The 56,650-nt window shown below is 64.9% G+C and carries 47 protein-coding genes (2 of these 47 only partly in view); 12 read left to right on the top strand and 35 right to left on the bottom strand.

Translation table 11 applies throughout. The annotated features are described in order from the left end of the window. On the bottom strand, window positions 1-274 hold the 5' portion of the coding sequence (locus ACFFJ7_RS03400) for a Na+/H+ antiporter subunit E (RefSeq protein ID WP_377590766.1). 257 nt of this gene lie to the left of the window's left edge; the window shows 274 of its 531 coding nt (coding positions 1-274); it begins with the start codon at window positions 272-274; its stop codon lies beyond the left edge, outside the window. Window positions 275-470: 196 nt separating this feature from the next. On the opposite strand from ACFFJ7_RS03400, the gene ACFFJ7_RS03395 reads away from it, so the two are divergent. The 3 genes from ACFFJ7_RS03395 to ACFFJ7_RS03385 are packed head-to-tail and all read left to right on the top strand — an operon-like array spanning window position 471 to window position 5,447. Further along, window positions 471-1,244: a TetR/AcrR family transcriptional regulator gene (locus ACFFJ7_RS03395; protein ID WP_377590765.1), complete on the top strand. Its 774-nt coding sequence runs from the start codon at window positions 471-473 to the stop codon at window positions 1,242-1,244. Further along, window positions 1,241-2,323, top strand: a complete 1,083-nt coding sequence (locus ACFFJ7_RS03390; protein ID WP_377590764.1) for an efflux RND transporter periplasmic adaptor subunit — start codon at window positions 1,241-1,243, stop codon at window positions 2,321-2,323. Before ACFFJ7_RS03395 ends, ACFFJ7_RS03390 begins: the two co-directional genes overlap by 4 nt. Before the next feature lie 4 nt (window positions 2,324-2,327). Next, on the top strand, window positions 2,328-5,447 hold the full coding sequence (locus tag ACFFJ7_RS03385) for an efflux RND transporter permease subunit (protein WP_377590763.1): 3,120 nt from the start codon (window positions 2,328-2,330) through the stop codon (window positions 5,445-5,447). A 178-nt stretch (window positions 5,448-5,625) separates the two neighbouring features. On the opposite strand, the gene ACFFJ7_RS03380 is transcribed toward ACFFJ7_RS03385, so the two are convergent. From ACFFJ7_RS03380 to ACFFJ7_RS03370, 3 genes are all read right to left on the bottom strand, one after another. After that, window positions 5,626-7,602 carry a SufS family cysteine desulfurase gene (locus tag ACFFJ7_RS03380; protein ID WP_377590762.1) on the bottom strand — a complete coding sequence of 659 codons (1,977 nt, stop codon included), beginning with the start codon at window positions 7,600-7,602 and terminating at the stop codon, window positions 5,626-5,628. Further along, a complete protein-coding gene (locus tag ACFFJ7_RS03375; protein ID WP_166954673.1) occupies window positions 7,586-9,001 on the bottom strand; it encodes a family 2B encapsulin nanocompartment shell protein in 1,416 nt (471 codons plus the stop codon). Before ACFFJ7_RS03375 ends, ACFFJ7_RS03380 begins: the two co-directional genes overlap by 17 nt. Window positions 9,002-9,081: 80 nt before the next feature. Further along, entirely contained in the window at window positions 9,082-9,336 is a 255-nt protein-coding gene (locus tag ACFFJ7_RS03370) for a hypothetical protein (RefSeq protein WP_377590761.1), read from the bottom strand. Window positions 9,337-9,711: 375 nt separating this feature from the next. On the opposite strand from ACFFJ7_RS03370, the gene ACFFJ7_RS03365 reads away from it, so the two are divergent. From ACFFJ7_RS03365 to ACFFJ7_RS03355, 3 genes are all read left to right on the top strand, one after another. Next, entirely contained in the window at window positions 9,712-11,034 is a 1,323-nt protein-coding gene (locus tag ACFFJ7_RS03365; RefSeq protein ID WP_377590760.1) for an LLM class flavin-dependent oxidoreductase, read from the top strand. 126 nt (window positions 11,035-11,160) lie between these two features. Beyond that, window positions 11,161-11,805, top strand: coding sequence for a peroxiredoxin (locus ACFFJ7_RS03360; protein ID WP_166954677.1), 645 nt, complete (start codon window positions 11,161-11,163; stop codon window positions 11,803-11,805). A gap of 399 nt (window positions 11,806-12,204) precedes the next feature. Further along, window positions 12,205-12,780, top strand: coding sequence for a flavin reductase family protein (locus tag ACFFJ7_RS03355; RefSeq protein ID WP_377590759.1), 576 nt, complete (start codon window positions 12,205-12,207; stop codon window positions 12,778-12,780). A gap of 49 nt (window positions 12,781-12,829) precedes the next feature. On the opposite strand, the gene sctV is transcribed toward ACFFJ7_RS03355, so the two are convergent. Both sctV and ACFFJ7_RS03345 read right to left on the bottom strand, forming a co-directional pair. Continuing rightward, window positions 12,830-14,962, bottom strand: a complete 2,133-nt coding sequence (gene sctV / locus ACFFJ7_RS03350) for a type III secretion system export apparatus subunit SctV (protein ID WP_208394286.1) — start codon at window positions 14,960-14,962, stop codon at window positions 12,830-12,832. A gap of 130 nt (window positions 14,963-15,092) precedes the next feature. Beyond that, the gene (locus ACFFJ7_RS03345) at window positions 15,093-17,390 is read right to left on the bottom strand and encodes a secretin GspD/PilQ domain-containing protein (protein ID WP_377590758.1); all 2,298 of its coding nucleotides are present in this window, start codon (window positions 17,388-17,390) and stop codon (window positions 15,093-15,095) included. 580 nt (window positions 17,391-17,970) lie between these two features. Between ACFFJ7_RS03345 and ACFFJ7_RS03340 the strand changes: the two genes are divergently transcribed. After that, window positions 17,971-18,687: a hypothetical protein gene (locus ACFFJ7_RS03340; protein ID WP_377590757.1), complete on the top strand. Its 717-nt coding sequence runs from the start codon at window positions 17,971-17,973 to the stop codon at window positions 18,685-18,687. A gap of 222 nt (window positions 18,688-18,909) precedes the next feature. Next, window positions 18,910-19,296, top strand: coding sequence for a tetratricopeptide repeat protein (locus ACFFJ7_RS03335; RefSeq protein ID WP_377590756.1), 387 nt, complete (start codon window positions 18,910-18,912; stop codon window positions 19,294-19,296). A gap of 49 nt (window positions 19,297-19,345) precedes the next feature. On the opposite strand, the gene ACFFJ7_RS03330 is transcribed toward ACFFJ7_RS03335, so the two are convergent. The 5 genes from ACFFJ7_RS03330 to ACFFJ7_RS03310 all read right to left on the bottom strand — a co-directional run bounded on the left by ACFFJ7_RS03330 (window position 19,346) and on the right by ACFFJ7_RS03310 (window position 22,926). Then, window positions 19,346-19,729: a type III secretion system chaperone family protein gene (locus ACFFJ7_RS03330; protein WP_377590755.1), complete on the bottom strand. Its 384-nt coding sequence runs from the start codon at window positions 19,727-19,729 to the stop codon at window positions 19,346-19,348. A gap of 18 nt (window positions 19,730-19,747) precedes the next feature. Then, a complete protein-coding gene (locus ACFFJ7_RS03325; RefSeq protein WP_377590754.1) occupies window positions 19,748-21,190 on the bottom strand; it encodes a hypothetical protein in 1,443 nt (480 codons plus the stop codon). Between the two features lie 292 nt (window positions 21,191-21,482). Further along, window positions 21,483-21,803: an EscF/YscF/HrpA family type III secretion system needle major subunit gene (locus ACFFJ7_RS03320; RefSeq protein WP_166954704.1), complete on the bottom strand. Its 321-nt coding sequence runs from the start codon at window positions 21,801-21,803 to the stop codon at window positions 21,483-21,485. A gap of 1 nt (window position 21,804) precedes the next feature. After that, window positions 21,805-22,083 carry an EscE/YscE/SsaE family type III secretion system needle protein co-chaperone gene (locus ACFFJ7_RS03315; protein ID WP_377590753.1) on the bottom strand — a complete coding sequence of 93 codons (279 nt, stop codon included), beginning with the start codon at window positions 22,081-22,083 and terminating at the stop codon, window positions 21,805-21,807. Window positions 22,084-22,086: 3 nt separating this feature from the next. Further along, window positions 22,087-22,926: a Crp/Fnr family transcriptional regulator gene (locus tag ACFFJ7_RS03310; protein WP_377590752.1), complete on the bottom strand. Its 840-nt coding sequence runs from the start codon at window positions 22,924-22,926 to the stop codon at window positions 22,087-22,089. A 251-nt stretch (window positions 22,927-23,177) separates the two neighbouring features. Here ACFFJ7_RS03310 and ACFFJ7_RS03305 point away from each other — a divergent pair, with 251 nt between their 5' ends. Beyond that, on the top strand, window positions 23,178-25,682 hold the full coding sequence (locus ACFFJ7_RS03305) for an FHA domain-containing protein (protein WP_377590751.1): 2,505 nt from the start codon (window positions 23,178-23,180) through the stop codon (window positions 25,680-25,682). Window positions 25,683-25,794: 112 nt separating this feature from the next. Here ACFFJ7_RS03305 and sctU read toward each other — a convergent pair whose 3' ends face one another. The 15 genes from sctU to ACFFJ7_RS03230 form a co-directional block, all read right to left on the bottom strand. After that, window positions 25,795-26,964, bottom strand: coding sequence for a type III secretion system export apparatus subunit SctU (gene sctU / locus ACFFJ7_RS03300; RefSeq protein WP_377590750.1), 1,170 nt, complete (start codon window positions 26,962-26,964; stop codon window positions 25,795-25,797). Between the two features lie 18 nt (window positions 26,965-26,982). Beyond that, window positions 26,983-27,816: a type III secretion system export apparatus subunit SctT gene (gene sctT / locus ACFFJ7_RS03295; protein WP_377590749.1), complete on the bottom strand. Its 834-nt coding sequence runs from the start codon at window positions 27,814-27,816 to the stop codon at window positions 26,983-26,985. Beyond that, window positions 27,813-28,079, bottom strand: coding sequence for a type III secretion system export apparatus subunit SctS (gene sctS / locus ACFFJ7_RS03290; protein ID WP_166954716.1), 267 nt, complete (start codon window positions 28,077-28,079; stop codon window positions 27,813-27,815). The genes sctT and sctS overlap by 4 nt, the downstream gene beginning before the upstream one ends. 49 nt (window positions 28,080-28,128) lie before the next feature. Then, on the bottom strand, window positions 28,129-28,773 hold the full coding sequence (gene sctR / locus ACFFJ7_RS03285) for a type III secretion system export apparatus subunit SctR (RefSeq protein WP_377590748.1): 645 nt from the start codon (window positions 28,771-28,773) through the stop codon (window positions 28,129-28,131). Between the two features lie 26 nt (window positions 28,774-28,799). After that, window positions 28,800-29,885 (bottom strand): FliM/FliN family flagellar motor switch protein, encoded by a 1,086-nt coding sequence (locus ACFFJ7_RS03280; protein WP_377590747.1) that lies wholly within the window; start codon window positions 29,883-29,885, stop codon window positions 28,800-28,802. Then, window positions 29,882-30,697, bottom strand: a complete 816-nt coding sequence (locus tag ACFFJ7_RS03275) for a hypothetical protein (RefSeq protein WP_377590746.1) — start codon at window positions 30,695-30,697, stop codon at window positions 29,882-29,884. The genes ACFFJ7_RS03280 and ACFFJ7_RS03275 overlap by 4 nt, the downstream gene beginning before the upstream one ends. Further along, window positions 30,694-31,173 (bottom strand): type III secretion system stalk subunit SctO, encoded by a 480-nt coding sequence (sctO, locus tag ACFFJ7_RS03270; RefSeq protein ID WP_377590745.1) that lies wholly within the window; start codon window positions 31,171-31,173, stop codon window positions 30,694-30,696. The genes ACFFJ7_RS03275 and sctO overlap by 4 nt, the downstream gene beginning before the upstream one ends. Continuing rightward, window positions 31,170-32,549, bottom strand: a complete 1,380-nt coding sequence (gene sctN / locus ACFFJ7_RS03265; protein WP_377590744.1) for a type III secretion system ATPase SctN — start codon at window positions 32,547-32,549, stop codon at window positions 31,170-31,172. Before sctN ends, sctO begins: the two co-directional genes overlap by 4 nt. Next, window positions 32,539-33,234 (bottom strand): hypothetical protein, encoded by a 696-nt coding sequence (locus tag ACFFJ7_RS03260; RefSeq protein ID WP_377590743.1) that lies wholly within the window; start codon window positions 33,232-33,234, stop codon window positions 32,539-32,541. Before ACFFJ7_RS03260 ends, sctN begins: the two co-directional genes overlap by 11 nt. Beyond that, a complete protein-coding gene (locus ACFFJ7_RS03255; protein ID WP_377590742.1) occupies window positions 33,213-34,088 on the bottom strand; it encodes a hypothetical protein in 876 nt (291 codons plus the stop codon). The genes ACFFJ7_RS03260 and ACFFJ7_RS03255 overlap by 22 nt, the downstream gene beginning before the upstream one ends. 127 nt (window positions 34,089-34,215) lie before the next feature. Then, complete coding sequence (gene sctJ, locus ACFFJ7_RS03250) at window positions 34,216-35,049, bottom strand: type III secretion system inner membrane ring lipoprotein SctJ (protein ID WP_166954730.1); 834 nt, start codon at window positions 35,047-35,049, stop codon at window positions 34,216-34,218. Between the two features lie 18 nt (window positions 35,050-35,067). Next, window positions 35,068-35,538, bottom strand: coding sequence for an EscF/YscF/HrpA family type III secretion system needle major subunit (locus ACFFJ7_RS03245; protein WP_377590741.1), 471 nt, complete (start codon window positions 35,536-35,538; stop codon window positions 35,068-35,070). A 367-nt stretch (window positions 35,539-35,905) separates the two neighbouring features. Next, a complete protein-coding gene (locus ACFFJ7_RS03240) occupies window positions 35,906-37,333 on the bottom strand; it encodes a glutamate synthase subunit beta (protein ID WP_166954737.1) in 1,428 nt (475 codons plus the stop codon). Window positions 37,334-37,344: 11 nt separating this feature from the next. After that, entirely contained in the window at window positions 37,345-42,108 is a 4,764-nt protein-coding gene (gene gltB / locus ACFFJ7_RS03235) for a glutamate synthase large subunit (protein WP_166954739.1), read from the bottom strand. A 685-nt stretch (window positions 42,109-42,793) separates the two neighbouring features. Then, window positions 42,794-43,321 carry an Hsp20 family protein gene (locus tag ACFFJ7_RS03230; protein ID WP_166954741.1) on the bottom strand — a complete coding sequence of 176 codons (528 nt, stop codon included), beginning with the start codon at window positions 43,319-43,321 and terminating at the stop codon, window positions 42,794-42,796. 165 nt (window positions 43,322-43,486) lie between these two features. Here ACFFJ7_RS03230 and ACFFJ7_RS03225 point away from each other — a divergent pair, with 165 nt between their 5' ends. Continuing rightward, on the top strand, window positions 43,487-44,536 hold the full coding sequence (locus ACFFJ7_RS03225; protein ID WP_377590740.1) for an alpha/beta fold hydrolase: 1,050 nt from the start codon (window positions 43,487-43,489) through the stop codon (window positions 44,534-44,536). 45 nt (window positions 44,537-44,581) lie between these two features. On the opposite strand, the gene hisN is transcribed toward ACFFJ7_RS03225, so the two are convergent. The 7 genes from hisN to ACFFJ7_RS03190 form a co-directional block, all read right to left on the bottom strand. After that, window positions 44,582-45,361, bottom strand: coding sequence for a histidinol-phosphatase (hisN, locus tag ACFFJ7_RS03220; protein WP_377592058.1), 780 nt, complete (start codon window positions 45,359-45,361; stop codon window positions 44,582-44,584). A gap of 455 nt (window positions 45,362-45,816) precedes the next feature. Continuing rightward, window positions 45,817-47,220, bottom strand: coding sequence for an NAD(P)(+) transhydrogenase (Re/Si-specific) subunit beta (locus ACFFJ7_RS03215; RefSeq protein ID WP_166954745.1), 1,404 nt, complete (start codon window positions 47,218-47,220; stop codon window positions 45,817-45,819). Window positions 47,221-47,225: 5 nt separating this feature from the next. After that, window positions 47,226-47,687, bottom strand: coding sequence for a proton-translocating transhydrogenase family protein (locus tag ACFFJ7_RS03210; RefSeq protein ID WP_166954747.1), 462 nt, complete (start codon window positions 47,685-47,687; stop codon window positions 47,226-47,228). A 28-nt stretch (window positions 47,688-47,715) separates the two neighbouring features. Next, window positions 47,716-48,852 (bottom strand): Re/Si-specific NAD(P)(+) transhydrogenase subunit alpha, encoded by a 1,137-nt coding sequence (locus ACFFJ7_RS03205; RefSeq protein ID WP_377590739.1) that lies wholly within the window; start codon window positions 48,850-48,852, stop codon window positions 47,716-47,718. Between the two features lie 372 nt (window positions 48,853-49,224). Continuing rightward, window positions 49,225-49,356: an aa3-type cytochrome c oxidase subunit IV gene (locus tag ACFFJ7_RS03200; protein ID WP_343042599.1), complete on the bottom strand. Its 132-nt coding sequence runs from the start codon at window positions 49,354-49,356 to the stop codon at window positions 49,225-49,227. 457 nt (window positions 49,357-49,813) lie between these two features. Then, window positions 49,814-51,103: an SGNH/GDSL hydrolase family protein gene (locus ACFFJ7_RS03195; RefSeq protein ID WP_377590738.1), complete on the bottom strand. Its 1,290-nt coding sequence runs from the start codon at window positions 51,101-51,103 to the stop codon at window positions 49,814-49,816. A gap of 194 nt (window positions 51,104-51,297) precedes the next feature. After that, entirely contained in the window at window positions 51,298-52,659 is a 1,362-nt protein-coding gene (locus ACFFJ7_RS03190; protein WP_377590737.1) for a lytic murein transglycosylase, read from the bottom strand. A 304-nt stretch (window positions 52,660-52,963) separates the two neighbouring features. Here ACFFJ7_RS03190 and galU point away from each other — a divergent pair, with 304 nt between their 5' ends. After that, the gene (galU, locus tag ACFFJ7_RS03185; protein WP_166954757.1) at window positions 52,964-53,839 is read left to right on the top strand and encodes a UTP--glucose-1-phosphate uridylyltransferase GalU; all 876 of its coding nucleotides are present in this window, start codon (window positions 52,964-52,966) and stop codon (window positions 53,837-53,839) included. An 87-nt stretch (window positions 53,840-53,926) separates the two neighbouring features. Then, window positions 53,927-54,928 (top strand): NAD(P)H-quinone oxidoreductase, encoded by a 1,002-nt coding sequence (locus ACFFJ7_RS03180; protein ID WP_377590736.1) that lies wholly within the window; start codon window positions 53,927-53,929, stop codon window positions 54,926-54,928. A gap of 7 nt (window positions 54,929-54,935) precedes the next feature. On the opposite strand, the gene ACFFJ7_RS03175 is transcribed toward ACFFJ7_RS03180, so the two are convergent. Continuing rightward, complete coding sequence (locus tag ACFFJ7_RS03175; RefSeq protein WP_377590735.1) at window positions 54,936-55,889, bottom strand: acetyl-CoA carboxylase carboxyltransferase subunit alpha; 954 nt, start codon at window positions 55,887-55,889, stop codon at window positions 54,936-54,938. Between the two features lie 172 nt (window positions 55,890-56,061). Then, window positions 56,062-56,650 carry the 3' portion of a class I SAM-dependent methyltransferase gene (locus ACFFJ7_RS03170; RefSeq protein ID WP_377590734.1) on the bottom strand. Its footprint extends 200 nt past the window's final position, so 589 of the gene's 789 nt are visible here — the last part of the coding sequence; its start codon lies beyond the right edge, outside the window; the stop codon is at window positions 56,062-56,064.

Raw genomic sequence — 56,650 nt, 5'->3', positions numbered from 1 at the left:
CGACGTTGGCGCGCACCAGCTCGATCAGGAAGATGCCGAGATAGGCGAGGAAGTGCCACAGCGCGCGGGGCGTGACGGCCAGGGAACGCCAGATGCGGCCGGACCAGGACTTCTCCCGCCCGGAGAAGAGCCGGGTAATGGCCAAAGCCACCGCGACGCCCGCCACGATCAGTGCCGGTTCCAGTGAAGCATTGACGATTGCCCACAAAACAAAAAGCAATATAAACAGAGTCGGCGAGCCAATCGATATGACATCTTTTGATGTCAATTTCATATTGTTATTCATCCGCCGAGCCCCATGAAAACACGGGCGAAGCTACCCGTAATCCCCCCGGAAATCAATCCCCAAGCTGCCGCGCGCCGTCGCGCGGGCGCGCCTGTGTTCTTGGTGCATCGGGGCGTTGACGCGGAGCTGAAATGGGAGCATAGACGAGAACGAACGTTCATTCTCACTCTTTGATCGCGGACCCATGACTGATCGCAGACCCGGGCCGGCATCGACCTCCGTCTTGCCGGCACACGCCGACGCCCCGCCGCCCGGACAGCGGCCGGAGGCGCGGGCACACGAGCCCGAGCGCCTTGAAGTCCAGCGAACGGAGCGGCGCGACCTGATCCTGCGCGCGGCCGAGCGGTGCTTCACCAGCTTCGGCTTCCATCGCACCACCATGCAGCTGGTGGCGAAGGAGGCGGGCATGAGCCAGGGCAACCTCTACCGCTATTTCCCGTCGAAGAACGCCATCGTCGAGGGGCTGGTCGAGCGCGACCGCGACGAGGCCCGCCGGCGCTTCGACAGCGTCGATCCCGGCGCGCCGTTCTGGGACCAGTTCCGCAAGCTCGGCGAGGACTACTTCATTGGCGATGCGCAGTGCAAGGCGGCGCTCTGCATCGAAATCTGGGCGGAGGCGACGCGCAATCCCGAGATCGACGCCATCAACCGGCCCATCGAGCAGGAGATCGTCGCGCGGCTCGTTGCGTTGCTGGAGCGCGCACAGGTGCGGGGCGAGATCGCCGCCGACATCGACTGCGCGGCTGCCGCGCAGATGATCATCGTCATCACCAGCGGTCTTTACGTCCGCTCCGCCCTCCGGCGCGACGGCGACGGCACGGAGCAGCTCGAACGGGCGCTGGAGGCCGTCTACGGCCTGCTCTCGGGCGCGCCGGCGCTTCGCCTGTCGCGGTCGGACGCCTCCGGCGGCCATTGCGGGCCTGAGCGCCCCGCTTCCACACAGGAGCCATCATCATGAAGGCAAGCCAGCTTTTTGCCGGCCTCATCGTCGTCGCAGCCGCGGCATGGATCGGCTCGGGCATGATCGGCGGCGGCGAGCCGGCCAGCAGCGCGCCCGAGACGCAGCCGCAGTCCGCGCGGCCGCCGTTCCGCGTCGCCGTCCAGACGGTCGAGAACGCGGATCACGCCCGGCGGATCGTGCTCTCCGGCCGCACCGAGGCCGACCGGCGGGTGGATGTGGTGGCGCGCACCAACGGCATCGTCGAGAAGCTCCCCATCCGCCGCGGTTCCGTGGTGAAGCAGGGCGAGGAGATCGCCGTCCTGTCCGACGAGGCGCGGGAGGCGCTGGTCGGGCAGGCGAAGGCGCGGCTGGAGCAACGGCGCGCCGAACTCAAGGCGCGGCTGCGGCTGATCGAGACCGGCAACCTGGCGGCGCTGCAGAAGCCGGTTCTGGAAGCTGAGCTGAGCGCGGCGGAGGCGGCTTTCGCGCAGGCCGAGGCGGAGCGCGACCGCAACGTCGTCCGCGCGCCCTTCGACGGTGTCGTCAACGTGCTGCATGTACGCGAGGGGCAGGCGCTGCAGGTGGGCTCGAACATCGCCGAGGTGGTCGCTCTCGAACCCATGCTGGCCGTGGTCGAGATCGCGGAGCGGGAGCTTGGCGGCGTACGGGTGGGCGATGCGGCAGAGGTCGCGTTCGCCAACGGCGGCACGGCGCGGGGGCGGGTGCGCTTCGTCTCCGCCGTTGCAAGCCCGCAGACGCGCACCTACCGCGTCGATGTGGAACTCGAAAACGGCGCGGCGCCGGTTCCGGACGGCATCACCTGCGAGGTCGCGCTGACGCTGGCGCGCGTGCAGGCGGCGGCGGTGCCGCGCTCCGCACTGGTGTTCTCGGCGCAGGGCCAGCTCGGCCTGCGCACCGTCGATGACGCCGGCGTCGTCGGCTTCGTGCCGGTCAAGCTCGCCGAGGACGGGCTGGAAAGCGTGTGGGTGACGGGTCTGCCGCCGTCCGCGCGGGTGATCGTGCAGGGGCAGGATTTCGTCGCCGAGGGCCAGAAGGTCGAGCCGGTGACGACCACGACCGTTTCGCAGCGGAGCTGAGCCGATGGCGAACCCCGTCGACTACGCCATCTCCCACGCGCGCCTGACGCTGGCGATCCTCATCTTTCTGCTGATCGCCGGCATGATGTCCTACATGGCCATCCCCAAGGAGGCGGAGCCGGACGTCAAGGTGCCGATCGTCTACGTGAACGTCACCCAGCGCGGCATCAGCCCGGAGGATTCGGAGCGCCTCATCCTGCGCCCGCTGGAGACGCAGCTCAAGACGGTCAACAATGTCAAGGAAATGCGTTCCGCTGCTTATGAAGGCGGCGGTTACGTGCTCGTCGAGTTCGAGGCGGGCTTCGATTCCGACGTGGCCATGGCCGACGTGCGCGCCAAGGTAGACACCGCCAAGAGCGATCTGCCGCGCGACGCGGACGAGCCGCAGGTGCACGAGGTCAACCTGTCGCTGTTCCCCGTCATCGTCGTGGCGCTGGGCGGCGACGTGCCTGAACGCACACTGCTGAGGCTCGCCCGCGACACGCAGACGATGATCGAGCAGATTCCGGGCGTGCTCTCGGCGGACCTGCGCGGCGCGCGCGACGAGGCGGTGGAGATCATCGCGGAGCCCATGCTGATGCGCAGCTACGGCATCTCCCTCAACGACCTCACGCAGTCGTTCGCCGCCGGTAACAGCCTTGTCGCGGCGGGTGCGCTGGAAGGTGCCGCGGGCCGTTTCGCCGTCAAGGTGCCGTCGCTGATCGAGAAGCCGGAAGACATCCTGGCCTTTCCCGTCGCGGCCTCGCGCTCCGCGTCGGTGACGTTGGGCGACATCGCGGAGGTGCGGCCCACGTTCAAGGACCCCACCTCGATCACCCGCATCAACGGCAGCTCCGCCATCACGCTTGAGGTGGTCAAGCGCACAGGCGCCAACCTGATCGAGACCGTGGACGCGGTGAAGAAGGTCGTCGCCGAGCTGCAGAAGACGTGGCCGGCTACGGTTCAGGTCGCCTTCACGCAGGACAAGTCCACCGAGATCAGGTCGATGCTGCACGAGCTGCAGAACAGCGTGATCACGGCCGTGCTGCTCGTCGTCATCATCATGCTGCTGGCTCTCGGCGGGCGGGCTTCCGTCTTCATCGGCATCGCCATTCCCGCCTCCTTCCTCGCCGGCATTCTCGGGCTGCATCTGGCGGGGCTCACCGTCAACATCGTCGTCCTGTTCTCGCTCATCCTCGCGGTCGGCATGCTGGTCGACGACGCGATCATCGTTTCCGAATTCGCGGAGCGGCGCATGGTCGAGGGCATGCCGCCCAAGGCTGCCTATTCGCTGGCCGCCAGGCGCATGGCGGGGCCCGTCGTCGCCGCGACGCTCACACGCATCGCCGCTTTCTCCCCGCTGATGTTCTGGCCGGGCATCGTCGGCGAGTTCATGAAATACCTGCCGCTGACGCTGATCGCGACGCTCTCCGCCTCGCTCGTCGTGGCGCTGTTCTTCACGCCCACACTGGGCGCGATGCTCGGCGCGCCGACCCATGTGCAGGACGAGCGCATGGAGGATCGCGGCCTTTACATGCGCATTGTCAGGCTGGCGCTGCATCATCCCGGCACCACGCTCACACTTGCGGTGGCGCTGCTCGTGGGTGTCGTCGGCGCCTACGGGCGGTTCGGCAACGGCGTCGAGTTCTTTCCCTCTGTCGAGCCGGAATATGGGCTGGTGCAGGTGCGGGCGCGCGGCAACATCTCCATCACGGAGAAGGACAGGCTCGTGCGCGAGGTCGAGAGGCGCCTCGCCGGCATGCCCGAGCTGGACACCGTCTATGCGCGTGCGGGCGAAGGGCAGCGGGGCTCGAACGAGGTGACCGAGGATACGATCGGCACCGTGCAGTTCGAGTTCGTGGACTGGCGCAAGCGCCGCAAGGCGCATGTCATTCTGGCCGAGATCCGGGAGCGGACGCAGGACATTCCCGGCGTGATCATCGAAGTGACGGAGCCGCGCGCCGGTCCGCCCACGGGCAAGCCCATCACGCTCGAAATCGCTGGCACGGACCCCGTGCCGATCTTCGAGACCGCGCGGCAGGCGGCGGCGGCGCTGCGGGCGCGCCCCGACACGCGCGACGTCGACGACGGCCTGCCGCTGCCCGGCATCGACTGGAGGCTGACCGTCGACAAGGCGGAGGCCGCGAAATACGCGGTCAACCCGCTGATCGTCGGCACGGCCGTCCAGCTGGTGACGAACGGTGTCAAGATCGCCGAATACCGGCCGTCGGACACGGACAAGTCGGTCGACATCCTTGTGCGCTTTCCGGAGAGCCGCCGGAACCTCAACGAACTCGACAACCTGCGCATCAATTCGGAACTGGGCGCGGTGCCCGCCGGCAATTTCGTCGTGCGCTCGGCCGAGCGCAGCGTCGGGCTGATCAACCGGGTGGACGGCCGGCAGGTGGTGAACGTCACCGCCAACGTGGCCGAGGGCGTGCAGACGGCGGTGGTGCAGAAGGCGGTCATGGACGGCATGGCGGCCATGAGCCTTCCGCCCGGCATCACCTATCGCCTGAAGGGCGAGGACGAGGAGCGCGAGAAGGCGGGCGCGTTCCTGGTGAGCGCGTTCGGCGCGGCGATGTTCCTGATCTTCGCCGTGCTGCTCGCGCAGTTCAACAAGTTCACCAGCGTGTTCCTCGTGCTTTCGGCCGTGGTGCTCTCGACGATCGGTGTCCTCATCGGCCTCATGGTCATGGGGCAGGCTTTCGGCGTCGTGATGACCGGCATCGGCATCATCGCCAACGCCGGGGTGATCGTGAACAACAACATCGTGCTCATCGACACCTACGACCGGCTGCGGCGCGAGGGGGTGGAGGCGTATGACGCCATTCTGGAAACCTGCCGGGAGCGCGCCCGCCCGGTGGTGCTGACGGCGGTGACCGCGCTGCTCGGCGTGCTCGCCATCGCGTTCGGCATCAACCTTGACTTCGTCGCCCGCTCCGTCGACATCGGCGCGCCCTCGACGCAGTGGTGGACGCATCTTGCTACCGCCATCGTGTTCGGGCTCGGCTTCGCCACTATCCTGACACTGGTGGTGACGCCGGCCGCGCTGATGGGGCTCGCCAATATCGCCGCCTGGCGGGAAGGGCGGCGAAAGAAGCGGCGCGCCGGCAGGCAGGCCAGCGCCGCGCTGGAAACCTGAACGGAAGGCGCCTGCCGCTGCCATCGGCCGGCAGACGCCTTTCCCGGATCGCGTTGTACCAAGCCGCCCGGTCGTTCCTCGGTACGTAAAAACCCCCGGCGAGGGATCGCCGGGGGTCTCAATCGTCGCGGCTGCCGCCTTGCCTTCCCTGGAGCCGTGTCCGCCCCGGTTCGGCGCTCTATCGTTTCGGCAACAGGTGCAGCGCGTTGACGAGGGCGTCCACGTCCTCGCGGGTGTTGTAGAAGGCGAGCGAGGCGCGCACCGTCGTTTCCACGCCGAAACGGCGCAGGGCCGGCTGGGCGCAGTGGTGACCGGAGCGCGTGGCGATGCCGTGCCTGTCGAGATGGCGCGCCACCTGTTCGGACTCGAATCCCTTGACGACGAACGACAGGACGCTCGCCTTCAACGGCGACGTGCCGATGATGCGCAGGCCCGGAACGGTGGCTAGGCCCTCGTTCGCATAGTCGAGCAGGGCATGCTCGTAGGCCGCGATATCGGCGATCCCGACATTGTTGATGTAGTCGACGGCGGCGCCGAGCCCCACCGCGCCGGCGATGTCGGGAGTTCCCGCCTCGAATTTCTCGGGCGGACCCTGAAAGATCGTGCGCTCGAACGTCACGTCCCGGATCATGTGCCCGCCGCCCTGCCACGGCGGCAGCGCCTCCAGCCATCGCTCCTTGCCGTAGAGGATGCCGATGCCGGTCGGGCCGAAGATCTTGTGGCCGGACAGCACGAGAAAATCGGCATCGAGGGCGCGGACGTCGAGCGGCAGGTGCGGCGAGGACTGGGCCGCGTCGACCAGTACCGGCACGCCCCGAGCGTGGGAGAGCGCGATGATCTCCGCCACCGGGTTGATGGTGCCGAGGGCATTCGCCACGTGGGTTACGGACACGAACTTCGTGCGCGGTCCGAGAAGCGCGGCGAACTGGTCGAGCAGCAGCGTGCCGTTGTCGTCGACGGGCGCGACCTTGAGCACCGCGCCCGTGCGCCGGGCCAGCAACTGCCACGGCACGATATTGGCGTGATGCTCGATATGCGTGATCAGGATCTCGTCGCCCGCGCCGATGAACTGCTGTCCGAAGCTGTTGGCGACGAGGTTGATCGCTTCCGTCGTGCCGCGCAGGAACACGATCTCGCGGGAACTGGCCGCGCCGATGAAATCGCGCAGCTTGTCGCGCGCACCCTCGAACAGGTCGGTGGAACGGGCGGCGAGCGTGTGGGCGGCGCGATGGATGTTGGAGTTATGCCGGGAATAGAATTCCGACGTGATGTCGATGACGCTCTGCGGCTTCTGGGTAGTCGCCGCGTTGTCGAGCCACACCAGCGGCTTGCCGTTGACGGTTTGGTGAAGGACGGGGAAATCCCTGCGCAGGCCCCGCGTCTCGAAAGCCGTCAGCACGCTGTCGCGTGGCGCGTTCGCCGCCGCGTGTGCGTTCGCCGGATGCGCGGGAGAGGCGGCGGTGCCGCCCGGCCCCACGCTTGCCGGCACGGCGTCCGCCCGCGCGGGCGCCTCCCGCTGCTGCAGGAAGTAGTAGTTCGGCGTCGAATCATGGCGCGCATGATGCTGCGCGATAACCGTGTCGCCGCCCTGCCTGTCCTCGTAGCCGCCGAGGAAGCGCGGCTCGCCGAAAACGAAAACCTCGTGCGGATGCAGCACGTGGTCGAGCGCCAGCGCGCCGTCGGATGTCGGTGCGCCGGAGGGGGCGGGATGGCCGCCCGCCGGCGCGTAGGCGCTGACCGGCGCATAGCCGCTCACGCTGGCGTAGTCCCCCGGCGGGGTCAGGTAGTCGCCGGGAAGGAAGCCGCTGCCTGGCACGGAGACATGGCCGGAACGATCGGGCGCGAAGGCCGGCGCGAGCGCGGCCTCGGGCACCTGCGCCGCCGGGTCCGCATGCGCGGCGGCCGGCGCGATGACGGGAAGGTCCGCCGGCAGCGAGGGAGCTGTCAGCGAGACGGAATCCACCGGCGCGGGCGGCGCGGCAACGGACGGGATAGCGGCCTGCGGCGGCGTGGCTTCCGGCAGCCCCTCCGGCAGGGAGGGGGCGGCCGGCGCACCCGAGAACGCTTCCCGCACCAGTTGCGAGAGCAGGGAGGTGAGCGGCGATTGGTCCTGACCCGACGGCAATACCGCGCGGGGTTCAGACTGCGTAGTCATGATAGCGGCCGATCAGGACGTTATCGAGACGGGCAACGGCGTCGTTCACGAGCACCGCCACGGAGAAGTAGCGGGTCACGAGATGCGAGGCGATCGAGTGCTCGTCCGTGCCGCTGTAGCGGACCGACAGGCCGGGCTCCACCTCGCCGGTGACGCCGGTCTTCTGCAGGCCGACGACGCCCTGATCCGCCTCGCCCACGCGCAGCAGCAGGATGCTGGTGCTTTCCGGCACGCCATTGAAGCCGCCGGCGATCGGCAGCTTGTCGGAAGGCACGAGCGGCACGCCGCGCCACGTGAGGAAGGGCGCGCCGAACAGATGCACGATGACCGGCGGCACGCCCCGGCGGGTCGCCTCGCGGCCGAATGCGGCGATGGCGCGCGGATGGGCGAGGAAGAATGCGGGTTTCTTCCATACACGGGCGAGCAGTTCGTCGAGATCGTCCGGGGTCGGCGGCCCGGAACGGGTCGGGATGCGGTTCCCCGGGGCGACCTCATGCAGCAGGCCGAATTCGGCGTTGTTGATGAGTTCCCACTCCTCCCGCTCCTTCACCGCGTCGACGGTGAGGCGCACCTGCTCGCGGAGCTGGTCGATCTGGTTGCTGTAGAGATCGGTGACGCGGGTATGCGTCTGCAACACGGTCTGGATGGTGCTGAGGTGATATTCGCGCGGATGCTCGGCATAGTCGACGAAGGTCGTCGGCAGGCGCGGCTCGCCGCTGTGGCCGGACAGCAGGTCGATGGCAACCTCGCCCCATTCGTTTGTCCGCGCCGCGAGCGCGTGCTGCTCGTCGCTGGAGCGGGCGATGGCCTGGCGCAGGCCTGACTGCTCGTCGATCTTCGAGACATCAAGCTTCAGCACCGTGGCGGGCGTCAGCGCGGCGGCCGTGGTGGCGATGGGGCTGTCCTGCAGCAGCGTGCGGTGGCCGAAGAAGCTGCCCGCGCCGATCAGCCGCTGGCGCAGCTTGCCGCCGAAGGGGTTGACGCCCGTCTGCTCCACCGTGCCCTCGGCAACGATGAACAGCTTGCGGGCGCTGCTGCCTGCTTCCGTCAGCCGCTCGCCGGCCTCGACGTGCTTGACGGCGAAGAGCCCTGCAATCTTCTTCAGTTCGTCCGGGTTCAGGCCGGAGAGGGCCGGAATCGCGGCGAGCGATTCGGGGGAGACGGCGAGCTTGCCGCCGTCGTTGACGATGACGACCTGCCCCTCGCGGGCGCTCACGACCTTGCGGCGGTTGACGCGGTAGACACCGCCTGCGACATCGACCCACGGCAGCAACTTGTGCAACCAGCGCGGGGTGCGTTCCGTATTCTGGACGACGGTGACGGTCGCCGTCGCAAGATTGCGTGCCGCGGGAGCGCTGACGCTGCGTTGCGCGCCGTGGCTGGTGGAAGACGCAGTCATTATTAACCCCATTCGTTCGGTTGGATGTCGAAAACGGTGTCTGATGACGAAGGCCGATGAGCTTGCCTCATGGGCCTTCGTTAAACCCGCGCGGCAGCGAGCGAGGCCATTCCGGCACCGGTCGGGCCCCATGGCATCGCGTCGGGGTGACGCTGTTTATGGCTGTGCGGGCCGTGGGCGCGCGCACGTCTGAAAGCATGTTCTTGTCTTTTTCTGGCAAGTTCTGTCAGTTTCAGCCAGTATAAACTGGCCGATATGACTTTTTGGCTATTACATTTGTTTTTGAAAATTGCTATCATAGCCATTTTTTTATAGTAAATCAATAAAAATGACATATTTTCATCTTTAATTATTTAGTCTTACATAAAAACTCATGAAATCTGCGGATTTTCGCCCTGAAGGTGCTTTTTCATACACTGCAGCGCTGCATCCGCAGTCCGGCCGTCTGGCGCAACGGCCCGGCGCACCCCACCTGCAGAGTTGAAAAGCGGAAACGGCGAAGGGGCACGGCGGCATATGCGCCTTGACGACACCACCTGCACGAGACATCCGAGCCCCCCAGCCAGATCGAACGCAGGCGCATCTCACCCGCGCTGCACTGGAAGCTTTCCGATAATTGTCTATAATGTCAATAGACAATATGAGTTACGAACGTGAGGGCGTTCGCCAACCAGCGGGCGCGGATGCGGCCTGCGCGCGAGGATGAGACGATGAGTACACGGCAATTGAAACTTGGCGCCTTCATGCGTCCTGTCAGCATTCACACCGGCGCCTGGCGCTATCCCGGCGCCCTGAAGGACGCCAATTTCAACTTTCCCGCCCTGAGGCGCTATGCGCAGCGGCTGGAGGAGGCGAAATTCGATGCCTTCTTCATGGCCGATCATCTCGCCGTGCTCAACATGCCCGTCGAGGCGCTGAAACGCAGCCATACGGTGACGTCCTTCGAGCCGTTCACGCTGCTTTCGGCGCTGGCCGGGGCCACGCAGCGGCTGGGGCTCGTCGCCACCGCGTCCACCACCTTCGAGCACCCCTTCCACCTGGCGCGCCGCTTCGCCTCGCTCGACCATATCAGCGGGGGCCGCGCGGGGTGGAACATCGTCACCACGTCGAACCCGGACGCGGCGCTGAACTTCGGCCTTGATGAGCACGTCGCCCACGCGGACCGCTACGCGCGGGCGCGCGAATTCTATGACGTGGTCACCGGGCTGTGGGACAGCTTCGCCGACGACGCCTTCATCCGCGATGCCGAAAGCGGCATCTATTTCGATCCGGAAAAGATGCATGTGCTCGGCCACAAGGGGCCGTCCTTCTCGGTGCGCGGCCCGCTGCACATCGCCCGCCCGGTGCAGGGCTGGCCGGTGATCGTGCAGGCGGGAGCGTCCGAGGCGGGACGCCAGCTCGCGGCGGAAACGGCGGAGGTGGTGTTCGCCGCTGCCGGCACGCTCGCGGACGGGCAGCGCTTCTATGCGGATGTGAAGGGCCGGCTGGCCGCGGCGGGGCGCGAGCGCGACCATCTGAAGATTTTGCCCGGCGCCTTCGTCGTGGTGGGAGAAACGGTCGACGAGGCGCGGGCCATCCGCGCGCGTCTCGACTCGCTCGTCCATGCCGACAGCGCCATCGCCTCGCTGTCGATCGCGCTCGGCCACGACGTATCGCATCTCGATCCCGAGGGCTTCCTGCCCGATATTCCCGAAACCGAGGCCAGCAAGTCCAGCCGCGAGCGGGTTCTGGCGCTGGCGGAGCGGGAAAAGCTCACCATCCGCCAGCTCGCGCAGCGGCTCGGCGGATACGCCGGCCTCGCCTTCGTCGGTACGCCGCAGACCATCGCCGACGAGATGCAGGAGTGGCTGGAAAGCGAGGGATCGGACGGCTTCAACATGATGTTTCCCTACCTGCCGGGCGGCCTCGACGCCTTCGTCGACCGGGTCGTGCCGGAACTGCAAAGACGGGGCATCTTCCGGAAGGAATATGAAGGCGAGACCCTGCGCGACAACCTGGGGCTGCCGCGTCCGGCGAACCGCTTTTTCGCCTGACGGCGGAGTTGCGGCATTTACATATTAATTTCATCGACTATCTGGATTTATGGGCTGTCGTCGTTATAGACTGGGCCTTCGCAGGTTCATCGCGACGACCGCTCTTCACAATCAGGAGACGAAGACATGTCCATCCAGCTCGGCCAGATCGCGCCCGATTTCGTGCAGAACAGCACGGCGGGCGAAATCCGCTTTCACGAATGGCTCGGCAATTCGTGGGGCATCCTGTTCAGCCACCCGCGGAACTTCACGCCGGTCTGCACGACGGAACTCGGCGAGGTTGCCCGCCTCGCGCCGGAGTGGGAGAAGCGCAACGTCAAGGTCCTCGGCCTGTCCGTCGATCCGCTCGACGCGCATGAGAAATGGGGCGCCGACATCGCGGAGACGCAGGGCCATGCCCTGAACTTCCCCCTGCTCGCCGACGACGACAAGAAGGTGTCGGAACTCTACGGGCTCATCCATCCCGATGCGGATCCCAACGTCACCGTGCGCGCGGTCTTCATCATCGACCCGAACAAGAAGGTGCGCCTGACCTTCACCTATCCGCCGAGCGCCGGGCGCAACTTCGCCGAAATCCTGCGCGTCGTCGACAGCCTGCAACTCACGGACGCCCGGAAGGTCTCGACGCCGGTGAACTGGAACCCCGGTGATCCGGTAATCATCGTCCCGTCCGTTTCCGACGAGGAGGCGAGGCAGCGCTTCCCGCAGGGCTTCAAGACGCTGAAGCCTTACCTGCGCATCGTTGAACTCGACGGGCAGCAGGACAGCTGACGTCCAGGTCGGTGTCAATTCAATCTATATATTCTATAGATTGAATTGACATTGGATGTGTTTGCATGTACCGGATATAAATGGCTTGCGGAGCCGTTTTCCTGCTGCATCAGACCGGAGAATGGGCACAGTTTTCTGGATCAACCTGATGTCTGAACAAGAATAGAGCGGCGGCATGCGTCGGTTTCTCCGTTCGCTGCTCCGTCCGGAAATGTCCAGCGTATCGTGTCCCGCCAGAGGCGCGAGGGAGATGCTGGTATTGTGTTATTGATGGTCTGGCGGGAGAATCCCGTGCCGGTCGTCGCGATCCCGGTCCCGCACGCGCATGTGGCGGGCGCGCGTCGGGATGCAGCGGATGGCGGCGGACGCGGGGATATCCGGATGTTGCGGAGCTGATCAGTGTCTGAAAATGCCAATGTCGTCGCCTTGCCCACCGGAAAGCGCTTCCCCGAAGCCCGCGCCGGCGGGATCAGTCTCGGAGCGGCGGTGGACGCCGGCCGGTTCAAGCTCGGAATGCGCCGCCTCGCGGCGGGTGTATCCATCATCGCCACCACCCTTGAGGAGGTGCGTTACGGCCTCGTCGCGACGGCTGTGAACTCGGTTTCCGCCGATCCGCCGACGCTTCTCGTCTGTGTCTCGCAGACGGCTTCCGCGCATGATTTCATCAGCCGCGCCGGCCGTTTCAGCGTAAACGTGCTGCATGCCGACGACCGGGAACTGGCCGAGAATTTCTCGCGCCCCGAATTCCGCACCCGCCGCTTCAGTTTCGGCGAATGGTCCACGGCGACGACCGGCGCGCCGGTTCTCGACAGCGCGCTCGTCGCCTTCGACTGCCTGATCGCGCAGGAGGCTCGCGTCGCCAGCCACACCGTGTTCTTCGGGCAGGTCGTGGATGTGCGCCTGAGCGATGGCCTGATCGATCCGCTGCTGTTCTGGAACAGCAGCTATCATACGGCGGAAGCCGGCCCGCGGTGAGCCTTAAGCGGGCGCCCAAGGGGCGCCGCCGCGTTGCCTGCTTCATCCCTCACACCGCATCCAGTTGGCTCTGAAGCCTGATCTGGTCAAGCGGCTGGACGTTCGCGCCGGCGGTCAGTTCCTGATAGGAGAGCACCGGCAGGTCGGGAAAATCGCGCTCGATGATCTTGCGCATGAAGCGCCTGATATCCATCGGCGCCATGACGACCGGCGCCGTTATGTGCCGGTCGACATCGCCGATGACGCGCTTCATGGTGGCGATGAGCTGCCGGTGCACGTCCGGAGACAGTGCGAGATACGAGGCGCCGCTCGTCTGCCGCACCGCGCCGCGCACGACATCCTCGACCTCTTTCGAGATCAGATAGGCCGGGATGATGTTCTGTCCGGCCGAGAACTTGTGGGTGACATATCGGCTCAGGGCACCGCGCACATGTTCCGTGAGGATGATCGGGTCCTTCTCCCGTTGCCCCCACGTCACCAGCGCCTCAAGGATGGTGCGCATGTCGCGGATGGAGATTTCCTCGCTGACCAGTCGCTGCATGACATCGGTGATGGTAATGATCGGCAGCAGGCGCGTTACCTCGCGCACCAGTTCGCCGAAGTTCTTCTGCATCTGGTTCATCAGGAACATGGTTTCCTGAATGCCGATGAATTCCGAGGCGTGCGTCTTCAGGATGTGCGCCAGGTGATAGGTCATCATGGTCGACAGGGTCATCACCTGGATGCCCGCCCGTTCAAGCAGCGGCAGGTATCGGTTGGAGACCCACAGGCTCGGCGTGCGCGGCAGGAAGTCCTGCCCGCGCTCCACCGGGATGTCGAACATCCGCAGGTTTTCCTCGCTTTCCCGCACCATGACGTAGCCCGGCCGCGCCGAGCCCGACGCGACGGGCACCTCGTTGACCAGAACACGGTATTCGCCGTCGGCCAGGTTGTCGTTGAGCCGCAGGTTGATGCCGGGAAAGGGGACGCCGAGGTCGAAATAGAGCGCCCGGCGCACCTTTGCCACCTCGCGGTCGAGCTTCTCGGGCCGGATGGAATGGCGGACGCTCGACGCGATGTCGACGATCAGGGGAACGGTCAGCGCGAAGCTCACCACCTCGACGGGCGCGACCGGTTCTTTCTCGTCGTCATCGTCCGGAAACGTGGGCATCTGGCCGCCGGCCGCCAGCGCCGGCGCGAAGGCCGGCAAACCGTGGGCGCCGGGTCTGGCCGCCGCCTGTTTCGCCTTGCGCGAGAGAAAATAGCCCGCCCCGCCCGTCGCGCCGGCGAGCACGAGGAACACCAGCGTCGGAAAGCCGGGGACCACGGCGAAGATCATGAGGATGCCCGCCGTGATCAGCAGGGCGCGCGGCTCACTGCCGAGCTGCAGCACGATGTCACTGCCAAGGTCGGCGTTGTCGTCCGACGACACGCGGGTGACGATGAAGCCCGCCGTGATCGAGATGAAGAGCGCCGGTATCTGCTGCACCAGGCCGTCACCGATGGTCAGCAGCGAGTAGCGGCTCATGGCCTCGTTCAGCGGCATGCCGAGCTGCATCACGCCGATTGCCACGCCGCCGATGAGGTTGATGGCGGTGATGATGAGGCTCGCCACCGCGTCGCCCTTGACGAACTTCATGGCGCCGTCCATGGCGCCGTAGAGCTGGCTCTCCTTCTCCAGCTTGCCACGCCGGCGCTTGGCCTCGTCGAGTTCGATCACCCCCGCCCGCATGTCCGAGTCGATCGACATCTGCTTGCCGGGCATCGAATCAAGAGAGAAGCGCGCCGACACCTCCGCGACGCGCTCCGACCCCTTGGTGATGACCATGAAGTTGACGATGGTCAGGATGAGGAACACCACGAGACCGACGACGAGGTTGCCGCCGACGACGAATTCGCCGAACGCCTCGACGAGATGGCCGGCATCGGCCTGGATCAGGATCAGCCGCGTGGTGCTGATCGACAGCGCGAGACGGAACAGCGTGGTGATCAGCAGGATCGACGGGAACGACGAAAGCTGGACGACGTCCTTGATATACATGGACGCCATCAGCAGGATCGCCGCCAGCGTCAGATTGACGCCGATGAGCAGGTCGATCAGATCCGTCGGCAGCGGCAGTATCATCATGAAGATGACCGCGACCAGCAGGAAGGCCAGCACGAGGTCGTTACGCTGCGCCATGAGATGCAGAAAACGGGTCATGTAAAACGCCTTCTGCGCATCCGGATCATTATCTTTGCGACAATAATGTCAGAGTATGCGCACATATGTCAACGATGTTGCAACCGCGATGTCGCGGCCGTGATCGGCCGCCGCATGGCGCTGCCACGTGTCAGCGCGTATGCAATTGGCTGCGCAGCAGTTTTGTGATGTCCTCCAGTTGGGAGCTGTTCCGGATCACGCGCGGCGTCAGCATGATCAGCAGCTCGACCCGGCGCACGCGGTCCGTCCGCGTCTTGAACAGGTTGCCGATGATCGGCGTCGATTTCAGCACCGGCACGCCCGTCTCCGTGTCCTCGAAACGGTCCTGGATCAGGCCGCCGAGCACGATGGTGCGCCCCGACTGGCCGAGCACGTTCGATTCGACATTGCGTGTCGAGATGACCGGGTTGCCGTTCTGCAACGTGGGCGAGGGCGTGCTCACCGACTGGTTGATGCGCAGCGCGACCGAGTTGCTGGCGTAGATGCGCGGCGTCACGTCGAGGACGATGCCGGTGTCCTTGATCTCGATCTGCTGCGTTACTGTCACGTTGCCGGAGCTTTGCGACGTCTGCGAGCTGATGGCATAGGGAATCTGGTCGCCGACGACGAGGCGCGCCGTCTTGCCGTCGAGCACGGTGAGATACGGCGACGAGATCACCTTGACCTTGGTCACGGCCTGCAGTGCGGACAGTATCGCCTCGATGCGATAGTTGCCGACGTTGCCGCCGAGCGAAACGAACGCGCCGTTGCCTTCCGGAGCGGTGACAACGCCGGTGCCGCCGGTGGGCAATGTGTCGCCGGTCGTTCGGGCGGCCACATACGGCCCCTGGAGGTACATCTGAACACCGTGATCGAGATGGTCGTTCAGCTCGACCTCGACGATCATCGCCTCTATGGCGAGTTGCGACTGGGGCACGTCCATCGTCGCGACCACATCCCGGATGCGCTGGAAATCCGCATAGGTGGCATGGATCATCAGCGTATTGGTGCGAGGATCGGGGACGATGCGCACCCGGGGGGCGGAGGGGGCTTCAGCCGCTGCCGCCGCACCTGCGCCGCGGCTCCCGCCGGAGGGTGTGCCACTCCCGGCGGCGGACGCGGCGGCTTCGACGATGCCGCGCATGTTGAATTTGGGCGCCGCTTCCGATCCCGCGTCGCCGTCGGCCAGCGGTGTCTGCTGGGGAATCGCCGGCATCTGCCGCGGCGCCCGCTGCGCCGGTTGTTCCTTGCCCCGCGATTCGGTGGCTGCGGCGGTGTCGCCTTCCCCCGACTTGCCGAATATTTCCGTCAGCGGCTTGGCGATTTCCTCGGCGGTGAGGTGGCGCAGCTCAATGATGCGTAACGCCGGCTCGTCCGTCGCCTCGCGGTCCATGAGCTGAGCAAGCTGCTTGACGCCGTTCATGATCTGCAGATCCCGCGCGCCGATGAGCAGCGCCTGCTGCCGTTCGAGCGGCAGGATGGTGGGCATGTCGCCGCCTGCCGGCACGCGCGCCTGATAGAACGCGATGAGTTTTGCAGCCACCTTCTCGGGCGTGCCGTGATGGACGGGCACGACCGCCACCTTGTCGTCGCCCAGCCCGTCGCGGGAGATGGATTGCAGCGTCTGCTCCACCTGCGCGATATCGTTCGCCGGTGCGCGGACGATGACGGCGTTGGCTGCGTTGCTCGGCGTCAGCGAAATGCTCTGGGGAAGCAGCTGGCCAGCGATGCCGATGACATTGGCCGCATTGTTCCTGTCGAGTTTCACCACCCGGGTGATCTGTTCCACCGTCTGATTCCGGCGCGCATTGGCCTCCAGCGATTCGACCATCTCCGGTGTGCCGACATGGTAGACGCTGTTGACCTGCCGCATGGCGAGGCCGTTACGGGCCAGGATATCGCGGACGACATAGAGCACCTGGCTCTTCGGCAACGGCTCCTCCGTGCGGAAAGTGACAGAGCCGCCGAGATCGTCGGGCGCGATGTAGTTGACGCCGAGCGCGCCGCCGAGCAACTGCTTCAGCACGAAGCCGATGGTGGCCCTGTTGAAGTCGATGTTGACCTTCGCCTCCGGGTCGAGCGCCCGCGCGCCTGCGTTCTGCAGGCTGGCAAGGTCCTGCTGGACGCCGCCGGGGGTGGGCTTGTAGTCCACGCGAACGCTGTCGACATAGCCGACGAAGGGCAGCACGCGCGGCGGGGGCGCGTTCAGCCGCGCGGTATCCAGCACGCCGCCGGCGGGCGCCGCCTCGCCCGTGTAGAACAGCGACCTGTCGCTGCCGTTGTAAAGCACCGCACGCTGTTTCCGGGCCGAGAGGAAGCCGTCTTTGCAACGCCCGTCCGTCTTGCCGGTCTGCTCCCCCCCGGTGGGAACGGTGCAGGCATCGCCCTTCAGCGCCTCGCAGGATGTAAGCACGAAGGTCATCAGAAGCCCGAGCGCAAGGTTGCGCATCAGGAGGAGGGACCGCGCCGCGGCTAGGAAGCTTGTGTCATTTCTGCCTTTTCTCCCGCTTCGTCTGGTTCGTTGCTGGTTACGCATCACACCTACCAGTTCGCTCGGAGCCCGAACAACGGGTTGCCGCTATCATAGATATTGAACGCTAAACATCTCCATATGCGATAGTATAATTAATCTTTCCATGAAAGAGAAATATTTTATATATGGATGAGAAAATAATTGACTTGATATTTATTTAAATATGAGAGAATTTATTATAATATATATAAAAATATACATATTTAAACAATTTATTTCTTATTATTTTCAGTATTTATGTATTCGTTAAGCATATATTAACCAAACGTTCCAGGTGCCGAATCCGGAAGACTATGATTGATTCGCTTTCTTGCCCGGTCAGCATCCTGCCCATCGAATGGATTCTGTGACGTTCGGCACACGGAGGAGCGCCGAAGCAGGGTAGCGTGCCTTCCGATTATTCACGGGAGCGTCCCACCGGCGTCTGCACAGGTCCTGCCGTGCTCCGCCGTTTCGGAGGCGCGTCAGGGCGTTCCCGCACAGGTTGGAGAAGCCCATGCCGTCGCGTTCTTCCGCGTTGCGTTCTCCTGCTCTGGGTGAAGCGTTGTTGACGCTGCCAGAGGCGCCGGAGCGCGCAGTCCTGGCGGCAAACCTTCCGGACGCCCCCGACGTCCGCGAGCAACTGTCGCGGGCGCACGCGCATGCCCAGCGGCGGGCTCAGGCGGGGGAAGACGTGTTCAGGGCGGCATTCGCGCTTCAGGGCGGCCGTATCGATGACATGTTGCCGCTGGTCGCGCTCGAAATCGCGAACACGCTGCACAACCTTCCCGATGGCGCGGGACACTGTGTGCCCGGCAGCAAATCGCCGGCGGAGGAGCCGCGAGACGACACGCGCGGCGTCGTCGTCGCCCTTCAGGCGGGGGCCGTCTCCCTCGTTGCCGCCGGCGCCGTCAGCGACGCCGTCACGTTGCTGTGCGCGCTGCTCGATTGGCCCGAGGCGCGTAGCGACGCGCTGCTGGGCCTCGCCATCTGCGCGATCCGGCTGGAGCGGCACGAGGTAGGGCTGGTGCTGGCGCTCGACTATCTGAAGCGCGGCGGGCGCCACCCGCGAGCCCATTGTATCGCCGGCCTGTGCCGGATGCGTTGCGGCAACCGCAGGGCAGCACAGAATCATCTCGCGCTGGCCGCCCGAGCAGCACGAAGCGATCCTCTGTTTCGGGACGAACTGCGCGCCGCGCAGCGGTTACTGATCGCACTGAACTTCAGCCGCTAAATCAGATGAAAGAATAATGAATGTAGAATACATAATAAATTGAAATAAAATATAATAAATTAATATATAAATTTTCACTTAATAAAATGAATATGGAAATTATTAATATATAATCTGGATAGTTTGAGAAGATTATTGCCCATCTGATGGCTGTGTTTGGCCGGAGGCACTCTAGGAGACAACCTCCGGGCGGGCCCTGCAGAAATTGTGGAGCATTGTTGTATGTTGCGTACTGAAGACGTCAGGCTGCTGGCATCGCTGGGATTCATCGCCGTCATGCGCAGCCGCGACGCGCACGCCCGCGCGATATTCGAGGGCGTCATGGCTGCACGCCCCGAGCAGGAGGCCGGTGCCGTCGGGCTTGCCATGCTGCACCTGAAGGACGGAGAGTACGACAGGGCTATCGAACTGCTCAGACCGTTCAGTTTCAGCGAGACAGCACTTGCCTTCCTGGGGCTGTCCTTTTTCCGAAAAGGCGATCGCGAGAGAGCGATGAAGATCCTCAGGGACGCGGTCGTATTGTCGTCCGGAGGGGACGGCGGCGCGTTCGCGCAACAGATGCTCAACGCGATCGAGGCCGAGGTGGGCAGCAGGTCCCCGCTTGTCTGACGCTCTGCGTCATTACGGTATGCGTGCCGCGCAGCCAGGCCATAAACGCCTATACCAGACGGTTGTGTGCCTCGATGAGGCGGTCAACACAACGCTCGATCCGCGGGGCGTCTATCTCATGGTCTTCCAGCATGAACGACAACACGATGGCACCACCCGCGGTCAGTCCTGCATGAAGGAACAGGCCGGTCGCAAGATCTGGCCCCGCAGTCTGCAACGCCCGTAGTTCCTTGTCCGGATCCTCAAATGCAGGCGTCCGGAGCAAGCTGACGATCAGGCGTGTACCGTCCATGGAAGGCAGGAACGTCAGGTCGCCGGAGCGTGCAAACCGGAACGCGAAGGTGCCGTCCTGCGCCGGCATTGCCGACAGGCCTGCGCGCGCGGCGAAATCCATAATCGCATGCAGGCCGGTGCTGGAAAAGGTAATCGTCATTGGGTCGCTAAAGGTTCCTTACGCTGCTTTCGCTTCGTCCTCGATGGCGAGTTCGGCGCGCCACAGTTTCAGAACGCTGTCCTGAGCGTTTCTATGCGTCTGGTCCCCGTTGATCTGCCCGTTCGGGAACAGGTCATCTGGCAATTGCTTGTGCAGGCTGGCAATGCAGGTTGAATAGACGACGCGGTCCTGAAGTGCGGCGTTATTGGGCAGCACGGCTTCGAGCGGCCGGATGGCGCTGCGGTCGACGTTGTCGTTCGAAACGAAGCCGAGAACGGCCCTGGTGACATTCGTCGCGTCAAGCGTCTTTTTACCCGGCGTGCCGTTATCGAAACGGCGGGCAATAATATGCATCGGCTCCACCACCATCTGCTGCACGTGATCGAACACGGAGTTCAGTTTTTTCAGCACCGCAAGCTCGGTCAGGAGGCGATGCCGGAAATCATCATCAAGGGCCGGGCCGTTGCCGTCGGCAAGATTGCTGCCGGCGCCCGCCATGAAGTCGCCGACGACCTCCCGCAGAGTGCGCAAAGGGTCGGATTTTTGCAGCGTCTCGAATATGTTGCTGAAATTCTTGCTTTCCTGTAGAAGCTGGCGCTGCTGCTCGCGGAACAGGGCGGGGCTGCTCTCCAGCGTGGCACTGGTGACAGCGAGGCGGTTGATGGCGGACAGCGTCTCGCGAACGACACGCCCGACAGTCGCCTCGTCGAACTCGTTCCGGATGCCCAGTAGCACTGACTGGAACGCCTCGTCGGTCGGATTGTCCGTGCTGAAATGGCCGAAGATGATTTCCAGCGCCGCCAATTGTTGCACGGCGTCCGTGTCATACGCATGCAGGGCCATCCAGATTTGGCCATGGATATCGCGCCGTTGTGCATCCGTAAGCCCGATCTCGCCGGCACCGGCCAATGCCGCCCTGGTTGCCATCTCGTCGCGGATGGCGGAGAGACCCTTCAGCAGATTGCCGGTGGCCTGCCGAATCTTTTCGCCAGTAACGCGCGCGAGCTGCGCATATTGCCGCTGCTGCTGATTCTGTTCGGTGCCGGCATCGCCGCCGGAGAACTCGCGGAAGGCGAGCAGGCGCAGAATCTGATCACGCTGCTCGTCGGTGTCGGACGTCGGGGAGGAAGTGCTTTCGATGTCCGGGCTGCTGCCCTTGCCGGCGACTGCCTTTCGGCCTGCGCGTTGCGTCATGTTACCAAGCGGGATGCGGCCGGCAAGAAATGCGCCGAGTTCTTCGGCGTTGTCCTGGAGATTGGCCAGCAGGTCGGCCGCCGGCAGGTTGAGCATTTCCACGCTCTCGCCCTTGCGTTCGCCCACTTTCGATCCGAAGCTGTCGATCGCCGCGCGAGCCGCCGCATTGGGCTCGAACAGGGGAGCGTTCAGGTTGCGGTCCTGCTGCGCCTCTTGCGTATCGGGCGGCAATTGCGTTCTGCCTGCGAAATAACCGATCTGGCTCATCAGACTCCCCTTTCCGTAATGACACCTGACGCCACATCCGCGCAGATACGTCGCGCGTAGCCCTCCAGCCTGAGGCCGCCGGCTGATTGTCTGGAACATTATCGCGCGGCCCGGCATATCTGCTTGTGCCGAAGGTCACAGAACGCGCATTTTGAGCCGCTGAAAGCAAACCGGAGCAACCGGTTGCTCCGTCCGTTGGTTCATACGCCAGATTTACTCAGGGAACGCTATCCGTTCCTCGGCCTGAGGCTCTCGAAGCCTGTGCCGCGCCTCTCCGGCGCGCCGGACGCCTTCACTGGATGTTGCGCACGATGCCCTTCAGCGTATCTGCGACACTCTTGATAATGTTGGTGCGCAGGTTGCTGATCGCCGACCAGGTGTTCATGGCAATCTGCATCGCGAACATACGTTCGGTGTCCGACAGGTTGGCGTTCGCCTCGATTGCCTGGATTTCCGCCTCTATGGACCGCATCTGCTCGCCCATGTGCGACTGGGCCCAGATGAGGTCGAGGCCGTCTTCTTCCGGCAGCTTGAAGGTGTCCTTGTTGGCGATCGTCGCCGGCGTGAGGCTGCTGCGTATCGCTGCGCCAGCGTCGAATTGCGTAATGGCCATTTCAATCTCCGTTTCGTTGGATTTCTGCCAGAAGCCGTTTTGCATGCTCAATAGCGTTTAGAATTGCGGTTGCAGCGGCATGCTCTTTGTAACTCAGCCCGCTATTCAGCGTGTTCTCAACCTCTGTTTTCGCGTGATCGAGCCGTTGCACGATTGCCGCTGAAACAGTTTCTCGCTCTTTCCGGAACAGCAACTCTTCCAGGTCGCTGACTGAAAACGGCGATATGTCGTCCAGTATGCCGGCCCCGGTCGCAGGTCTGTTCAGTGTCGCCTGGCTCATCGATCAGAGCCCTTCCTGCAGGGCCAGCGATTCCAGCCTGGCGCGATCAAGAACGATGATGGAGCGGTCGCGGATGGCGATCCATCGGTCGCGTTCCCACGCTTTGAGCGCGCGGTTCACGTTACTGCGCGCGCCTCGTGCCATCAGGCCGAGGTCGGTCTGCGTCACCGCCGGGCCGATGCAGGGATACATGCGGTCGCCGGCCTTGACGCGCGTGCCCAGCCCGTCCGCAAGCCGTAGAAGCGTTTGCGCGAGACGGGCGGCGAGGGTCCGGAGGCTTAGCATGCGGGTGAGTTCCACATAGCTGCGGTACCGGCGCGCCACCACGTGCGCCACGGCAGCATCGATTGCGGGAAACCGTTCCCGCAGGCTTCGGAACTGGTGCAGCGGCACGGCGGCGGCGGTCACGTCGCCAACGGCGCTCGCCATCTCGCAATGCGTGCCGCCCTCGAAGATGCCGAGTTCGCCAAAACTTTCGCCCGGTGGCAGGATGCCGCAGAGCACAGCCGACCCGTCTTCCATCAGATAGGAAAGTCTGACGTAGCCTGAGCGGATGAAGTAAAGGTTGTCGGCGTCGTCATCCTGCAGATAGATGACGTCGTGCGGCGCGAAGACGCGCAGGATGAAAGATGCAGCCAGTGCAGCTTCTGCCGCTGCGCCCAGGTTTTGAAACTCCGTCGCGACGGAAAAGAGGCTTCTGCCGTCCGCAAGTGTGATCCCTCTCGCCAGAGGCGCCGGCGCATGTCCGTCGGGGATGGCATGCAGCGGCGGCAACGGCAGGGCGCCGATCAATGCGGGCGGCCCGGAAGGCATGCTGTGGGGCGAGGGCGCGATGCTGCTCATGCCGCATTATCCGTCAGACGACGCTCCGGCGCCGTGGGTGGCGTGTCATCGGTACGCTGCAACATATCCTCCATCGAACCGGCGCTCCATGCGGGAGTTTGGCGTCATTGACGTTGCGGATCACGTTTACGATTGATCTTTGACATATATGCTGAAAAAAGTCACTATGATTCGACAAAAATAGCGTATAAAATGACTTATATGTCTAGGCGAGGCGAGGCGCGCCGGGCGGGGTATCTCAGGGGGGGTTGATGGCGGGCGCGGAACTCATAGATGGCGCGATCCTCAAGATCCTCAGCGGCGTGCAGTCCGGCGTCGAGGTTTCTCTCCTGCCCGGGCAATACGGGCTCGGCTCGGGGCCCGACGACGACATCCAGATCATCGATGTCAGCCTTGCGCCCGGCCATCTGGAACTGCGGATAAGCCATGCCGGCATACAGATCCGCGCAGCTGCCGGTCCGGTCAGAACCGCGAACGGCGTTGTTCTGGATGTGAACAGCGACTGGCAGGAGATCGAGCCGCTCGACGTTCTTACAGCCGGCACGACGCGGCTGGCGTTGGGCCCCGCGTCGGCATTGTGGACATCCATCGCGGATGCCGAGGTGGAAGTGGATCGCCCGCAGGCGTCGGTCGCCGCGCGGCGTCGCCCTTTGCGCACGCTGGCGCTGTCTGTGTTGGCGCTGGCGCTGGTCACGGCGATCGCTTTATGGTATCTGAATACCGGCGATATGGCGCGGCCAGGCGCGGGTGAATCGGATCTGGCCGGCTTGGAGCAAGTCCGTGCGGCCCTATCGACGCTGCCGTTTGCGCGCGATCTCGCGGTCGTGCAGCAGGTCGATGGCGTGATTATCGTCACCGGCTATGTAGACACCCAGGCCGAGCGGCGGGCGGCTGTCGGTGCCATCGGGGCGGCACGCGCCGGTGCACATCCGCGCATCTGGGTGCTGGAGGCGATGCGACAGGAAATAGAGGGGCTCATCGCCGCGAAAGGGCGGAATCTGTCCTTTGACGTGTCGCGGAAGGGCGCCGTCACGCTCGACGGCCAGATTCCGGACGACCGGGAAGCCGAAACCTTCGTCATGACCGTGCGCGACGCGGTGCCGGGTGTGTCGTCGGTCGACTCGCGCCTGCGGACGCCGTCCACATTGCTGGAGCAGGTCAACGCTCTGGCCGATTCGTCGCAGATCAGGCCATGGGTGCTGCTACGTCTCGACGATGGTGTGATTGAGGCGACTGGCTCCGTACCGGTGGAAAAGATTGATGCTTGGTCGGGCTTCCTGCAGGTCTACGCGCGTCGCTTCGCGGCTGATATCGGGCTGCGGTCGTTCGTGCGGCTACAGGATGTGACGAGAGTGGCGGCGGAACTTCCCGTGCCGGCTATTTCCGCGAATGCCATCATGATCGGCGTGCCATCCGCGACCAGCGCCGATGTCGTGCTCGACGTCGCCCGTGTGCAGAGGGGCGATTTCGCGCCGAAAGATGTGCTGGTCGATGCCGAAAGGCCGGCGGCGAAGACAAACAGCAATTTGCCGCTCGCCAGCGGAAACGCCGGAACGCCGGTTCCGCCGCTGGCCACAAATGCCGAGCCGGACAAGCACGAGGAGGCTGGTGACGGGTCGGAGCATCTGGCGGCGGATAAGCCCGTCGAGACACAGGCGAGTGACTTGGGTGCGGTGCTGCGGGCGATTGCTGGCACGCAAGTTGCTCCCGGCGATCAGTCACAGCAGATGTCGCAGCCGGCGCGTGAGGCCGCGATGCAGCTGTCGGGAAACGATGGTGCCGTCAGTGCGCGCGGAACTATCGGCGAGGCGTCATCGGAGAATTCGCAATCTTCATTAGAGATCGTGTTACCGTCGGCGAACAGCGGTAACGGGTCGAATGCTGTCGTTGAGGTCTCCGGAGGCAATAGCCAACAGGTTCCCGTGCTGCCGCGTAATGCTGCACGGCAGCCATCCGGCAGCGTTTCCCTGTCTGGCAATGTCACGCCCTCGTTTCCATCACCCATTACGGACGAGGCCGCCGCGGCAGTCCTGCCTGCTTCCGCGCCGGCTAGGCACTTGACGCTTTCAGACAGCACACGTCTCCTGCTCCAGCAGTGGCGAGACGACCGCCTGCCATCCGTCAGCGGCGCGCAGCTTTTGCTCAATGCTCTTCAACGTCTCAGTGCAATGCTGCAGGGTCGCCCCGACGACGTCACGCCTCCGTCCCGGCTGGCGCGGCAAAAATTGCACGATCAATATCTGCCGGCGCAAGGCTTGCAGAGCCACTCCGGCCATGACACCTGTTGGCCGGGGGCGGCGCTTGGGCCCGACGATGCCATGACGGCGATATTCTGGCTCGACATTCTGAGCGTTGGCCGGACGCTGTCGTTATCAAGTTTTGAGCCGCGCTTCCAGCTCGTCATCATGGAGGCCGCGATTAATCCGCGCCGCACGATGCAATGTGTGATCGACGTCTATCAGGGTGGCACGGTCGCGGCGCAGTCGGTATTCCTGCGTGAGATCGGGCGTAATCCGGCTTTCATTCGCTTCATCGTGCGAGACATTGCGCCCCACACTCTCGACATTTCGGGCGCCGGGCCGGGCGCGCCGTCACGTTTCATCCAGACTCGCAGCGGCGAGAAAATCCATGAAGGCGCCGCGCCCGACATAGCGAGCCGGTTGCTTCTGGTCGGCGAATTGGGGGCAGTGCTGGAGGTCGCAAACGGCCTCGCCGTGGCGATTTACGGCGGTGAGTTGGCTTGGATTTTAGAATAAAATAATATTGTGAAATTTAATTACATAATAAAAACATGGAATTTTTTAAAAATTAATTAATTATTAAATATTTATATTATTTAGCAAAATAAACTTTATATATTGGCTGCCGTCAGCGTCGCGGCGCAGTGTCAGCCTGCTCGGTCGCTGCCCTTCTTCTTGTGACATCTGCGCGGTGGTCTCCGGCCTCCATGTCGAGCACGCCGTGGTCGAGCCGTCCCTTGTAGAGCGTGTTCCGGTTGCGTGCGACCCATGCCAGCACTTCCGCCACCGCGTCGAACAGTTCGGTGGGTACATAGTCGTCGACCTCCGCATCGGCGTAGAGTGCCTGTGCAAGTTGTACATTCCGGAAGACGGGAACGCCCGCTTCCTCGGCCTGCGTACGCAGGAAATGCGCGTGCCGGTTGCGCCCTTTGGCCGTGACGATGGGCAGTGGCATCTTCTCTGGAGTATACAGGATGACGACGGCGAAATGCGTGGGGTTCACAACAACGGCCGTGCCTTCGCGCGCTGCCGCGCCGCCGCCGTTCATCGCCAGTTCCTGTGCGATCTGGCGGCGCTTGCCCTTGATATGGGGATCGCCCTCGCTCTCCTTGAATTCGCGTTTGACCTCGTCCTTCGACATCATCAGAGTCTTGATATGGCTGCGCCGCTGATAGACGATGTCGACGACCGCGACGACGACGAAGGCCAGCGCGGAATAGACGAAGGTCTGAAACATGAATTGCGATGTAACGCCAACCAGGCAGGACATGCCGCAGGAAAGAGATGAAATGTAGGCGCCGAGCGCATTCTTCACGACAAAATAGAGCAAAATAGAAAGGATGGCGATCTTGATGATCGACTTCAGTGTTTCGACGAGCTGCTTCATCGAAAATATGCGCTTGAACCCCTTCCCGGGGCTGATCTTGTCAAGATTCGGTTTCACTGCTTCCGCCGAGAACAGGGTACCGATCTGGAAGTAGTTCGCGAGAATGCCTGCGAGAAAAACAACCCCGAGGACCGGCAGCATGATTCTGGTAATGTCATAGACAATGATTTCGATCGCCTTGGCGGCGTTAACCCTGAACTCACCCACTGAAAGCTGTGCGATTTTGTCGAACAGGCCGAGCAGCGTGCCCATCGTGTTGTGCCAGTTCACCCAGATGAAGGCGATCACCGCGAACAGCGACGTCGTCGTGACGATTTCCGTGCTGCGTGCCACCTGACCCTTCTTACGGGCATCCCGCAATTTCTTGGGCGTTGGTTGCTCTGTCTTTTCTCCGGATGAGTTCCCGCTCATGGCGTGCCCGCTACTCCGTCACTGCCGAAGGTCGGGTACGGTGGCGGGAATTAGGCTATAGAAGTATTCGACGTATTGATTTATCTTGTAAATGTTTGATTCAGAATATCTTAGTAATGAAGAAAAGTAAAAAACAAGCATGAAAATGGCGATAATACTCTTTATAGGCATCGCCAGTACGAAAACCTGAATCTGTGGTGCGAAGCGGCTTACCATCGCCAACGCGAACTCGGACAGAAACATGACCGCAACAACGGGGCCTGCCAGAATGACCACGAAACGAGTGGCATGGTCCATCACGCCCAGTATGAAGATGGGGAATTCCGGCGAGATGACGGGAATGAAACTGGTGACAGGCCAGAGTGCAAACGACTGGTAGACCATCCCGAAAATGGGCAGCATCGCGCCGGTGACGAACACGTAGGTGATGAAGGCATGCGAGAACATGAGGGCGAGCGGAGACGCCTCGTGCCCCTGCATGGGATCGATGCTGGCCGCGATGGCTGCGCCGCGCTGGTTGTCGATCAGCGCGCCGGCCGCCTGCACCGACCAGAATATCCAGCCGACAAGATAACCCATGACGAAACCGAGCGCGTATTCCTTGGTGAACAGCAGGGCGAAGACGAAGACGGAGCCGTTGAAATGCAATGCGTACGGCATGTTGATCGGCACGCTGATGACTGAGATGGACAGCACGCATGCCGTGCGCGCCAGGCGCGGAACGGCTCCTGAACTGAGCAACTGGGATGTCGACAGGAAAGCGTAGAGGCGGGGCAACGACAGCAGTAGCGCGACCAGCTCCCCATGGAACAGATCCGCGAAAAGCAGATAGGCCGCCCTGAGTTCGTTCATGTCATGTCCGGAAAGCCGTTGAAGATCTTCAGTGTGTAGTTCAAGATTTCGCTGCCCAGAAAGCCTGCAACCGAGGCGATGGTGATCGCCACGGCGATGAGCTTGATGGCGAATGACAGCGTTTGCTCCTGAACCTGCGTCAGCGCCTGCAGCAGACTGACCAGAATGCCCACAACCGAGGCGACCACGATGGGCGGCATCGACAGCAGCATGACGAGCATCATCGATTCCGTGATCTGACGCAGGGCGACTTCGGGCGGCATGCATTTCTCCTCGCGTATCGATGCCGCGGATCGGGCGCGGCTCGCGCTGCTACGGGACATACGTCTTCACCAGTCCCAGAATGAGCCGCGACCAGCCATCGATCATGACGAACAGGAACAGTTTGAACGGCAGGGAAATTGTGAGCGGGCTAACCATCATCATCCCCATGGCGAGCAGGATGTTCGACACGATGAGATCGATGGCGATGAATGGCAGGTAGAGCAGGAAGCCGATCTCGAACGCTTCCCGCAACTGGCTGACGGTGAAGGCCGGCAGCACGACCGCGATGCTGTCACCGGTTAGCTGGCTTGCGAGATTCTCCGGCCACAAGGTGCGGGCGGCCTCCAGAAAGAATTGCTTCTCCCGCTCGGCGGCATGTGTGTTGAGGAACTGTGTCAGCGGCCCCTTGGCCGCCTGATACGCCTCCTGGATGCCCTCGACGGTCTTGAACGTATGGCTGCCCTGTTCGAGGATGTCGTATGTTTCCGCCACCACGGGAAACATGATGTAGCCGGACAGAATGATCGCCAGCGCATTCAACGCCATATTGGGCGGGATCTGCTGCACACCAATAGCGTTGCGCACGAGCTGGAAGACCACCGAAATCTTCACAAAGGATGTAGCGACTACTGCCATGAATGGCACCAGCGCCGCCGTCAGCAGCACAAGGATGAGATTCAACGGATCGATCAAGGGAAACTCCTGTCCGCCTGGCTGTCTCAGGTTCGCAGCAGGATTTTCGACAATCTCACCGCCAATCTGTCGTCGATCGCGACGAGATCGCCGGTGGCGACCGCGCACCCATTGGCCCGCAGCGTTACCGCAACCTGGTCTGCGAGGGCGGGGGGATCGAGCGCCACTACGGCGCCGGGCTGCCATGTCTCGATTTCGGCCAGCGTGAAATCCCGCTCGCCGATGTCGAAGTCGATGGTGATGGCAAGATCGGACAGGCACACGCTCTTAGCAGCGTCCTCCTGAGGCGGTAAACCGGGTTCAACATCGCTCTCGCCGTCCGGCCAGACCTGTTCTGTCACTGCACTTTCCCTCAACCGGCGGCGCCGTGTTTCTTCCTGCAGCCGCTTCCTGTTGCCGGCGACGAGCCATCCCTCGTCAGTGAAACGAAAATCCCACAAGATCTGCCCAATGCGCAGCCAGCGCCGTTCGAGAGGCGCCGCCGGCAGCAGGATGACGGTGCCCTCGGTCAAGCCAGCCAACTCCCGTGCCGTAAGCGGAAACGCGCCGAGCGTGAAGGCACTCGCCACAATCATTGTGCCACGGGCCTCTGCCTGCACAGCGGCGGGCACAATGGGCCATGCGGCCGATGTCGAAAGCAGCAGGCTGCGCGCGCAGCCGAACGTCAACCGCACCGGTTCCGGCGCGAGGCCGGCGAGGATTATATCGAACCAAACGATGTCTGCGTCGGCCGTGGCGCTGCCCCATCCGGCGATGGCGACATCGCTGGCCGCGTCGGCCGGCAGGGTACGGCGGATGACGTCGACCATGCCCTCTATCAGCGCGTCGCGCAGCGTTGGCGGCAGCACCGGAAAGTCATCCACCGTCAGCGGCGTGTCGAACATGTCGGCGAACGGGAACATGCGCCACACGACGTAGGCTGCGCCGTCCCGGCCGAGGCGTAATTTCGTGCAGAGTATATTTGGCCCAGGGGGCGCCGCCGGCGTGAAGACCAGATGCGCCTTGCCGGCGAGGGGAAGGGCCGTCCCCGCGTGGCTGAGTATCGCATTCCACAGTGCTTCGGATTGTCCGATGCCGGGCAGGGCCGGCGGATGCCAGGGCATGGCCGTCATGCCAGGCGACCCGCGCGGCCGGCGACGGCGTCCGCGAGCGGCGACGCCGGAACATCCCCGTCGGCTTCATCCGCGCCGGCTTCCCGTCCGGCGGCGAGAACGCGGATCGTGCGGCTACCGAAGCGCTTCGACAACCTGTCCGCCAACGCCTGCGCGGCATGGACGGCGTCCTCGGCGAACATTTCACCGCTCCCCGCGAGCACGATGTCGAGGCCGCCGGCCGACAGGCGGATAGTGACGGCGCTGATGCCGTTCATCGCTCCTCCCAGATCGATGCTCAGGCTTCGCATGCCGTCGGGTGTGACGGCGAACTCCGCCCGGATCGCCCGTTCGACACGGACGGCGATGGCATCGAGCGCCTCCTGCAGCCGGGCGGGGGCGGCGGCCGTCGCTTCTGCCTGCTGGATGGCGTTGAATAGCGGCAGGGTCGAGCCCGTCCCGGCGCATGTTGCCAGCACGCGCTCATCCCCGGTGGCATCGGCCGACCGGCGGCTTCCGCCCGATGGCTCTCCTTCGTTCTCGGCGCTCGCGGCCTGGTGCAGACGGTGCTGGAAGTCGTCGGCGCGCATGGAGAGGCTTGCCGGTGTTTCGCGGCCTTTCGTGTCGCGCGGCCAATCGCCGGGTGGCCGCGCACCGGCCCCCGTTCGGGCGCCGGCGTGCTCTTCCTTCGCTCGTCGCTCGCCGAAGCCGGACCAGGTGCCGTTGCCGGAGGCGCCTGTGCCGTCACCTGCCGGATAGTGGCGGCTGCCGCCGCGGTCCAGCCGGTCTTCATGTCCTGTCCCGCCGGGGCGGTAGGGGCCGAGGTGGCTCATGCGATCCTCCGTGCAGGTCTGGTGAACAGGTCCTCAAGCTCAATTTCTTCCTTGAGCGCTGCCATTTCCTCGGCTTCGACCTGCATCGTCCCGGTAATGTCGATGTACTTGTCGCGGTTCTTCACGGCGGTTCGGTAGGCGGCGATCGCCTCGTCCAGCTCTTCCTTGCGCCGTGCCTCGATCTGGCGCGCGCGGTCCCAGTCATCGCGCAACGCCGTGTATTCGTGCTCGATGGCGACGATGTCCGCCCGCACGTCATCGAGACTCCCGATGCCGACGACGCGCCCCAGCACCCGGGCGTAGACGGCATCCTCACGCGCCGGGATCGTCACCCGGAACGCCTCGGCGGTTTCGAAGGCCCGTCGCGTTGCCTCGCGCGCCTGTTCAAGCTGCGCATGCCTGGCGTGCATGGTGTTCAGCGCCTGCTCCTGCTTGAGTTCCTTGATGCGCAGCAGCGCCTTCATCTGCCTGATCATCCGGCCAGCTCCGCAAGCTTGCGCAACGTGTCGTCGAACGTCTCGAACTCGTCCGTACGTTGACGCAGGAAGGCGTTGATGGCCTTGTTCTTCGCCACCGCGATATCGGTATCGGCATCGTTACCGGGCTTGTATTCGCCGACCTTGATCAGCAACTCGACGTCGGCATATGCGGCGAGCCACTGGTTAATCTGCCCGGCCAGCTTGCGGTGCTTTGCGGAAACGACGGCGTTCATTACGCGGCTCTTCGACGCGAGCACGTCGACCGCAGGATAGTGGTTTGCGGAGCCCAGCTTGCGCGACAGGATGATGTGGCCGTCGAGAATGGAGCGTGTTTCGTCCGCGACCGGCTCGTTCATGTCGTCGCCCTCGACGAGCACCGTGTAGAGCGCGGTGATCGACCCCCTGTCGTTCATGCCCATACGCTCCATCAGCTTGGGCAGGACGGCGAAAACGGACGGGGGAAAGCCGCGGCGCGTCGGCGGTTCCCCCGCGGCAAGGCCGATCTCACGCTGGGCGCGGGCGAACCGCGTGACGGAATCCATCAGGAACAGCACACGCTTGCCCTGATCGCGGAAATACTCGGCGATGGCCGTGGCGGCGAAAGCAGCCTTGGCGCGCTCCATCGAGCTGCGGTCGGACGTCGCCACCACCAGAACGGACTTCGCGAGCCCCGCCGGGCCCAGATCGTGCTCGATGAACTCGCGCACCTCCCTGCCGCGCTCGCCGATCAGCGCGAGCACCGTCACGTCGACATCCGCGCCCTTCACCAGCATCGCCAGCAGCGTGGACTTGCCGCCGCCCGCCGCCGCGAATACACCCATGCGCTGGCCCTCGCCGCAGGTGAGCAACCCGTCCAGCACCCGCAGCCCGAGCGATAGCGGCCGGTCGATGATGCGGCGGCTCATCGGGGCCGGCGGGTTCTGGTAGATGGGGTAATGGGTTTCCGCCGCGAAGGGGATATCCTTGCCGTCGATGAAATGCCCCATGCCGTCGAGCATGCGGCCGAGCAGGCCGGGGCCCACGGCGATCGACTGCACGCGCCCGGTGCGGCGCACCTCGGTGCGCGGGGATATGCCCTGCGTCTCCCCGATGGGCGACAGCAGCGCCTCGTCGTTCAGGAAGCCGACGCATTCCGCCAGCAGCTGCAGGCCCGTGGAACGAGTGAACAGCTCGACGATCTCGCCAATCTGTATTTCCGGCACCGAGGCATGGATGATCGTGCCCACGACCTTGCGCACCTTGCCCGTAGCCGCGTAGGGCACGAACGCGCCGGCGCGCTCGGCAAGCCGGCTTGCGAACTCGCCGGGCCATGCGGCGAGCAGCCGCTCCCGCTCCGCCAGAAAGATATCGAGATCCGGCGCATCAGCGTTCATCGGCGCCGCCTTCGTGTTTTCCGTCTCCGTCACCGACCGGCGCGACGAGGATGCCGGAGGCGATCTCGCGGACGATGCCGGCGAGTTCGTCGAGTCGGGAGCCGAGATCGCCCTCGACACGGCCGATGCTGGTCTCCACAACGACGCGCGGCACCGACAGCGAGGCGTCCTCGACGACCTCGATCAGTTCGAAGCCGGGGAACTCTGCCAGAATCGCGCTCACGCGCGCGCGGAAATAGCCGACCTGTTCTGAGGAGATGCGCAGCTCCGCTTTCTTTTCGCGGCGCATCTGCTTGAGCGCACCGCGCACCACCGCCATCGCCCGGGCGTCGGCGTCGAAGCCGTCGACAAGCTTGCGCATGGACGCCAGTACGATCGCCGACAGTTCGCGCTCCAGCGCCTGCAGCCGGGCGTCGAGATCGGCGCCCTGACGCAAGGTTTCCCGGGCGGCGCGCAGCCGGCCTTCCAGCAGCCCTTCCTCAAAGCCCCGGCGGCGCTCGTTCTCGCGCTCCGTCCGGGCTTCCTCAACGATCTCTTCCGCCCTTGCGTGCGCGTCGGCAACCAGCCGCGTCGCCTCCGCGACCGGCGCGAATGTTGCAGCCGGCAGGATGTGCAGGCCTTCGGGCAGCGCGAACCCGAGTTCCGCCAGCCGATAGTGCGCGCTCAACCGACGATAGGCGACCACGGCGGGAACCTCCGTTGAAGCAGTTTGACGATGTGCGCGCAGTGCTGATCGGTCAGCGGGGCAACCACGCCGGCGCCGTTTCCGCCATCGGGCGGGGGCGGATTGCGGATGGCGAACAGCGGCGCGAGGAAGGGCTCCGTCCTCTCCACCAGCAGGCATAGCGTCGCGTGCCCGGTTGCGGTTATCCGACGGCCGATATCCCGCGCCCGCTCGTCATCCGTCGCGATCGAAGCGTCGATGGAGAGCGAGCCACCCGCGAGGCCGGCGAGGGGGGCGTAAAGCACGGGTGCCTCGCGTGTCGCCACCAGGTAGAAGTCGTTGCCGAGAATGCCGCGTAGCGCTTCGCGCTCGCTTTTCAGCGTGCACGACAGGAAATGCCGGTGGAGGATCGCCGCGCCGACAAGCAAGGACGCCTGGGCGACGACTGCGGGATCGTCCGTGGCGAGCGTGAGCGACAGACTGCTCGCGCTGCTGCGTCCGAGCTGGCGCAGATGCCCCGTATCGATGGCGATCTCCTCCAGTTTCGACAGCCGTGCGGCAGCGCGGTTGAGCGCGGCGCCGAAGCTTGCATGGCGCGCGATGACGCTCATGCCGGCTACGGAAATCGGTCCGGAGCCGGTGAAATCGCCTACGGCGACGCGCGTCGCGCCGAGAGGGCGGGCGATCGCGGCGGCGATCCGGGCAGCGATGGCGAAATCGACACTGGGGCGGGAGTAGTCTTCGCCGGGTACCGGGAAACCGCTGCGAGCCGTTTCGTCGCCCGCAAGGCTCCGTTCACGCGCCGGTATCGTGTCCGGCGCGAGGGTGGCAATCCGTTCCGCGCTCGTGCTGGCGCTGGCCGTGATGGCGCTCATCCCGCGCCTCCCTTTCCGCCAAAGCGATGCGGCGGCGCCACTCTCCCGTTTTGCCTGTGCATCGCATGGAACCGGGAAATGGCATCCGTTTCCCAGTTTGAGGTGCCTGTTGCCGCGCGCTGTTGTTTCATGTCGGTTCGAGTGCGGATGGCGTGGCGTCGTCCGCGTTAGCTCTGGCCTTGCCGGTCCGCGCGCGCCAGTACAGATAGAGGCAGGCGATCACCGCGATCACCAGCAAGGCGACGACGCCGGCCACGATATAGAGGATTTCCCGGAAGCGGGCGGCGTCGGTTTCGCGTACAGCGAGGCCGGGGAGCAATTCGATCGTGGCATCGAGATGCGCGGAGGCGTCGGGCTTCATCGGCACGGCCTCCGACAGGATGACGGTGACGGCCGCGTAATCCAGGCCCTCGATGGAACTGCTGACGAGGCGCCTGATCTGGGGCACGAAGAAATCGAGGTCTACGCCCGCCTGATGCTTGATGAACACGGCCGCGGAGGCCGGCGTCGGCTGCTTGCCCATCTGCGGCGGATCGGGCTGCACGATGTGAACACGCGCCGCCAGAACCCCATCGATGAAACTCAGCGTCCGCGCGACTTCATCACCCAGCGTGCTCACATAGCGTACTTTTTCCTCGAATGGCGAGGACATGATGCCGGACTTCTGGAACACTTCGTTGATCGACGCATGTGAAATGGTAGGCAGTCCCTTGCCGTTGAGCAGGGCGAGCGAGCGCAGCACATCCCGCTCGTCGACCCGGATGGCGAAGCCGCTCTTGCCGGAGACCACCTTTTCCGCGGTGATGCCGCTTGTCAGCAACTCGGCGAGCATCCTGTTCGCTTCCACTTCCGTCAGGCCGGTGTAGAGATCGCTCTTGCAGCCGGCGAGCAGAAGCGCAAGCCCTACCGCCAGCCACACGGCCATCCGCCGCCAGCCGGATGCCGCCGGCCTGCGTTCCATGAGAAGCGCCGTGCACACCTACTGGCCCTTCATCAACTGGTCGATGGCCTGCGAGGCCTTGCCCGTCAGCTTGGACGACATGTCCAGCAACATCGAATACTTGGCTACTTCGATCTGCATTGCCGCCAGAGCGTTCGGAACTGAGAGATTTTCCTGCGCCACGCTGGCTATTCGCCCCTGCTGCTCGTCGAAAATGCCGCGCATCTTCTTCAGGCCGTTCAGGATCGAGTCGCCCGACGTGATTGAGGACGTCGTCTCGGGATCGGGCGTGCGCCCCTGTTCGCCCGCCGTTGCCGGGACGGTGACAACCGCTGGGCCGCCCGCAACGATGGGCGGCTGCTCCGGCGCGGGGTCAACGCCGTTGCGGCTCAACGCATTCTCGAATGCGATTGAAGCCTCACCTGCCTTGCGCGCACCGTGAAGCCCGCTTTCGGCAGGCGTAAAGGGCATTGCACCGAAGCTATTGGGTAGCAGTCCCAGATCAGGCATGGATCACCTCCGATGCCATAACGAATACGCCAATATAAATCGCCAATCAAGATGCAAAATTGAAATATTATTTAAAATAATACTTTGATATCAAAAGAAATTATGAATAAATATCTTTTAAATAACGAAGGATATATACAATATTCTTTCTTATAAAACAGAAAAATACAAATTTTATATAAGTATATTTTTGGCATGATGGCAGCCCCTTGGCGTTGTTCTTAACGCCGTCCGCGAGACTGGACAGCGTGAGTCCGCTGCTGGCTTTGCCCGCTCCAAGGAAGCTGCCGCTCCTCATGACAACGGGCGGGATGGCGTCTCCCGCCATCCCGCCCGTTCCGGTATTCCGTCCGGATGTCGCCGCCGGTCAGCGCGGCAGCAGGCTTTCGCCCATCAGGAACATATCGATGGCGTGCGCCGCCTGACGCCCCTCGCGGATCGCCCAAACGACGAGCGATTGGCCGCGCCGCATGTCGCCTGCCGCGAACACCTTGTCGCGCGATGTGCGATAGGCCTGCGTGTCGGCGGCGACGTTGCCGCGCCGGTCGAGTGCCACGCCCGCCTGTTCGAGCATGCCTTCGTGAAGGGGGCTGGCGAAGCCGATGGCGATGAACACGAGATCGGCCCGGCGGATGAACTCGCTGCCGGGAATGGGCTTGCGTTTCTCGTCCACGCGGGCGCACCGCACGCCCGTCACCAGCCCGTTCTTGCCCTCAAGGCCGAGCGTCGCCGCCTGGAACTCGCGCTCGGCGCCTTCCGCCTGGCTCGACGAGGTGCGGAACTTCGTCGGCCAGTAAGGCCACACGGCGAGCTTGTCCTCATGCAGGGGTGGCATGGGGCGGATGTCGAGCTGCGTGACCGACAGGGCGCCCTGCCGGAAGGCTGTGCCGACGCAGTCGGAGGCCGTGTCGCCGCCGCCAACCACCACCACATGCTTGCCGGTTGCCAGGATGGGTTCCTCCTGCGCCGGCAGTTCCTCATCGCCGTTACGCCGGTTTTGCTGGATCAGGTATGGCATCGCGTAGTAGACGCCCTTGAGGTTGGTGCCCGGCAGTTGCGGGTCGCGCGGCTTTTCCGAGCCCCCCGTCAGCAGCACCGCGTCGAAGCCGGCGACCAGATCGTCGAACGGGTGCGTGACACCGACATTGACGCCGTAGTGGAAGCGCACGCCCTCGGCCTCCATCTGCGCGACGCGCCGGTCGATATGGTGCTTCTCCATCTTGAAGTCCGGGATGCCATAGCGCAGCAGGCCGCCGGCCTTCGGCTCGCGCTCGAAGACATGCACCTCATGGCCGGCGCGCGCGAGCTGCTGCGCCGCCGCAAGCCCGGCCGGGCCCGAGCCGATGACCGCGATCCTCTTGTCCGTTTGCCGGTCCGCGATCTCGGGCACGATCCAGCCTTCGTCCCACGCCTTGTCGGCGATGGTCTGCTCGATGGATTTGATCGTCACCGGCATGTTTTCCAGGTTCAGCGTGCAGGCTTCCTCGCAGGGCGCGGGGCAGATGCGGCCGGTGAACTCCGGGAAGTTGTTGGTGGAGTGGAGATTGAGCGCCGCCTCCTTCCAGTCCTGATGGTAGACGAGGTCGTTCCAGTCCGGAATCTGGTTGTGGACCGGGCAGCCCGTGTCACCGTGGCAGAACGGGATGCCGCAATCCATGCAGCGCGCGGCCTGCCGCTCGACGTCCTTGTCGTCGAGGGGGAGCGTGAACTCGCGAAAATGGCGCACCCGGTCGCCGGCGGGCTCGTACTTGCCTTCCTGCCGGTCGTATTCGAGAAATCCTGTCACCTTGCCCATTGTCGCCTCCCTTACTCCGCAGCCTGCAACACGCGCGCCCGTTCCATCTCGCGGATGGCACGCCGATACTCGACCGGCATCACCTTCACGAATTTCGTGCGGTAATCCTGCCAGTTGTCGAGAATGGCGCGCCCGCGGGCGGAGCCGGTGTAGCGGACGTGGTTGGCGATGAGCTGCATCAGCCGCTCTTCGTCGTGGCCGGACATGTTCGCCAGAATGTCGATGCGGCCCTTGGTTTCCAGATCGCCGCCATGGTGGTGCAGACGTTCCAGCAAATCCTCCTCTTCCTCCACCGGTTCGAGATCGACCATGGACAGGTTGCAGCGGCGGGAGAACGTGCCGGCCTCGTCCAGGACATAGGCAAGGCCGCCCGACATGCCGGCCGCGAAGTTGCGGCCGGTCTCGCCCAGCACGACGACAACGCCGCCCGTCATGTACTCGCAGCCGTGATCGCCGGTGCCCTCGACGACGGCGACCGCCCCCGAGTTGCGCACCGCGAAGCGCTCGCCCGCGACGCCGCGCAGATAGCATTCCCCGGAGATCGCGCCATAGAGCACGGTGTTGCCGGCGATGATGGCGCGCTCCGGCTGCGCCTGCATGCCGGGCGCGGGGCGGACGATGATCTTGCCGCCCGACAGGCCCTTGCCGACGTAGTCGTTCGCCTCGCCTTCGAGGTCGAGCGTGACGCCCGCCGCGAGGAAGGCGCCGAAGCTCTGGCCGGCCGTGCCCGTGAGCTTCACGGTGACGGTGTCGTCCGGCAGGCCCTCCATGCCATAGCGCTTGGCGATGACACCCGAGAGCATGGCGCCCGTGGTGCGGTCCACGCTGCGGATGCCGCGCTCCAGCACGACGGGTGTGCGGGTTTCTATAGCCTCGCGCGCCTCCTCGATCAGGCCGAGGTCGAGCACGTTGTCGATGGGGTGGTGCTGGCGCTCCGTATGATGCAGCGGCCCCTCGGTTTCGGGCTTGTGCAGCAGGCGGGAGAAGTCTAGCCCGTTCGCCTTCCAGTGTGCCATGGCCTCGCGCTGGTCGATGAGGTCCGCACGGCCGATGAGTTCCTCAAACCGGGTGAAGCCCATTTCCGCCATCAGCCCGCGCACTTCCTCCGCGACGAAGAAGAAGTAGTTGACGACGTGCTCCGGCAGCCCCTTGAAGCGCTTGCGCAGCACCGGGTCCTGCGTCGCGACGCCGACGGGGCAGGTGTTGAGGTGGCACTTGCGCATCATGATGCAGCCGGCCGCGATCAGCGGCGCCGTGGAGAAGCCGAACTCGTCCGCGCCCAGCAGCGCGCCGACGATCACATCCCGCCCGGTACGCAGGCCACCGTCGACCTGCAGCACCACGCGGCTGCGCAGGCCGTTTAGCACCAGCGTCTGTTGCGTTTCCGCAAGCCCTGGCTCCCACGGGGAGCCGGCGTGCTTCAGCGAGGTGAGGGGGCTTGCGCCCGTGCCGCCTTCATAGCCGGAAATCGTGATGTGATCCGCGCGCGCCTTGGCGACGCCCGCCGCGACGGTGCCCACGCCCGCTTCTGACACCAGCTTCACCGACACGTCGGCGGTCGGGTTGACGTTCTTCAGGTCGAAGATGAGCTGCGCCAGATCCTCGATGGAGTAGATGTCGTGGTGCGGCGGCGGGGAGATGAGGCCGACGCCCGGCGTGGAATGGCGCACGCGGGCGATGACCGCGTTGACCTTGTGGCCGGGCAGCTGGCCGCCCTCGCCGGGCTTCGCGCCCTGCGCCACCTTGATCTGCATCATGTCCGCATTGACGAGATATTCCGCCGTCACGCCGAAGCGGCCGGAGGCCACCTGCTTGATGGCGGAACGGCGCGAGCGCCCGTCCGGCATCGGCACGAAGCGCTCCGCCTCCTCACCGCCCTCGCCGGTGTTCGACTTGCCGCCGATGCTGTTGAGCGCGATGGCCAGAGTCTCGTGCGCCTCGCGCGAGATGGAGCCGAACGACATCGCGCCCGTCGAGAAGCGCTTCACGATTTCCGACGCCGGCTCGACCAGTTCGAGCAGCACGGGCTTGCGGCCCTGCTCCACCGCGCCCCTCAGGCGGAAGAGGCCGCGGATCGTGGTGAGGCGGTTGTCCTGCTCGTTGATGCGCGCGGCGAACGCCTGGTACCTGTCCTGCACGTTGAGGCGCACGGCGTGCTGCAGCTCGGCGACGGCGTCCGGCGTCCAGACATGGTCCTCACCGCGGATGCGATAGCCGTAGTCGCCGCCCACGTCGAGCGCGTGGCGAAGCACCGGCACGTTGGCGAAGGCGGCGCGGTGGCGGCGCACCGTCTCCTCCGCGATCTCCGCGAGGCCGATGCCCTCGATGCCGGTCGCCGTGCCGAAGAAGTAACGGTTGACGAAGGCGCTGCCAAGCCCGATGGCGTCGAAAATCTGCGCGCCGCAATAGGACTGATATGTCGAGATGCCCATCTTCGACATCACCTTGAGCAGCCCCTTGTCCACCGCCTTGATGTAACGGTGCACGATCTCGTCCTCGGAAACCTCCTCGGGGAAGTCGAGCGCCTCGTGCATGGAGAGCAGCGAATCGAATGCGAGATAGGGGTTGATAGCCTCGGCGCCATAACCCGCGAGACAGGCGAAGTGGTGGATTTCGCGCGGCTCGCCCGATTCGACCACCAGCCCCACCGAGGTGCGCAGGCCCTTGCGGATCAGGTGATGATGCACGGCCGCCGTCGAGAGCAGCGCCGGGATGGCGATGCGGTCTGGCCCCACCTGCCGGTCGGAGAGGATGATGATGTTGTAGCCGCCGTGAACGGCCGCCTCGGCGCGCTCGCACAGCCGCTCCAGCGCGCCCTCCATGCCGGCCGCGCCCTGCAGCGCCGGGTAGGTCATGTCGAGCGTCTTGGTGTCGAAGCGGTCTTCGTAGTGGCCGATGCAGCGGATCTTTTCGAGGTCCTCGTTGGTGAGGATCGGCTGGCGCACCTCAAGGCGCTTCTTTCGCGACGTTCCTTCAAGGTCCAGGATGTTCGGGCGCGGGCCGATGAAGGACACGAGGCTCATGACGAGTTCCTCGCGGATCGGGTCGATCGGCGGGTTCGTCACCTGCGCGAAGTTCTGCTTGAAATAGCTGTAGAGCGGCTTGGACTTCTGCGACAGCACGGAGATCGGCGCGTCGTTGCCCATGGAGCCCACGGCTTCCTGCCCGGTGACGGCCATGGGCGGCAGCACCAGCTTCAGGTCCTCCTGGGTGTAGCCGAACGCCTGCTGGCGGTCGAGCAGGCTCACATCCGTGCGCGACTCCCGCGCCTGCACGGGCGGCAACTCCTCCAGCACAAGCTGCGTGCGGTCCAGCCACTCGCGGTAGGGATGGGCGCTGGCGTAGAGGCGCTTCACCTCCTCGTCCGGCACGATGCGGCCCTGTTCGAGGTCGATGAGCAGCATCTTGCCCGGCTGCAGCCGCCACTTCTCGACGATCTTTTCCTGCGGGATGTCCAGCACGCCCATTTCGGACGCACCGACCACAAGACCGTCGTCCGTGACGACATAGCGGGTGGGGCGCAGGCCGTTGCGGTCCAGCGTCGCGCCGATCTGGCGTCCGTCCGTGAACACGAGCGCGGCCGGGCCATCCCACGGTTCCATGAGGGCGGCGTGGTACTCGTAGAAGGCGCGCCGTTCCTCGTCCATCAGCGGATTGCCGGCCCAGGCTTCCGGCACCAGCATCATCATGGCGTGGGCCAGCGGGTAGCCGCCGCGCACGAGGAATTCGAGCGCGTTGTCGAGGCAGGCGGTGTCGGACTGGCCCTCGTACGAGATGGGCCAAAGCTTGGCGATGTCATTGGCGAAGAGTTCGGAATCAACCGATGCCTGCCGCGCCGCCATCCAGTTGACATTGCCGCGCAGCGTGTTGATCTCGCCGTTGTGCGCCATCATCCGGTAGGGATGCGCCAGCGACCAGGTGGGGAAGGTGTTGGTGGCGAAGCGCTGGTGAACGAGCGAAATGGCGCTCTTGAAGCGCGGGTCGTTGAGATCGAGGTAATAGTCGCCGAGGCCCGTGGCGAGCAGCATGCCCTTGTAGACGAGCGTGCGCGAGGACAGGCTCACCGGATAATAGCCGTCCGTGCGCGGGTCCTTCATGTCGTAGACCGCGTTCGACACGACCTTGCGGGCGATGAACAGCCGGCGCTCGAACTCCTCATGCGTGGCGACGCCGGGGCCGTGCCCCACGATGATCTGGCGCTGTTGCGGCTCGGTCGGGCGCACGGATTCGCCGAGGCCCGAGGGATCGACCGGCACCACGCGCCAGCCGAGCAGCGTCAGGCCCTCATCGGCAATGACCTTCTCGACGATATCGGTGACGAGGCGGAAGCCTTCCCCGTCGCGGGGCATGAACAGATGACCCACCGCATAGTCGCCGGGCTCGGGCAGGGTAACTCCGAGCTTCTGTGCCTCCGCCTGGAAGAAGGCGTGCGGGATCTGCACCAGCATGCCGCAGCCGTCGCCGGCCTTCGGGTCCGCGCCCACGGCGCCGCGGTGATCGAGGTTCTTCAGGATGGTGAGGCCGTGCTGCACGATCTCGTGCGAGGGCTCGTTGCGCATGTTGGCCGCGAAGCCCACGCCGCAGGCATCGTGCTCGTTGCGCGGGTCGTAGAGCCCTTGCGGTTGCGGCAGGCCATGGCTGCGGCGAATGAACGGCGTTTTTTCAATGGAAGCCGTTTTATCGATGGACGTTGCGGCGGCGATATCGCGGGCGCGGGTCTCGACCGGCTGCGACGGCTGCAATCCATGATGATGCTTCTCATTGAAATCGTTCATTTTTTCTTCCTGTGCGCGGCCGGGAAGGCCTCCTTGGGATCGGGGTCGGGAAAGCGTGCGGCATGCCTGGAAGGCACGCCGCATTCAGCGTCGGCCGGTCCATCATCGGGAAGGGCCGATGCCTGAACCGGTCAGATTATCCGTTGGCAGGTTCCGGTTATCTGGAGCGGGCACGCCTGCTCCGTGCCCGCTCCCGTTGCGTCATGCGCGCGTCGGGCGGGGCACGGCCTAAGGTCGCGCTTACCCGCCCGCTCGCGTATCCGTTTTACGGACGGCGGGTTCAGTCTCGAAAGGGGCTACAGCGAACGGGACTGCAATAATGCGTGCCATGATAGCCAACGAGCCTCAGAACGGCCGGCGACCAACCCGCCGCCATGCCGCTATTCAAAAAACCTTTCCGGCGGGGGCGGGTTCCCCCTGACCGCCGAAAAAGGCAAAAATTCAGAATGGGACAGTCAAGCTGTCCTAATCTCAGGCGGACAATGCCAGATTTCTCGAACCGTTACAAGCGGCGATCATGGTATTTTTTGCACGAAAATGCGAGATAAACCGGTATTGCTGAAATTTGTGGTCTGTAGGAAGCCTATCAGGGAAATTTAATTGCGCGAATCATGCGTTTGCGGGCCGGCAGTCAAAAAAGGGGCGCCCGAAGGCGCCCCCCTGTCTGTCTCATGTAGACCTGATGTCAGGCGGCCTGCCGCGCGGCGCCGTGGCCTGCCCCTTGGCCGTTCGTCCCTGCATTGCCGGCCGGCGCCGGCGTGTTGTCGACGATGGCCTCGCCGGCCTTGCTGCCCCGGATCGGGATGAGGCGCGGCTTGTTGGCTTCCGGAATCTCGCGCACGAGATCGATGTGAAGCAGGCCGTTCTCCAGCAGCGCGCCTGTCACGTGGACATGGTCGGCGAGCTGGAAGCGGCGCTCGAAAGCGCGCGACGCGATGCCCTGGTAGAGCACGTCGACGGGCTTCTCTTCTGCCTGCGCCTTCTTTTCGCCGCGCACGGTCAGCGTGTTGTCCCGGGCCTCGATGGCGAGCGTGTCCTCGGTGAAGCCCGCGACGGCGATCGAGATACGGTAACTCGTCTCGCCGGTGCGTTCGATGTTATAGGGGGGGTAGCTCGGCCCCGCTTCTCCACCCGCGGCCTGATCGAGCAGCGAGAACAGCCGGTCGAAACCGACGGTGGAGCGATAAAGCGGAGCAAGATCGAAATGACGCATGACACATCCTCCTGTTGAAGCGATATGATATGACATCGACATCGGACCCGCCGATGGCCGGGCCGTATGATCGTCGGATGCCGCAAGGCAGCCGCGTTGGCCTGCCCGGTTATTGAGGTAGGCAGGCAAAGATCGTTTTCAAGAGGATGGCCGCAGGGTCGATACATGAAAAGCGCACTGCCGGAACTCGTCGCGATTCCCGACAACCCGATCCCGCCCTCCGTCTCTGTGCGGGAAGTGACGGCGGTGGACGGCATCCGCCTGCGCATCGCGCACTGGCAGCCCGCCGGGGATGCAACGCCCGGCCGCGGCGTCGTGATCATCCTGCAGGGGCGGGGTGAGTTCATCGAGAAGTATTTCGAAGTCGTCGCCGAGCTGCGCCAGCGCGGCTTCCATGTCGTGGCCTTCGACTGGCGAGGGCAGGGCGGTTCGCAGCGCCTGCTGCGCCGGCGCGGCCGCACACCCGTGCAACCCGGCCACGTGCGCGACTTCGCCGACTACCAGCATGATCTCGACGCAGTGCTGGCCGATGTCGCAGCCTTGCTCCCTGATCTGCCGCGCTTCGCGCTTTGCCATTCCATGGGCGGGGCCATCGCGCTGCTACGCGCCGCGACGGAGGGGCATGGCGGCGACTTCGCGCGCATCGTCGCCATCGCGCCGATGATCGCGCTGTCGCCCGCGATCGCCCCTTCCTTTGCCCCCGCCGCCGTCGCTCTCGGGCGCAATCTCGGGCTGTCTCGGCTCATCATTCCCGGCGGCAGGCGTGCGGCGACGGTCATGCGTCCCTTCGTCGGCAACCGGTTGACGAGCGACCGCGTCCGTTTCGACCGCATCCGGGCCGTGATAGCGCAGGCGCCGTGGCTGGCCGTTGGCGATCCGACGGTGGGGTGGCTCGCGGCCGCCTTCCGCGCCATGGCGCAACTATCCGTGCCGCGTTTTGCGCTCTCGGTTGCAACGCCCGCGCTTGTCGTCGCTGCCGGCGCCGACCGCATCGTCTCCACCCCGGCGACGGAGCGATTCGGATCGCGGTTGAAGGCGGGCAACGCCGTCGTCCTGCCCTACGCGAAACACGAGATCCTGATGGAGAACGACGACATCCGCGCCGTCTTCTGGGCGGCGTTCGACGCCTTCGTGCCGGGGCAGGGGCTGGTGGATGGCGGCGACGAGATCAGGCCGGGCGACGGCAACCATTTTCTGAACAAGTCCGACGCCTGAACGGGCGAGGAAGCGGGGCAGCCCGGGTTTCCCTCCGCCGCCCAATCAGCCGTTGAGCAGGGCGAGTGCCACCTCGTGAACGCGGGGATCGCCGGCCGCCACCGCCGTGCCGCCCGCTGTCACCGGCCCTCCGGTCCAGCTCGTGACAACGCCGCCCGCTGCCTCGATGACCGGCACCAGCGCCACGATGTCGCAAGGCTTCAGCCCCGCTTCCACGACGAGATCGACGTGACCGGCAGCTACCATGGCGTAGGCGTAGCAGTCATAGCCGTAGCGGGCGAGGCGGCATTGGCCTTCCACCCGGTTGTAGGCTTCAAGATTGGTCCCCGTGAACATGCGCGGCGAGGTGGTGGAGATGGTCGCCGAGGAGAGATCGGCGCACTCGCGCGTGCGCAGCGTGCCGCTCGCCGTCCCGCGCCGGTAGAGTGTGAGCGGCGCTGCCGCCGGAAACGCGGCGCCGGAGAACGTTTCGTCCGTAAAGGGTTGATGCATCAGCCCGAAGACGGGCGCGCCCCGGTATTTCAGCCCGATCAGCGTGCCCCACAGCGGCAGGCCGGAGATGAAGGCGCGCGTGCCGTCGATCGGGTCGAGCACCCAGACATAGTCGGCGTCGAGGCGCTCGCCGCCGTGCTCCTCCCCCTCGATGCCGTGATCGGGGTAGGTCTGGCGGATGAGCGCGCGCATCACGGACTCGGCCTCGCGGTCCGCATCCGTCACCGGGTCGAAATCGCCGTCCTCCGCCTTGTTATCCGCCGTCAGGGCGGTGCGGAACAGCGGCAGGGTGACGCCGGCAGACGCGGTGGCCAGCCTGTCGGCAAAGGCCATGATGTCGGAAATATGCGGATCGGACGACAAGACAAGCTCCCTGGAATGGTCCGTCCGCTGCTCTAGAGCGCTTTCCCACCAAATGGAAGCATTTGAATGAGGAAGTCGTTCCGGAGAAGGCAACACAAGGCCCCCGCCACCCGGGACGGGACGGCGGGGGCCTTGTGCACAGATTCGGACGCGCAACAACGCCTTGATAACCAACAGGTTGCGCCGAGAAAAGCCTCATCGTTCCGGCAAGCGGCAAAAAGTCCGCTCGCCGGTCTTGTGTTTTGTGCAGCGCGGTGGCATATTGTTGCAGTGCGATATGGCGATGGCGTCGCCTTATCGCTGCCCTCCTTGGGCGTTTCCTCCCTAGACTTGGACCGCGCATGCAAATGTGCGGTCCTTTTTTATGGGCGGACGGGTTCCTGTCATTGCGTTAACGCAATGACAGGGGTCGTTTCGTTAAATTTTCAGTCGAGCGACTTCAGGATGCTTTCGACCGTCTTCTTCGCATCGCCGAACAGCATCATCGTGTTGTCGCGGAAGAAGAGTTCGTTCTCGACGCCGGCGTAGCCGGACCCCATGCCGCGCTTGCAGAACAGGACCGTCTTCGCCTTTTCCACGTCGAGGATGGGCATGCCGAAGATGGGAGAGGACGGATCGTTCTTCGCCGCCGGGTTGGTGACGTCGTTGGCGCCGATCACGAAGGCGACATCGGCCTGTGCGAATTCCGAGTTGATGTCCTCAAGTTCGAACACCTCGTCGTAGGGCACGTTCGCTTCCGCCAGCAGCACGTTCATGTGGCCGGGCATGCGGCCGGCGACGGGGTGGATGGCGTACTTCACGTCGACGCCTTCCGCCTTCAGCTTGTCGGCCATCTCGCGCAGCGCGTGCTGGGCCTGCGCAACCGCCATGCCGTAGCCTGGCACGATGATGACCTTGCCCGCGTTCTTCATCAGGAAGGCCGCGTCTTCCGCCGAGCCCTGCTTGACCGGGCGATTCTCCACCGCCCCGCCGGCGCTCGCCGCGGCAGCCTCGCCGCCGAAGCCGCCGAGGATCACCGAGATGAACGAGCGGTTCATGCCCTTGCACATGATGTAGGACAGGATCGCACCCGACGAGCCGACGAGGGCGCCCGTGATGATCAGCGCGAGGTTGCCGAGCGTGAAGCCGATGCCGGCGGCCGCCCAGCCCGAGTAGGAGTTGAGCATTGACACCACGACGGGCATGTCCGCGCCGCCGATGGGCACGATCAGCAGGAAGCCGAGCGCGAAGCTCACCAGCGCGATCAGCCAGAACACCACGTGGCTTTCCGTCGTCACGAAGACGACGAACAGCACCAGCAGCAGCACGGCGAGCGCGATGTTGATGGCGTGGCGGCTCGGCAGCAGGATCGGCTTGCCGGACATGCGCCCGTCGAGCTTCAGGAACGCGATGACCGAGCCGGAGAAGGTGATCGCGCCGATGGCAAGGCCGAGGCCCATTTCCACCAGGCTTGCGCCGTGAATTTCGCCGGGGGCGCCGATGCCGAAGGCGCGCGGCGCATAGAGCGCGCCGGCCGCCACCAGCACGGCGGCGAGGCCGACGAGCGAGTGGAAGGCGGCGACGAGCTGGGGCATGGCCGTCATCGGCACGCGCCGCGCGATGACCGCGCCCGCGCCGCCGCCGATGGCGATGCCGAGCACGATCAGCAGCCAGGCGAAGCCGTCGGCCGGCGGATGGCCGACCAGCGTCGTCGCGATGGCGAGCGCCATGCCGATCATGCCGTAGAGGTTGCCCTGCCGCGATGTCGCCGGGGAGGAGAGGCCGCGCAGCGCCAGGATGAACAGGACGCCCGCGACGAGATAGAGAAGGGCCGCAAGGTTTTCGGACATGACGATCAGCCCTTCTTCTTGTACATGGCGAGCATGCGCTGCGTCACGAGGAAGCCGCCGAAGATGTTCACCGAGGCGAGAATCAACGCGATGAAACCGAAGAGGCGCGCCCAGCCCGAGCCGCCCTCAAGTGCGGGCGCGGCCTCGACGCCCACCGCCAGCAGGGCGCCGACGACGATCACCGACGAGATGGCGTTGGTTACCGACATCAGCGGCGTGTGCAGCGCCGGCGTCACCGACCAGACGACGTAGTAGCCGACGAACACCGCCAGCACGAAAATGGCGAGGCGGAACACCGTGGGGTCCACCGCGCCGCCCGTTGCACCGTGGGCGATGGCGCCGATGGCGGCGGCGGCCTGATCTGCGTAGACCTGTGCCGCGTCGGCTGCGGCGCGCGCCGCGTCCGCCGCCGAGCGGGCCTGTTCAAGCGTATGTTCCGGCGAAAGGTTTGCCACGGGGGTTGCCATGACGCGCATCCTCTCAGATCAGGAGAAATTAAGCCTTCGGCTGGAAGGCGGGATGAATGACGGCCCCGTCGCGGGTCAGCGCGGTGGCTTTGACGATCTCGTCGTCCCAGTTGATGGCGATCGCCTTCGACTGTTTGTCGATGAGCTGCTCGGCGAAGGCGAGCAGGTTTTTCGCGTAGAGCGTGGAAGCGGTGGCCGCCAGGCGGCCCGGCACGTTGAGGTGGCCGACGATCTTCACGCCGTCGACGGCCGCAACCTCGCCGGGCTTCGCGCCCTCGACATTGCCGCCGCGCTCCACCGCCAGATCGACGATCACGGAGCCGGGGCGCATCGAGCGCACCATCGCGTCCGACACCAGGCGCGGCGCGGCGCGGCCGGGAATCAGCGCCGTCGTGATCACGATATCCTGCTTGGCGATGTGGGAGGCGATGAGTTCCGACTGCTTGCGCTTGTACTCGTCCGACATCTCGCGCGCGTAGCCGCCTGCGGTCTCCGCCTGCTTGAATTCCTCGTCCTCGACGGCAATGAACTTGGCGCCGAGCGATTCCACCTGTTCCTTGGCAGCGGGGCGCACGTCCGTGGCGGTGACGATGGCGCCGAGGCGCCGGGCCGTGGCGATGGCCTGGAGGCCGGCGACACCCGCGCCCATCACGAACACGCGCGCGGCCGGCACGGTGCCGGCGGCCGTCATCATCATCGGCAGCGCCCGGCCATATTCCGCCGCGGCGTCGATCACCGCGCGATAGCCGGCAAGGTTCGCCTGCGACGACAGCACATCCATGACCTGCGCGCGGGTGATGCGCGGCGTCAGTTCCGTGGCGAAGGCGATGATGCCGGCTTCCGCCAGCGCCCTGATCGCATCCTCATGACCATAGGGGTCGAGCTGCGCGATCAGGATGGCGCCGTTCTTCAGCAGCCCGATTTCCGCCTCTGCCGGACGGCGCACCTTGAGGACGACATCCGCCCCCGCCAGCGCCGCGGCGGCATCGCCAGCGACGGTCGCGCCGGCAGCCTCGTAATCGGCATCCGGAATACCCGAGGCAAGCCCCGCACCAGCCTGAACCCGTACGGTCGCGCCGAGCGCAACGAATTTCTTGACGGTTTCGGGCGTCGCGGCGACACGGCTTTCGTCAGCCAGGGTTTCTGTGGGAACGGCGACCAGCATGGCATTCACTCCGAAGCGGCACAGGGCGGCATGTATCTGGTTGGTCTGATTTTCTGATTGCTACAATGCGTGAATGGGCGGAATGTCAGGCGTGTGACGGGCCGGCGCGGCTGGTGTTTCAGGCGGCAGGGCTCCGCGCAGCCTTGCAAGCGATCGCGCGCAGCGGCCGCTCCCGCGGGACGTTGCCCGCACACGCATCTGGCTGTGAAGCTTCCGGAAAGCGCCGACGGCGCGCATGACGGGCCGCTCCGGGCGAGGGAAAAGGCAATCTGCCGCTATGGTCGAATGACGGATGACAGCGCGGGCGCGGCGCCTGCCTTGCCGGGACCCGGCGGTGGAGGCCGGTCCATTTGCACCCAAACCGCCCGGCGATCACAGCAGGAAGATCGCCATCAGGACCAGCACGGCGATGATGGCGCCGCCGCCGATCTTCGCCAGGCGCATGAAGCCCGCATAGGTGCGTTCGTGCTCCCGATAGTCCATCTCGACAATATCATTCGCCACGGCGCCACTCCTCCCCATCCGATCCTCAGCTTGAGGTCGTACCTCAAGGCGCGCGCTCTTGCAATGGTGTCAAACCAGTTTGGTTTATTTTGGGCGGATCAAGGGCTACGCGATGTTACGCACAGGAGTTTTTTCGACTGATACTATTCCTTGCTGGCAAATGGTTCGATGCGTTTTGCCGCACCCGCTTGAAAATCCCCTCTTGCGTTCGGTGAAGTTTCGTGCGCAACTATGGCCATCCAAGAATGGTCGCCTGTAAGGGTCCGGTCCTGGATAGACGGACAATACAAAAACCGCGCATCGTTCCGTGAAGCGGTCCAGGTCTAGGGAAGAAACGCCCGGCAAAGGGTAGGCGGCAAAAAGCGTCACCGCGACGCTCGTCTGAATAGCACCCGCCACGAGGTGCAAGGAACCCGTCCTGTACGACAGGACGGGTTTTTTCATGGCCTTGGCCTGTCTATTGCGCGGATACGGTCGCGGTCTGCACGGTTGTGCCCGTTCCGTCGGGCGTGGGGGATGCTTCAAAGCTGGCGTTGAGCGGGCGCTCCGGAGGCGGCCAGGAAAAATCGTCGGCCCGCCCAGCCACGGGTTCCGGCGCGCGGCCCTCGCCGTAGACGCGGTGCACGAGCACAGCGGCGTCGCCTTTCAGGACGGGGCGTTGGGTCAGCAACTGTCCGTCCGGCGCGGACTGCAGGCTGGCGAGCGGCAGGATCGGCCCGGCGGCCGGCTTGACGGGAATGACGACCGGCACCGGCATGTCGGGCAGCGAGAGCAATGCCCCTTCCTGATCCGCCTCGGCTTGCGGGCTCGTCTCGGCCGGGGTGGCGGCGATGACCGTCGACAGCCCGCGCGCCTGCAGGAGCCGGCGGATCTCCAGCTCGACAAAATGCGCCGCCTTGCGCCCGCCGGCCTTCGTGAGGCCGACGCCGTCGCCGTTGCGCAATTGTGCCGTCTGCCCGCGGACATCAGGCCCGGTGGCGGTGAACTCCTTCTCATCGTTGGAAAATCCGGCCCAGATATCCACGAATACGCCGCCCGCCTTCAGCACCTCCTCCCGGTAGAGCGCGTTGAGGGCGCTGGCGGCGTCGGAGTGCGCCTCGTTCTTCATCGGCGGCAGGCCGACCCAGATCAGCGGAAGGTCGCGGTCGGCGAAGGTGCGAATCAGCGAATCGATGCGCCCGGACATCAGCTCCTTCCAGCGCGCCGACTCGAAGGGCACCTCGACCTCGCCGTCCATCAGGCTGCGCGGCGGCTCGGCCCCGAGGAGCACAACGCCGACCGTTATCGGCTGCGGCGCCGGCATCCCCTCGCGGCTGTAATCGCGCATCAGGAAGGCCCAGTCGGGCAGGGTAGCGCGCGTCAGGCTCGTCTCCGCGCCGGCGCGGCTGACAACGGCGATCTCGCGCGTGGTGGCGAACGCCTCCTGCAAGCCGCCGGCCAGCGCCTCACCGAGCGAATCGCCGATCACGGCGATGAACGTGTTCGCTTCCCGCTTCTGCTGCGCATCACGCACGATCACGGTCGCGGGGCGGGGTTTGCGCGGCACCTTCCGCGCCTGCGCGGGCGCTGGCGGGCGGGTGGGCTTCTGCCTCACGCTACGGGCGGCGGGTGGCTGCGCGGGCTGCTGTTCCTTCTTGAAAATGCTGTCGAGGAAGCGCGTCAGCGGGTCGGACGCGGCATGGAGCGGCGCCTGCGCCGCGCCCAGAACAAGGCCGACGCCTGCAATAGCCGCGATAATGCGCAGCAATCCGCTCCCGGTTGATCCGTTTCGACGCGACGGCATGATGCTTCACACGGAATGACAGGTCGCCGCTCGTCTTCGCGACAAGCGGCATGGGTTCATACCTTTGCATCATAGGGCAGAAACGGCGACGAGTCTCGCGTCGCCCGCGCGTTCGCGGGTCAGGGTAAACGCGGGGAAGGTCGCCGCCTTCCCGCTGCTTACAGCTCCCGCCGGAGGTGCGTCAGCAGCGTCTGGCTGGGATGGCCGTCCGGGATCAGGCCCTTGCGCTCCTGATAGGCGGTGATGGCGGCGCGCGTCTGGCTGCCGATGCGCCCGTCCGGTTCGCCGACCGAGAAGCCGAGGTTGGCGAGATAGCGTTGCAGATCCTCACGCTCGTCGCGGCTGAGGGGCTTTTCGTCGAGCGGCCAGGCGGCCTGTACGCCAGCGCCCCCGTGGATCATGTCGCCGAGCAGCGCCACGCCGAGCGCATAGGCGTCAGAGTTGTTGTAGCGCTTGATGACGTCGAAGTTCTTCGTGACGAGGAAGGCGGGACCGCGCGCGCCGGCGGGCAGGAAGATGCGCGCCTCGCCTGCGGCGGGCATCGTCCGCCCATCCATGCGCCGCACGCCGGTGGCGGCGAAGGAGGCGAACGTACCGTTGCGGTGGCGATAGTCGTAGCCTGTCGGCAGCTTCACCTCGAAGCCCCATGGCAGCCCCGCGACCCAGCCGTGCTCCTTCAGGTAATTGCCGGTGGAGGCGAGCGCGTCGGGTACGGAACTCCAGATGTCGCGCCGCCCGTCGCCGGTGAAATCCACGGCGTAGCGCGTGAAGCTCGTCGGCATGAACTGGGTCTGGCCCATGGCGCCGGCCCATGAGCCGATCATCTTGTCGCGGGTGGTATGGCCCTCTTCCAAAATAGTGAGAGCGGTGACGAGTTCATTGCGGAAGAAGGGGCCGCGATACTGCGCGTGCGCCAGTGTCGCCAGCGCCTCGACCACATAATAATTGCCCATCGTGGAGCCGAAGTTCGTCTCCATGCCCCACACGCCGGCGATCACCTTGCGGTCGACGCCGAATCGGCTCTCGACCGTGGCGAAGGTGTCGCGCCATTTTGTCGTTTGCTCGCGGCCGCGTTCGAGCCGTTGGGCGGAGGTGGCGGAGGCGAGGTATTCCCAGACCGGCTTGACGAATTCCGACTGCTTCTTCGTCAGTGCGATGATCTTGGGATCGGGGGCGACGCCGGCAAGCGCGGCATCGAAAGTGCGCCGAGAGACACCGCGCGCAGCGGCTTCCGGCCACAAATCCCTGATGAAGGCGGAAAAGTTCGTCATATCGGGCTCGGACGACGCTTGCGCATAGGCCATGGCCGGGCTGGCGGGCCGGGGCGAAGAGGCAGGAATAGACGCGGTGGTGCCGTTGTCCACGGTGCCCGGCCAGTAATTGAAGGACGAGCAGGATGCGAGCAACGCGCTCGCCGCCAGAACGGCAAGCGCGGACCTTGCGGAAGCCGCACCGGCGTGAAACCCGGAATGCCGCTTGCCGGAATACCACCTGCCGGGATGCTGTCTGCTCGCTGCCATCGGTCGCCCTTCTTGCGGTCGCGCCATCTGCTTCGCCTGGTTTCCGGAAACGGAAAGCCGGTGCGACTGTTCACCAAGCTGGTAAAAACCCCAACAACGATGCGCCCATATGGTTTAGAAACGGTTGAGACGACGTGACGGCATGTAGCGAGAAGGACGCTAATTCAGCGCTTTGCCCTATTCCTGTCGCGATGATACATCACGTCATAATAAGCGGCGGCTGGCACGCCGTTTCCAGCGGTGGGGCGCGTCAGGGGTGGCGCGGGCTGCCGGCCCACAACTCACCCCACCTGTTGAAACGGACATGAACAAACCCATTCGCAAGGCTGTGTTTCCGGTGGCGGGACTTGGTACGCGCTTCCTTCCCGCGACCAAGGCAATGCCCAAGGAAATGCTGACTGTCGTCGACCGGCCCGTGATCCAGCATGTGGTGGATGAGGCGCGCGCTGCCGGTATCGAGCATTTCGTGTTCGTCACGGGGCGCAACAAGGGCGTGATTGAGGACCACTTCGACAACCAGTTCGAACTTGAGCGCACGCTTCTCGAACGCGGCAAGAAGCGCGAGCTGGAAGCGTTGCTGCACGATCTGCCCGGCCCCGGCCAGACGAGCTTCACGCGCCAGCAGGGACCGCTCGGCCTCGGCCATGCGGTGTGGTGCGCGCGCGACATCGTGGGCGACGAGCCGTTCGCCCTGCTCCTCCCTGACATGCTGCACCATGCCGAGACGCCCTGCCTCAGCGAGATGATCGATGCCTACGCCAACCACGGCGGCAACATCATCGGCGTTTACGAGGTGCCGGCCGACCAGGCGCATCAGTACGGCATCGTCGACGTTGCCGATGCCGGCGCCAAGGTCTCGCCGATCAGAGCCATGGTCGAGAAGCCCGCAAAGGGCACCGCGCCCTCCAACCTCGCCATCTCCGGGCGCTACATCCTGCAGCCCGAAATTTTCGACATCCTCGCGAAGCAGGAGCGGGGTGCCGGCGGCGAGATCCAGCTCACCGACGCCATGATCACGCTTGCGACGTCGCAGCCCTTCTTCGCGACGCGCTTCGACGGCGAGATCTACGATTGCGGTTCCAAGATCGGCTTCCTCGCCGCCAACGTCGCCTACGCGCTGGCGCGCGACGACCTCGCGCCCGACTTCCGCATTGCCCTGAACGCCCTGCTCAGGCAGTGAACGGCGCCGATAGCGCCTGAACCCTAGCCGCCCGCGCCTTTCGCGCGCGGGCGGCGCGAGGCCGTTTGAAAACCGGGGAGTAATGCGATGAATCTGCCGTCGTCCCAGACCGTTATCGGTATCAGCGAACCCGGCGGGCCGGATGTCCTGCGTCCGGAAACGCGCCCGGTGCCGCGCCCGGCGGCGGGGGAGGTGCTGGTGCGGGTGCATGCGGCTGGCGTCAACCGGCCGGATGTGGTGCAGCGGCAGGGCCATTATCCGCCGCCGCCGGGCGCCTCCGACATCCCCGGCCTCGAAATCGCCGGCGAGGTCGTGGCCGCGGGCGAGGGCGCGGACGTACCCGCGCCGGGCAGCCGCGTGACGGCGCTGGTGACGGGCGGCGGCTACGCCGAGTATTGCCTGGCCGACGCCGCGCTCGCGCTGCCGGTTCCCGACGGCCTCGACTTCGTCACGGCGGCGGCCGTTCCGGAAACCTATTTCACCGTGTGGTCGAACGTTTTCGACAGGGGTGCGCTGAAACCGGGCGAGACGCTGCTCGTGCACGGCGGCACGTCCGGCATCGGCACCACCGCGATCCAGCTTGGCAAGGCGTTCGGCGCGCGGGTGCTGACGACGGCGGGCTCGGCGGAAAAATGCGCCGCCTGCATGCGGCTGGGTGCGGACGCCGCCATCAACTATCGCGAGGAGGATTTCGTCGCGGCGGTAAAGGCGGCGACGGCCGGGCGCGGCGCCGATGTGATTCTCGACATGGTCGGCGGCAGCTACATCCCGCGCAACTATCAAGCGGCGGCGCAGGACGGGCGTATCGTGCAGATCGCGTTCATGCAGGGATCGAAGGTCGAGGTCGATTTCATGCGGCTGATGCTGAAACGGCTCACGCACACCGGCTCCACCCTCCGCAGCCGGCCGCTGGACGAGAAGGCGTCAATCGCCCTCTCCCTGCGGCAGCACGTATGGCCGCTGCTGGCCGAAGGACGCTGCTTGCCCGTGGTCCACAAGACCTTCCCGCTGACGGAGGCCGCCGCCGCGCACGCCCTGATGGAAACGGGCGAGCATATCGGCAAGATCGTGCTGCGGGTCGCCGGGTGAGGCTGTATTACAGCTTGCTGCCGATGGTCAGGAACTTGTCGGCGCGCGCGCGTTTCACGTCGTCCGCGGACAGCCCCGCCAGCTCCTGAAGGGAGGCGGCGATGGCGTCGCCCGTCGCGTTGATGGCGGCGTCGGGGTCGCGATGCGCACCGCCGGCGGGTTCGGGGACGATGGCGTCGATGATCTGGAAACGCAGCAGATCCTGCGCCGTGATCTTCATGGCGGTCGCGGCGTCCTGCGCCCGTGTGGGGTCGCGCCACAGGATGGACGCCGCGCCTTCCGGCGAGATCACCGAATAGATGGCGTGCTCCAGCATCAGCACGCGGTTGGCGGTGGCGAGCGCGATGGCGCCGCCCGATCCACCCTCGCCGATGACTATCGAGACGTTGGGCGTGGGCAGAAGCAGGCATGCGTCCGTGGAACGGGCGATGGCCTCGGCCTGTCCACGCTCCTCCGCGCCGATGCCGGGATAGGCGCCCGCCGTATCGACGAAGGTAATGACCGGCAGATCGAACCGCCCGGCGAGTTCCATCAGCCGCACGGCCTTGCGGTATCCCTCCGGCCGCGCCATGCCGAAATTGTGCCGGATGCGCGTTTCGGTCGACGAGCCCTTTTCCTGCCCGATGATGCAGACGCTCTCGCCCCGAAACCGGCCGAGCCCGCCGACGATCGCCTGATCCTCGCCGAACTTGCGGTCGCCGGCGAGCGGCGTGAAATCGGTGATCAGCGCCGAACAGTAGTCGACGAAATGCGGCCGCTGCGGATGGCGGGCCACCAGCGTCTTCTGCCAGGGGGTGAGGGAGGCGTAGACATCGTTGAGCGCCTTGCGCGCCTTGGCCTCCATATGCGCGATCTCGTCGCCGATGGCGACCGCGCTGCCCGAATCGGCCAAGGCCCTCAGCTCCTCGATCTTCGCTTCGAGTTCGGCGACGGGTTTTTCAAAGTCGAGATAGCTGCGCATCGGTTAGCCAGTCGTTGCCTCGTGAACGCCGCGGACGCACGCTCTGGCGAACCGCGCCGGAGCGCTTCCCGATCGGAATCCGCTCCAGGAAAGAATCGGGAGGCGCCTGCCGGACGGGCCGTCCGGCAAACGCTCTTGTGTGCGCGGAACTTGGCGTCCGCGCGTCTTCAAGTCAAGGGCGGCGATGGAGCCCTTGCCGCGTCTCCCGCGTCTGTGCGGGCCGGGAGATCGTCAGGTGCACGGAAGACGCGGGCGCGAAAACCGGTGCCATGCGTGCGGATTTGCGCGTCGCCCGCAGCGGGATCGGCCGGTAGAGTTGTTTGACCGCCTCCATCACGTGCACGCCGGCGAACGGCAGCGACAGGCCCGCGCCGATGCGCTCCCACGCCACGGCGGAGCGCAAGGCCAGGCGGCGCGGCACGGGCGGAATGTAGAGTGCCTCCCCCCACGTCTCCGCGGAGAACAGGCTCGCCTGCATCAGGCGGGCGAGCTGCGAGCGGCTGAAGGGCTGGCCCTGCCCGAAAGGCGTGGTGTCCATGCGCGTCCACAGGCCGCGCCGGTTGGGAACGATGACGATCACCCGGCCTCCAGGCGTCAGGACGCGCCAGATTTCCTCCATCAGCGCCTGCGGGGAATCCGTGGTTTCCAGCGCATGCGCCAGAATGACGCGATCGACGCTGCCGATCTGCAGTGGCAGCGACGTCTTGTCGACGAGCGCCGTCGCGTTGGGGCCGTGGCGGGGCCAGTGCATGACGCCCTGT

Source organism: Pseudochelatococcus lubricantis, assembly GCF_042432495.1.
GTDB lineage: Bacteria > Pseudomonadota > Alphaproteobacteria > Rhizobiales > Beijerinckiaceae > Pseudochelatococcus > Pseudochelatococcus lubricantis.
The sequence above is the reverse complement of the archived record's forward strand: the minus strand, read 5'-3'. Positions and strand labels throughout refer to the sequence as shown.

What these genes read in the sequence shown, in the direction of transcription:
- ACFFJ7_RS03395 (WP_377590765.1), top strand. Translation starts at nt 471, where the DNA reads ATGACTGATCGCAGACCCGGGCCGGCATCGACCTCCGTCTTGCCGGCA.
- ACFFJ7_RS03390 (WP_377590764.1), top strand. Translation starts at nt 1,241, where the DNA reads ATGAAGGCAAGCCAGCTTTTTGCCGGCCTCATCGTCGTCGCAGCCGCG.
- ACFFJ7_RS03385 (WP_377590763.1), top strand. Translation starts at nt 2,328, where the DNA reads ATGGCGAACCCCGTCGACTACGCCATCTCCCACGCGCGCCTGACGCTG.
- ACFFJ7_RS03380 (WP_377590762.1), bottom strand. Translation starts at nt 7,602, where the DNA reads ATGACTACGCAGTCTGAACCCCGCGCGGTATTGCCGTCGGGTCAGGAC.
- ACFFJ7_RS03375 (WP_166954673.1), bottom strand. Translation starts at nt 9,001, where the DNA reads ATGACTGCGTCTTCCACCAGCCACGGCGCGCAACGCAGCGTCAGCGCT.
- ACFFJ7_RS03370 (WP_377590761.1), bottom strand. Translation starts at nt 9,336, where the DNA reads ATGTCATTTTTATTGATTTACTATAAAAAAATGGCTATGATAGCAATT.
- ACFFJ7_RS03365 (WP_377590760.1), top strand. Translation starts at nt 9,712, where the DNA reads ATGAGTACACGGCAATTGAAACTTGGCGCCTTCATGCGTCCTGTCAGC.
- ACFFJ7_RS03360 (WP_166954677.1), top strand. Translation starts at nt 11,161, where the DNA reads ATGTCCATCCAGCTCGGCCAGATCGCGCCCGATTTCGTGCAGAACAGC.
- sctV (WP_208394286.1), bottom strand. Translation starts at nt 14,962, where the DNA reads ATGACCCGTTTTCTGCATCTCATGGCGCAGCGTAACGACCTCGTGCTG.
- ACFFJ7_RS03345 (WP_377590758.1), bottom strand. Translation starts at nt 17,390, where the DNA reads ATGCGCAACCTTGCGCTCGGGCTTCTGATGACCTTCGTGCTTACATCC.
- ACFFJ7_RS03340 (WP_377590757.1), top strand. Translation starts at nt 17,971, where the DNA reads ATGCCGTCGCGTTCTTCCGCGTTGCGTTCTCCTGCTCTGGGTGAAGCG.
- ACFFJ7_RS03335 (WP_377590756.1), top strand. Translation starts at nt 18,910, where the DNA reads ATGTTGCGTACTGAAGACGTCAGGCTGCTGGCATCGCTGGGATTCATC.
- ACFFJ7_RS03330 (WP_377590755.1), bottom strand. Translation starts at nt 19,729, where the DNA reads ATGACGATTACCTTTTCCAGCACCGGCCTGCATGCGATTATGGATTTC.
- ACFFJ7_RS03325 (WP_377590754.1), bottom strand. Translation starts at nt 21,190, where the DNA reads ATGAGCCAGATCGGTTATTTCGCAGGCAGAACGCAATTGCCGCCCGAT.
- ACFFJ7_RS03320 (WP_166954704.1), bottom strand. Translation starts at nt 21,803, where the DNA reads ATGGCCATTACGCAATTCGACGCTGGCGCAGCGATACGCAGCAGCCTC.
- ACFFJ7_RS03315 (WP_377590753.1), bottom strand. Translation starts at nt 22,083, where the DNA reads ATGAGCCAGGCGACACTGAACAGACCTGCGACCGGGGCCGGCATACTG.
- ACFFJ7_RS03310 (WP_377590752.1), bottom strand. Translation starts at nt 22,926, where the DNA reads ATGAGCAGCATCGCGCCCTCGCCCCACAGCATGCCTTCCGGGCCGCCC.
- ACFFJ7_RS03305 (WP_377590751.1), top strand. Translation starts at nt 23,178, where the DNA reads ATGGCGGGCGCGGAACTCATAGATGGCGCGATCCTCAAGATCCTCAGC.
- sctU (WP_377590750.1), bottom strand. Translation starts at nt 26,964, where the DNA reads ATGAGCGGGAACTCATCCGGAGAAAAGACAGAGCAACCAACGCCCAAG.
- sctT (WP_377590749.1), bottom strand. Translation starts at nt 27,816, where the DNA reads ATGAACGAACTCAGGGCGGCCTATCTGCTTTTCGCGGATCTGTTCCAT.
- sctS (WP_166954716.1), bottom strand. Translation starts at nt 28,079, where the DNA reads ATGCCGCCCGAAGTCGCCCTGCGTCAGATCACGGAATCGATGATGCTC.
- ACFFJ7_RS03280 (WP_377590747.1), bottom strand. Translation starts at nt 29,885, where the DNA reads ATGACGGCCATGCCCTGGCATCCGCCGGCCCTGCCCGGCATCGGACAA.
- ACFFJ7_RS03275 (WP_377590746.1), bottom strand. Translation starts at nt 30,697, where the DNA reads ATGAGCCACCTCGGCCCCTACCGCCCCGGCGGGACAGGACATGAAGAC.
- sctO (WP_377590745.1), bottom strand. Translation starts at nt 31,173, where the DNA reads ATGATCAGGCAGATGAAGGCGCTGCTGCGCATCAAGGAACTCAAGCAG.
- sctN (WP_377590744.1), bottom strand. Translation starts at nt 32,549, where the DNA reads ATGAACGCTGATGCGCCGGATCTCGATATCTTTCTGGCGGAGCGGGAG.
- ACFFJ7_RS03255 (WP_377590742.1), bottom strand. Translation starts at nt 34,088, where the DNA reads ATGAGCGCCATCACGGCCAGCGCCAGCACGAGCGCGGAACGGATTGCC.
- sctJ (WP_166954730.1), bottom strand. Translation starts at nt 35,049, where the DNA reads ATGGAACGCAGGCCGGCGGCATCCGGCTGGCGGCGGATGGCCGTGTGG.
- ACFFJ7_RS03245 (WP_377590741.1), bottom strand. Translation starts at nt 35,538, where the DNA reads ATGCCTGATCTGGGACTGCTACCCAATAGCTTCGGTGCAATGCCCTTT.
- ACFFJ7_RS03240 (WP_166954737.1), bottom strand. Translation starts at nt 37,333, where the DNA reads ATGGGCAAGGTGACAGGATTTCTCGAATACGACCGGCAGGAAGGCAAG.
- gltB (WP_166954739.1), bottom strand. Translation starts at nt 42,108, where the DNA reads ATGAACGATTTCAATGAGAAGCATCATCATGGATTGCAGCCGTCGCAG.
- ACFFJ7_RS03230 (WP_166954741.1), bottom strand. Translation starts at nt 43,321, where the DNA reads ATGCGTCATTTCGATCTTGCTCCGCTTTATCGCTCCACCGTCGGTTTC.
- ACFFJ7_RS03225 (WP_377590740.1), top strand. Translation starts at nt 43,487, where the DNA reads ATGAAAAGCGCACTGCCGGAACTCGTCGCGATTCCCGACAACCCGATC.
- hisN (WP_377592058.1), bottom strand. Translation starts at nt 45,361, where the DNA reads ATGGCCTTTGCCGACAGGCTGGCCACCGCGTCTGCCGGCGTCACCCTG.
- ACFFJ7_RS03215 (WP_166954745.1), bottom strand. Translation starts at nt 47,220, where the DNA reads ATGTCCGAAAACCTTGCGGCCCTTCTCTATCTCGTCGCGGGCGTCCTG.
- ACFFJ7_RS03210 (WP_166954747.1), bottom strand. Translation starts at nt 47,687, where the DNA reads ATGGCAACCCCCGTGGCAAACCTTTCGCCGGAACATACGCTTGAACAG.
- ACFFJ7_RS03205 (WP_377590739.1), bottom strand. Translation starts at nt 48,852, where the DNA reads ATGCTGGTCGCCGTTCCCACAGAAACCCTGGCTGACGAAAGCCGTGTC.
- ACFFJ7_RS03190 (WP_377590737.1), bottom strand. Translation starts at nt 52,659, where the DNA reads ATGGCAGCGAGCAGACAGCATCCCGGCAGGTGGTATTCCGGCAAGCGG.
- galU (WP_166954757.1), top strand. Translation starts at nt 52,964, where the DNA reads ATGAACAAACCCATTCGCAAGGCTGTGTTTCCGGTGGCGGGACTTGGT.
- ACFFJ7_RS03180 (WP_377590736.1), top strand. Translation starts at nt 53,927, where the DNA reads ATGAATCTGCCGTCGTCCCAGACCGTTATCGGTATCAGCGAACCCGGC.
- ACFFJ7_RS03175 (WP_377590735.1), bottom strand. Translation starts at nt 55,889, where the DNA reads ATGCGCAGCTATCTCGACTTTGAAAAACCCGTCGCCGAACTCGAAGCG.